This window comes from Quadrisphaera setariae (assembly GCF_008041935.1).
GTDB lineage: Bacteria > Actinomycetota > Actinomycetes > Actinomycetales > Quadrisphaeraceae > Quadrisphaera > Quadrisphaera setariae.
Map to the genome: position 1 here is coordinate 57,463 of NZ_VKAC01000009.1, position 56,464 is coordinate 113,926.

A 56,464-nucleotide genomic window follows, 5' to 3' on the forward strand; every position below is an offset into this window, starting at 1 on the left:
GAGCCAGTCGGCGAAGGTCTGCCGGCCGAGGCGGGCCCAGGGGCCGGGCAGGGCGAGGCCGCGACGCAGCCCCGCGCCGAAAGCGCCGGGCAGCGGCACCTGCACCACGCGCGCCTCGCGGCCCTGGGCGCGCAGCCAGCGGCGCACGAGGTCGGCCATGACCTCCACCCGCGGACCCGCCAGGTCTCGCACCGCACCGCGCGGCTGCCCGCTGGCCAGCACCACCAGCTCGTCGGCCACCTCGGCCGCGGCCACCGGCTGGCTGACGAACTCCGGCACGAGGACCACCCGGGGGTCCCGGCCGGGCGCCGCCAGGGCGCCGAGCGCGGCGAGCCCGGGCACGAGCTCGTGGAACTGCGTGGTGCGCAGCAGCGTCCACCCGCCGTCGCGCCGGGTGGTCAGCAGCCGCTCCTGGAGGGCCTTCCCGGCGTAGTAGCCGGCGTCGACGCGCGCCGCGCCGACGATCGACAGCGCCAGGTGGTGCGGGACGCCGGCGGAGCGCCCGGCCTCCAGCAGCGCCGTCGTCGTCGTCCTGAAGAAGGCCCGGCTGCCCGCGGCGGTCTGCGCAGCGGCGCTGGTGGGACCGAGGACGTCGACCACGGCGTCGCAGCCCTCCAGCGCACCGACGAGCGCGGTGCGCGGACCGCGGAGGACGTCGACGCCGGCCGAGCGGCTGAGGACGACGGGCTCGTGGCCCGCCGCCCGCAGCCGCTCGACCACGAGGCGGCCGACGACACCCGTGCCGCCGGCCACCGCGACGCGGCTCACCCTCAGAGCGCGCCGAAGCCGACGCCGCGCTTCTCCTCGGAGCCGATCTCCACGAAGGCGATCGCCGCACCGGGGACCAGCACGGTGCGGCCGCGCTCGTCCTTGAGGGTCAGCGTGGTGCCGCCCTTGAGCGCGGCGCTGACCGCGGCGCTGACGTCGGCGACGCTGTCGTTGGACTCCAGCACCACCTCGCGGGGGCTGTTCTGCACGCCGATCCGGATCTCCACGGGGCCTCCTGTGCTGGATGTGCTGATGGCTGTCCTGCGTGCGCACCGCGTGCGCAGGGCTCCATCCTGCACCGAGGGGTCGTGGGCGCTCGCAGGACGAGTGCTGGCGTTCGCCCTCGCCGAACCCGCCAGGTCTGTGACACTCCGTGAATCGCCCACCACAGGGCGCTCATGCACTGCCGACCACCGCCGGGAGGCGCACGATGACCGGTCAGACGATCGGCCAGACCACCGACCGCACCGCATCGCGCGTCGACGACGTCGTGAGGGTCGCGCTGACCGTGCCGGGTGTCACGGGCGTGCGCGTGCAGCCCGACGCCGACGGCTCGGCCACCGTCCGCCTCGAGCTGGCGCCGGGTGCCGACGAGCAGCAGGTGGCCGCCGCCGTGGAGGCCGCGCTCGAGCGCGACGCCGCCGTCGGCCCGGTCGCTCCCGAGCAGGCGCCCCCGCAGGCTCCCGGCGCCGAGCCCGGCCCCGGGCCGGTGGCGCTCGTCGCTCCGGTCGCCGTCGCGGGCGCTGCCCCGGCTGCCGACGGCGCTCCCGCCCCGGAGGCGCCCGCGCCCCGTGCCGGGGCGCGCGTGCCCATGCCGGCCGTCACCCCTGAGAAGACCGAGCGCGCCGAGCGGCCCGACCGCCCGCGCACGGGTCGCATCTCGGTCCCGCCGCTGAGCGCCTCCTCCGTGGCGGCGACCCCCGCCCCGCAGTGGTTGGGCGACGTCACCCCGGAGCCGAAGGGCGACGGCGGCGAGCGCCTCGTGCTGGAGCGCGTGCAGGTGGTCACCGAGGGCCTGTCCACCACGGCCACCGTGGTGCTGGCCCGGGGTCGTGCCGTGCACACCGGCGTCGCGGAGTCCGCGAACACGCCGGCCGGCGGCCCGCGGGCGCTCGCGTCGGCGACGCTGCGCGCCCTGGAGTCCGCCGCGGGCGGCAGCCTGCGCGCCGAGGTCGAGGCCGTGCGCCCCTGCGAGCTGGACGGCCGCGCCGCCGTCACGGTGATGGTCGGCACGGCGAGCGCTCGCGGCAGCGAGCAGCTGGTCGGCACCGCGCTCGAGGGCGGCTCCCAGCCCGCCGTCGTGAGGGCCGTCCTGGCGGCCTGCAACCGCCGCCTCGCGCCCGACCTGGGCTGACCCGCCCCCTCTCCTCCTCGCACTTTCCGCGGCAAGTGCGTCACTCGCACCACCCATGTCGCACCTTGTGCGGAAAGTGCGACATGGGAGGGCGTGCGAGAGTTGAGCGGTGGAGCCGCTCGTCGAGCCCGGCCCGCCGCTGACCCCCGAGGAGCGCCAGCGGTGGTCGCGCCACCTCCTGCTGCCCAGCGTCGGTGAGCTCGGCCAGCGCCGGCTGCGCGCCGCGCGGGTCGGCGTCGTCGGGGCCGGGGGCCTGGGCTCCCCGGTGCTCGCCTACCTCGCGGCCGCGGGCGTCGGTGAGCTGGTGGTCGTCGACGACGACGTCGTCGAGGCCTCCAACCTCCAGCGGCAGGTGCTGCACGGCGCCTCGGACGTCGGGCGGCCCAAGGTCGACTCCGCCGCCGACGCCCTGGCCCGCCAGGCGCCCTGGACCTCCGTGGTCCGCGCGCCCGAGCGCCTCACCGCCGGCAACGCCGCGCGGCTGCTCGCCGGCTGCCACCTCGTCATCGACGGCGCGGACAACTTCGCCACCCGCTACGCCGTGGCCGACGCCTGCGAGCAGCTGGGGGTGCCGGAGGTGTTCGGGTCGCTGCTGCAGCACGACGCGCAGGTCGCCGTGTTCTGGCCGGGCCACCCCTCGGGGGCCCCGGGCTACCGCGACCTGTTCCCCGCGCCGCCTCCGCCCGGCTCCGTGGCCTCCTGCGCCGAGGCCGGCGTGCTCGGCGCGCTGTGCGGCGTGGTGGGTTCGGTCATGGCCGTCGAGGCGGTGAAGCTGCTGGTGGGAGCGGGGGAGCCGCTGCTCGGCCGGCTGCTGGTCCTCGACGCGATGGCGATGTCCTGGCGGACCGTGCGCGTGCGCGCCTCCGCCGCTCAGGACGACGACGAGCGCGGCGGCGCCCGGGCTGCTGGCGCTGGCGGGCACGGTGCCGCGGTGCCGCAGCCGCGCGCCGAGGAGCCGCTGCCCGCCGACGCCGAGGTCACGCCGCGCGAGCTCGCCGAGGCGCTGGCCGGCGGCGCCGACGTCGTCCTCGTGGACGTGCGGACGGCCGCGGAGCGGTCGCTGGGGTCGCTGCCGGGCGCCATCTCCGTCCCGCTGGAGGACGCCGTGGCCGGGGTCCTGCCGCCGCTGCCGCCGGGGCGCGTGGTGGTGCACTGCCGCTCCGGCGCCCGCTCCGAGCGGGCCGTGCGCGCGCTGCGCGCCGCCGGTCGCACCGAGGTGGCGCACCTGCGCGGGGGCCTGCTGGCGTGGGCCGCAGACGTCGACCCCGGGCTCGTGGTGGCCTGAGCGCCTAGGCTCGTGCGGTGACGACCTCCCTGGCCGCCCCCGGCGCCGAGACGAGCGCGCCCGAGCTCGTGGTGCTCCTCGACGAGCAGCGCCGCCCCGTCGGCAGCACCCCGAAGGCGGGCGTGCACACCTCTGAGACCCCGCTCCACCTGGCGTTCTCCTGCTACGTCAGCGACACCCGCGGCCGGCTGCTCCTGACGCGCCGCGCGGTCTCCAAGCTCACCTGGCCGGGCGTGTGGACCAACTCCGTCTGCGGCCACCCCGCGCCCGGTGAGCCCTTCGAGGACGCCGTGCGCCGCCGCGCCCGCCAGGAGCTGGGCCTGGAGGTCCGTGACCTCGTCGAGCGCCTGCCCGACTTCGCCTACCGCGCAGTCGACGCCTCCGGGGTGGTGGAGAACGAGTTCTGCCCGGTCTTCACCGCCGTGGCCGACGCCGACCCGGTGCCCGACCCCGACGAGGTCGCGGAGTGGGCGTGGGTCGAGTGGGACGACGCCGTGGTCCTCGCCGCGCGCACGCCGTTCGCCATCTCCCCGTGGGCCGTGCTGCAGCTGGGCCAGCTCAGCCAGCTGGAGCTCGGCGCAGGAGCGACCCGCTGACGCCACAGCACCGGCAGCGCCCACCCGGGCGCGCCTACATCGACGACGTCGGCCCCCTGGTCCTGGCCATCCCCGAGGGCATGGCGCTGACGTACGGCGACGTCGCCGAGCTCACCGGCTGGGGCGCCGCCCGCGCGGTCGGTGCGGTGATGAGCCAGCACGGGCACGAGCTGCCCTGGTGGCGCGTCGTACGCGCCGACGGTTCTCTTCCGGAAGGGCTGGTGCCCCGAGCGATGATCCACTGGGCTGACGAGGGGCACCCGCTGGTGCTCGGCACCAGCCGGCTCGACCTGGCGAGGTGCCGCTGGGACGGCCCTGAGGACGCCCCCGCCTGAGGGGGCGTGCGGGAGCGTCAGCCGTCCTGCTGGCGCCCTCGGCCCTGGCCCTGGCCCTGCTGCTCGCCGCTGCGGCCGGGGTTCGTGCCGGCGCCGTCCGCCGCACCTCCACCCGTCCCCTGCCCTCGCCCCTGGCCCTGGCCCTGGCCCTGGCCCTGGCCCTGTTTCGGTTCCGTTCCCGTCGTCTGCTCCTGGGACGACCCCTGTGACGGCTGCGGCGGCGGTTCCTGTCCCCCTCCCTGGCTGGCGGTGGGCTGCCCAGCGCCAGCGTCGTGAGGCTGCTGGGGAGTGCCCTGCGGAGCCGCCGACGCCGAGCTGGTGCCTGCTGGTACTCGCGACGGCGCGTCCGTGGAGGCGCCGGTCGGTTCCCCACCGACGGACCGGGTCGGGGCGGTCGAGGGCGTCTGCGCCGGCGCGCTCGAGGCCGCGGGGCCTGCTGCGCCCCTCAGCACGTCCTCCGGGGACGTCGTCCCAGACGGGGCAGCTGCTGAGGCGAGGCCGGGGGTCGCCTGCTCCTGCGGCCGGGCGGTGACCTGGGCGACGGCAGCGGTCGAGGGACCGTCGGCACTGGTCAGCACCACGGACGTGCTGGGCGGGGCCTGCTCTCCGGTGGGCGCTCCGCCGGTGGTCGTCGAGCTCGTCGACCCCGACGACTCCCGGTCCGGCACCCGGCCCGGCAGCCAGCCGGTGAGGGCCAGGACCACGGCGAGCACTCCCACCGCGAGCGCCGCCGCCCTGCCGCGGTGGCCGCGCCGGGCTCCGCGGCGGAGGGGCACCTGCGCGGTCGGGACGGCGGTGGTGTCGGCGGTCGGCGTGGTCGCCGCGGTGGCGCCCCCCGGCGGGCCCGTGCGCCGTCCCGCTCCGACACCGACGGCGAGGAGGTCCTCCCGGAAGGCGTCGGCGTCGGCGTGCCTGTCGTCGCGGTCCTTGGACAGCGCGGTGAGCACCACCCGGTCGAGGTGCTCGTCGACGGCGCCGTGGTGGTGGCTCGGTGGCGCGGGGAGCTCCCTCACGTGCTGGTACGCCACCGCGAAGGGGGAGTCGCCGACGAAGGGCGGTCGGCCGGTGAGCAGCTCGTGAAGGAGGCAGCCGGTGGAGTACAGGTCGGTGCGGGCGTCGACCCCCTCGCCGCGCGCCTGCTCGGGGGAGAGGTACTGGGCGGTGCCGATGACGGCGCTGGTCTGGGTCATGGTGGCCGTGGAGTCGGCGAGGGCGCGGGCGATGCCGAAGTCCATGACCTTGGTGCCGCCCGAGGGCGTCACCATGACGTTGGCGGGCTTGACGTCGCGGTGGACGATGCCGGCGTCGTGGGCGGCCTGCAGGGCCTTGAGCACACCAGCGGTGATCTCCACGGCGCGCTGCGCGCCCAGCCCGGGCTGTCCGGCCCGGACGGCCTCGTCGAGCAGGTCGCGCACGGTGCGGCCCTCGACGAGCTCCATGACGATGTAGGACGTGCGCACCGGCACCCCGTCGGAACCGGCGGAGACGTCCTCGCCGGCGTCGTAGACGGCGACGATCCCCGGGTGGTTCAGGAGCGCCGTCGACTGGGCCTCACGGCGGAACCGGGCCAGGAAGACGGGGTCGCGCGCCACGTCGGAGCGCAGCAGCTTGATGGCGACCCGGCGGTCGAGGCGCTGGTCGCGCCCGGCGTGGACCTCGGCCATGCCACCGCGTCCCAGCAGCTCGCCCAGCTCGTAGCGGCCGCTGAGCACGCGCACGGTCCCGCTCACGGCCACCTCTTCCGACTCCTCGGGACCTCAGCGGTCCCACTGGCCCTCGGGCGCCACCGGTCGCGGGCGGTCCCGCACCGGGCCCTCGTGCTCGCCGTGAGCCTCTCGCACCGCGGGCGGCGGTGCCCACTCGAGGAGCTCGACCGGTGCTCCACCGGCGGAGCACCCGGCCCCTGGGCCGTGCTGTCGGTGGTGCGTGGCACGGTCGTGCCATGACCGCCGTCGCCGTCCCGCGCTTCGTGCGCGGTGCGTCGTCGACGACGGCGGGGAGCGCGCCCGCGGCGCCCGCCCTCGACGCCGTGCAGCGGCGCGTGGCCGAGCACCCGGCCGGCGGTGGACCGCTCGTCGTCCTGGGGGCCCCTGGCACCGGCAAGACGACGGCGCTCCTGGAGGCGCTGGTGACCCGGGTCGAGCGCGACGGCGCCGACCCGTCCTCCCTGCTCGTGCTGGCCCCCTCGCGCCGTGCAGCGGCGTCCCTGCGCGACCGCGTGAGCTCCCGCCTGGGCCGCACGACCACCGAGGCGCTGGTCCGCACGCCGCACTCCCTGGCCTGGGCGCTGCTGCGCCGCGCCGCGCAGGCCTCCGGCGGTCCTGCGCCGCGGCTGCTCACCGGCCCCGAGCAGGACCAGGTGCTCGCCGAGCTGCTGCGCGGCCACGACGACGGCGACGCGCCCGCACCGGCGTGGCCGGACGACGTCGCCGCAGCCGTCCGGGGGGTCCCGGCGTTCCGAGGCGAGCTGCGCGACCTGCTCATGCGCGCCCTCGAGCGCGGTCTGGGCCCGCGTGACCTCGCGCGTCTCGCCGACCTCCACAGCCGCCCTGCCTGGCGCGCCGCCGCCGTCGTCCTCGCCGAGTACCTGCAGGTCACAGCGCTGGCGAGCCCGGGAGCCCACGACCCGGCCGCCATCGTGCACGACGCCTGCGCCGCCCTGCGGGCCGATCCGGCGCTGCTCGCCGCGGAGCGCGCCCGGCTGTCGCTGGTCGCCGTCGACGACCACCACGAGTCCACCGCCGCCACCGCCGAGCTGCTCGACCTGCTCGCCGGCCGCGGTGGCGACCTGCTGCTCCTCGGAGACCCCGACACCACCACCACGACGTTCCGCGGCGGCGACCCGACCCTGCTCGGCGGCGCCGCGGAGCGGTTCGCCGGCCCGGACGGCCCGGCCCCCGTGGCCGTGCTGCCCACCCGCTGGCGCTCCGCCCGTGCCGTGGCTGCCGCGTCGGTGCGGGTGGCGCGGCGCACCGGGAGCGTGGGGGCCGTCGTCCACCGCGATGCCGACCCTGCAGCCACCGCCGAGGACGGCGGCGTGGAGGCCCACCTGCTGCCCACCCCCGTGCAGGAGGCCGCCCTCGTCGCGGCGCTGCTGCGCGAGGAGCACGTGCGCGCCGGCACGCCGTGGCGCGAGATGGCGGTGGTGGTCCGCAGCTCCGGTGGCACCGGGACCCTGCGCCGCGAGCTGGGCCGCGTGGGCGTGCCCGTCGTGGTCCCGCCCGCAGAGGTGCCCGTGCGGGCCGAGCCCGCCGTGGTACCGCTGCTCGTGGCCCTGCGGCTCGTCCTCTCGGACCCCTGGAAGGACGACGACGGCCACCGCCCCGCTGTCGACGACGTGCTCGCGCTGCTCGCCCCTCCCGTCGGCGGGGCCGACCCGCTCGCGCTGCGCCGGCTGCGCCAGGTGCTGCTCGCCGCCGAGCGCCAGCGCGTCGCAGACCTGCCGCCGGGCGGAGCACCCGCGGGTCTGCGGAGCAGCGACGCGCTGCTCGTCGACGTCGTCCTGCACCCCGACCGCTGGCCCGACCTGCCGGCGCGAGCGGCGCGGCCAGCGCGGCACGTCGCCGCGGTGCTGGCCGCCGGCCGCGACGCCGCGCGGGCGGGCGGGAGCGCCGAGGAGGTGCTCTGGGCGCTGTGGGCGAGCACGGGCCTCGCGGAGCGGTGGCGCGCTCGGGCGCTGGCCGCTCCCTCGGCGTCCGGGCTGGGAGCGGAGTCCGCGGCGGCGCTCGCCGACCGCGACCTCGACGCCGTCGTCGCCCTCTTCGACGCCGCCTCGCGCTACGAGGAGCGCGAGCCGGGCTCGCCCCCGCAGCGCTTCCTCGAGCACCTCGAGGCGCAGGACGTGCCCGCCGACTCCCTGGCGGCCCGCGCCACCGGTGCCGGGGCGGTGGAGCTGCTCACGCCCACGGCGGCCGCGGGGCGCGAGTGGGACGTCGTCGTGGTGCCCGGGCTCCAGGAGGGCGCCTGGCCGGACACGCGCCTGCGCGGCTCCCTCCTGGGGGCACCCGAGCTCGCCGACGTGCTGGCGGGGCGGCTCTCCGCCGACGAGCAGATCGCCCCGGCCGCCGCTGCCGCCGCGGCCCGGCGCCAGGTGCTGGACGACGAGCACCGCCTCCTGCAGGTGGCCGTCTCACGCGCGCGGCGGCGCCTGGTGGTGACGGCGGTGCGCAGCGAGGACGAGCGGCCCTCGCCCTTCGTCGACCTCGTCTGCCCGCCGGAGCCCCCGGCAGACGGCGAGCCCGCAGACCACGAGCGGCCGTTGAGCAGCGTGCCGCGCGCCACGTCGCTGCCCGCGCTCGTGGCCGAGCTGCGGTCGGTGCTGCTGACCCCCGTCGGTGCCCGGGACCGCACAGGCGCCGTCGTCGACGAGGTGCGCCACGCGCACGCCGCTGCGGCCCTGGCCCGCCTGGCGGCTGCCGGCGTGCCCGGCGCGGACCCGCGCGACTGGTACGGCCTGCCGCCGGTCTCCGACGAGGCGCCCCTGCGAGAGCCCGAGCAGCCCGTGCCGGTCAGCCCGTCCGCGGTGGAGTCGTTCAGCCGCTGCGGCCTGCGCTGGCTGCTGGAGGCCAGCGGCGGCCGCCCCGCTGACTCGGTGCAGCAGGGCGTGGGCAACCTCGTGCACCGCATCGCCCAGGAGCTGCCCGAGGGCAGCCACGCGGAGATGGCGGCGCGCCTGGAGGAGCTGTGGCCGACGCTCGGGCTGCCCGACACCTGGGTGGGGCAGCGGGAGCGGCGCAAGGCCGAGCGGATGGTGCGGATGCTCGCTGCCTACGTGCTCGACGCGCGCGCCGCGGGGCGCACGCTGGCCGGTGTCGAGGTGGAGGTCGACGCCGCCATCGGCAGGGCCCTGGTCAAGGGGCGGCTCGACAGGCTCGAACGCGAGCCCGACGGCTCGCTGCGCGTGGTGGACCTCAAGACCGGCCAGCGAGCGCCCCGGGCCGACGAGCTGTCCACGCACCCGCAGCTGGGGCTCTACCAGGCCGTGGTCGACTCCGGCGCCCTTGGCGAGGGCGAGCGCAGCGGCGGCGCGGCCCTGGTGCAGCTCGGCGGGAAGCGCGCCAAGCCGGGCGTCCAGGCGCAGGAGCGCCTCGCCGACGCCGCGGACCCCCGGTGGGCCCACGACCTGCTGCAGCGCACCGCGGAGGGCATGGCCGCCAGCGCTTTCGACGCCGTCGCCAACGACCTGTGCTCGAAGTGCCCGGTGCGCACCAGCTGCCCGCTGCGCCCCGAGGGCGGGTGCGTCCGATGAGCACCACGAAGAGCCCGGCGACGAGCACGGAGAGCACGACGACGCCCGCGACGACGCCCGCGGCGAGGCCCGTCCAGGCGCTCAGCGCCGCCGACATCGCCTCCGCGCTCGGCCAGCACCCGCCCACGCAGGAGCAGACCGCCGTCATCGAGGCCCCGCTGGCCCCGCTGCTCGTGGTCGCGGGAGCTGGCTCGGGCAAGACCGAGACGATGGCCGCGCGCGTGGTGTGGCTCGTGGCCAACGGGCACGTCGAGCCCGAGCGCGTGCTCGGGCTGACCTTCACCCGCAAGGCCGCGGGCGAGCTCGCCGAGCGCGTGCGCCTGCGCCTGACCGCGCTGGAGCGGGCCGGTCTGCTGCCCGTGAGCGAGGGAGCCGAGGGTGGGGGCGGCGGGATCGGTGACGCCTCGCCCACGGTCGCGACCTACCACGCGTACGCCGCCGGCCTGGTCACCGACCACGGCCTGCGCATCGGGATCGAACCCCGCTCCCAGCTCATCGGCCCGGCGGCCGCGTGGCAGCTGGCCGCCGACGTCGTCGACGGCGCCGACGGTGAGGGCGCGAACGGCCTGGGCGACCTCGACGCCGCGCCGTCCACCGTGGTCACCGCCGTGCTGGGTCTCGCCGGGGAGTGCGCGGAGCACCTCGTGGACGTCGACGCCGTCGACGCGACCCTCGCGAGCGTGGTCCAGCGCATCAGCGCCCTGCCGGGCAGGGTGCCCGCGAAGACCGCGACGGCGCTGGAGGTGCTCCAGCAGCGCCGCCGCGTGCTGCCGCTGCTGCGCCGCTACGCCGAGCGCAAGCGCGAGCTCGGTGTGCTCGACCACGGCGACCAGGTGCGCCTGGCCGCGCGCATCGCCGCCGAGGTGCCCGCCGTCGCCGCCCTGGAGCGCGCCCGGTGGGGCGTGGTGCTGCTCGACGAGTACCAGGACACCTCCACCGCCCAGGCCGAGCTCCTCTCCCGCCTGTTCGGCAGCGGCCACCCGGTCACCGCCGTCGGCGACCCCCACCAGGCCATCTACGGCTGGCGCGGCGCGAGCGCCGGCGGCCTGCAGGCCTTCCCCACCCGCTTCCGCCGCTCCGACGGTGCGGCGGCCGCTCACCTGGCGCTGTCCACGAGCTGGCGCAACGACGTCGCCGTCCTGGACGCCGCAGCCGTGGTCGCCCAGCCGCTGCGCGCCGCCTCGCGCCTGCCGCTGCCCGTGCTCGGTCCGCGCCCCGGTGCCGGCGAGGGCCGCGTGGAGGTGGCGTGGGCCCAGACCGCGGGGGAGGAGGCGGCGCTCGTCGCGGACCGGATCGCCGTCATCTGGCACGCCGACGCCCGGCGGCCCCCCGACCAGCGGCGCACCGCCGCGGTCCTGTGCCGGGCGCGGTCGCAGTTCCCGCTGCTGGAGGAGGCGCTGCGGGCCCGCGACGTCCCCGTCGAGGTGGTGGGCCTCGGCGGCCTGCTGCTGCGCCCGGAGGTGGTCGACGTGGTCTCCGCGCTGCGCGCCGTCGCCGACCCCACCCGCGGAGACGCGGTGGTCCGGCTGCTCACCGGTCCGCGCTGGCGGCTCGGACCGCGTGACCTCGCGGTGCTGGCCGCGTGGTCGCGCCGGCGGGCGACCTCCCGCCGGTCCCGCCCCGAAGCACCGGCCGACGGCCGGCCGAGCGCGGCGGCGCTGGCCGAGCTCGCCGAGGAGGCGAGCCTGGTCGACGCCGTGGACGACCCGCCCCCGCCCGACTGGGAGACCTCCGACGGCTCCCGCCTGTCCGACGCCGGACGAGAGCGCGTGCGCGAGGCAGGGCTGCTGCTGCGCCGGCTGCGGGAGCTGGACCTGCCGCTGGCCGACCTCGTCGTCGCCGTCGAGAGGGCGCTGCTGCTCGACGTCGAGCTGGCAGCGCGAGCGTCGGTGGACGGCAGCAGTCCCGCGGCCGCGCGCGCCGGTCTCGACGCGCTCGCGGAGGTCGCGGCGTCGTTCACCGAGGCGACGGGCACCGGGACGTCGCACCGGTCGTCGCTGCGGGCGTTCCTGGCGTGGCTCAGCCTGGCCGAGGAGCACGAGCACGGCCTCGACCAGTCGTCGTCCTCGGACGCCGACGAGCCCACCCCCGGCCTGGGTGACGGGGCCGACGAGGGGACCGAGCCCAGCCGGACCGCCGTGCAGCTGCTCACCGTGCACGCGTCCAAGGGGCTCGAGTGGGACGTCGTCGCCGTCGCCGGGCTCGCCGAGCACGGGTTCCCGACGCGGCCGCGCACGTCGCAGGGCTGGCTGTCAGGGCTGGGCGTGCTGCCGCACCCGCTGCGCGGTGACGCCGACTCCCTGCCGCACCTGGGGTGGGAGGCCGCGCTCGACGCCAAGGGCGCCGAGACCGAGCGGGCGGCGTACGCCGAGCGCTGCGCCGAGGCCCACCGCGCCGAGGAGCGGCGCCTCGCGTACGTGGCGCTGACCCGCGCTCGGTCGCTGCTGCTGCTGACCGGCGCCTGGTGGGGCGGGGAGCGGAAGAAGGAGCGCGTGCCGTCCGCGTTCCTCGTCGAGGTGGTCGAGCACCTGCGCGGGCTCGGTGCTGGTGCGGGCGGGGGAGCCGACGAGGTCCCCGAGCTGCCCGAGGCGCCGGAGGAGGCCGAGAACCCCGAGCTGGCCGAGCCGCGCCGGGCCCGCTGGCCGTTCGACCCGCTCGGCCCGCGCCGCCCCGCCCTGGAGGCGGCGGCGGCCGCCGTGCAGGCGGCCTCCGAGCTCACGCCACCGGACGCGGGCCCGTGGGCGGAGGAGGTGGAGGCGCTGCTGGCCGAGCGCGCCCGCGGCGACGCCGGCGGTGCACCCGACGTGGAGCTGCCCGCCCACCTCTCGGCCTCCCGCCTGGTGCAGCTCGCCGCGGACCCGGCGGCCCTCGCGCTGGCCGTGCGCCGCCCGGTCCCCGTGCAGCCGCGGGTGGCCACGCGTCGCGGCGTGGCCTTCCACGCCTGGCTGGAGGAGAGGTTCCGCTCGGCCGCGCTGCTCGACCTCGACGAGGTCCTCGGACCCGACGGTGAGGGCGACGAGCCGGACGACGATCTCGACGACGGACCCGCTGACGGTCTGGGGCCGCTGGGCGCCGACGAGGAGGAGCTGGCGGCGCTGCAGGCGAGCTTCCTCGCCTCGGAGTGGGCCCGGCGGGAGCCGGTCGCCGTCGAGGTGGACCTGGAGACACCCGTCGCGGGGCTCGTGGTGCGCTGCCGCGTGGACGCCGTGTTCCCCCGTCCGGCCGAGCAGGGCGGCGGCGTGGACGTCGTCGACTGGAAGACCGGGCGACCACCCACGGGGGAGGCGGCCCACGCCGCCGCCGTGCAGCTCGCCGTGTACCGACTGGCCTGGTCGCGGTGGAAGGGGGTGCCGTTGTCTCAGGTGGGAGCCGCGTTCTTCTACGCCGCCACCGGCACGACGAGCCGTCCTGCGGACCTCCTCGACGCCGACGGCCTGGAGGCGCTGGTCCGGGCAGCGGGGTGAAACCTGGTCGTTGCTCCGTCCGTGGCGGGGGACGCTCAAGGGGGACGCGGTCGGCGACGACGGTGGTGGTGGAGGCGCACCGCGTCGCTGCACCACACGTCTGCACGGTGGAGAAGAGATGCTGTCGTTGCGCTGGACCGTCGGACGTCGTCTGACAGCCGGTTTCGCCCTGGCCACCGTGCTGCTCGCGGTGGTCGGTGGGCTGGCCCTGAAGTTCACCGAGACGCTGTACGCCAACCAGGACGCCGTCCAGCACACGTACCAGGTGCTGAGCGCTCTCACGGCTCTCGACAGCAGCCTCAAGGACGCCGAGACCGGTCAGCGCGGCTACCTCATCACGGGAGACGACGCCTACCTCGCGCCCTTCACCGCGGCGAAGTCGACCACGGCTGAGGAGCTGGACGAGGTCGCAGCCCTGACGGCGGACAACCCGGAGCAGCAGGAGCGCATCGCCACGATCCGTCCGCTCATCGACAGCAAGTACGCCGAGATGCAGTCCACGATCGACCTGCGCAGGACCAGCGGCTTCGAAGCGGCCCAGGCCGTCGTGCTGACGAACGCCGGCAAGACGGTCATGGACCAGATCCGCCAGACCACCGGCCAGATGGCCACCGAGGAGGCCTCGCTGCTCGACGTGCGCCGGGAGACCTCCGACGAGGCCCGCCAGAGCGCGCTGGTCGTCATGGTCTCCGGAACGCTCGGTGGTGCGGTGGCCTTCACCCTCATCGCCGTCCTCGTCACCCGCAGCATCAGGCGGCCCCTCAAGGACCTCGGCGACGGCCTGGAGAACATCGCCAGCGGCGACGGTGACCTGACGGCCCGCCTGGACGAGTCGCGCACCGACGAGTTCGGCGCCGTCACCAAGGCCTTCAACCGGTTCGTCGAGACCATCCGCTTGACGATCGCCTCGGCAGCGGCCAGTGCGCAGGCCGTGGCGGCCGCCAGCGAGGAGCTCTCCGCGACGTCCTCCCTCATCGACGGCAACGCCCAGGAGGCCGCTGAGCAGGCGAGCGCCGCCACGGGCACCGCCAGCTCGGTCGCGGGCAGCGTGGAGACCGTCTCCGCGGGTGCCGAGGAGATGCGGGCCTCCATCGAGGAGATCGCCCGCAGCACCAGCCGCGCCGCGGAGGTCACCAACCAGGCGGTCGCTGCCGCCGAGTCGACCAGCGCCACCATCAGCTCCCTCGGCGCTTCGAGCCGGGAGATCGGGGACGTCGTCAAGGTCATCACGAGCATCGCCGAGCAGACCAACCTCCTCGCCCTGAACGCGACCATCGAGGCGGCCCGCGCCGGTGAGGCCGGCAAGGGCTTCGCAGTGGTGGCGAGCGAGGTCAAGGACCTGGCGCAGGGCACCGCCCGCGCGACGGCGGACATCACCGCCAAGATCACGCAGATCCAGACCTCCACGGGCTCGGCGGTGGCCGCCATCGCCGAGATCACCGAGATCATCAGCAGGATCAACGAGTTTCAGGTGACCATCTCGGCTGCCGTGGAGGAGCAGGCCGCCACCACCACGGAGATGAGCCGGGCGATCTCCGACGCCTCCGCCGGGACGTCGACCTTCGCCGCGAGCCTCGACACCGTCGCCGGTGCCATCACCTCCACGAGCCGAGGGCTCGGCGAGACCCGCACCGCGGTGGCGGAGCTGTCGCAGATGGCCGCTGTGCTCGACGGCCTGGTGGGGCGCTTCAAGCACTGACCAGCGCCCTCGGAGGTCGTCGAGGCCACCGGGGAGCAGGGCGGGGACGCACCGCAGGGCGGCGCGCCCCTCGCCCGTCCGGCCGAGCGAGCCCTACCCTCCGCACGTGGACGACGCCGCGCCGACCTCGTCCCCCGCCCCGCTCGTGACGTCGGCGGCGGTGACGAAGCTCGTGCTGGGGCTGCTCGTCGTCGTCCTCGACCTGCGCCTGCAGGGCTTCGACCTCCTCGTCGACGCGGTGGGCTGGGTGGTGGTCGTCGGAGCGCTCGCGCACCTGGCGTCAGCGGTGCCCGGGCTGCGGGCCGCCCGCGCGGTGGCCCTGCTCGCCGCCGTGCTGTCCCTCGCGGACCTGCTGCACCCGACGCGCACCACCACCGAGGACGTCTTCGGTGACGGCTCGACGACCACCAGCACCACCGCGGTGGTCGCTCCCGACGGGCTGCAGGGTGCCCTCGCCTGGGGGTACGAGGCGCTGTGCGTGGTCTTCCTCGTGCAGGTCTGCCTCGTGCTCGCGTCGGCCGCCTCCCAGGAGCAGCACCCGCAGGTGGCGTCCCGGCTGCGGACCGTCGCCGCGGTCACCGGCGTCGTGCAGGGGGCGGACGTGCTGCTGGGTGGCGTGGCGCTCCTCACCGGTTGGGAGGCCCTGGACGGTGCGCCGGAGCTCGTCTGGACCGGGCTGCTGCTGGCCGTCGGGGGCCTCCTCACCACCGCCTGGGTGCTGCTGTCGCTGTGGCGTCTGCGCACCTGGCCGCTGCTCAGCTCTCCGTCGGACACCGCTCTGCGCGCTTGACCTTCCCCCTGCGGCAAGCCCGACGCTGGGCGTGCGGCCGGAGGCACCGGGCGCACGAGGGGAGTGACGTGCTCACGATCGGGCAGTTCGCCCAGGCGACGGGGCTCACCGCGAAGGCGCTGCGCCTCTACGACGAGACGGGCCTGCTGGAGCCGGCCGAGGTGGACCCGGTGACCGGGTACCGCCGCTACGAGGTCTCGCAGGTGCGCCGAGCGGCGCAGGTGGCCGTCATGCGCCGCATGGGCGTGCCGCTGGAGGACGTCGGGCGAGTGCTCGACCAGCCCGACGCCGCGGAGCAGCTGCTCGACCGGCACGCCGAGGGGGTGCGGCGGCGGCACGCGGCCGAGGAGGCGGCGCTGGTGGCCGGGCGGGCGCAGCTCGCCGCCTACGAGCGCGACGTCCCCGTGGAGCACCGCCGCGCACCGGCGCAGCCGTGGGCGGGCGTGGTGGTCGACGTCCCCGCGGACCCGGAGGACGAGGCCGCCGACCTCACCGACGAGGCAGCCGAGCAGGCGTTCTCCCGCCTGTGGTCCACCCTGACCGCTGCGGGCGCGCAGGTCACCGGCCCGTGGTGGACGACGATGCGGACGGTCGACGGCCACGACGACCGCGTCCAGCTGGTGCTGAGCTGGCCGCTCGCCGCCCTTCCGGAGAGCGAGCTGGGCGTCGAGGGAGCCCGGGTGGAGACCGGCGTGCTGCCCGAGCGCACGGAAGCGCTCGTCCGCCTGCTCCACGCCGAGGACCACGCCGGTGACGGTGTGGAGGGCGTCCCCACCGCTGCCGTGGTGCACCTGCTGGAGCAGCTCGGCGACGACGAGGCGCTCGACACCCAGGTGCGTCAGGTGGGCGTGCTCGACGAGCAGGGCGCGCCCGTCGGCGTGGAGCTGGTGGTGACCACCGCCGTCCACGGCTGACGGAGCGGAACGGCGTGGCGCTGCTGCAGGAGGCGCTGGGAGGGTGGCGCGCATGACGACGACCTCCTCCACCGACGGCTCCGGTCCCGTCCGGCTGGTGCGCAGCGAGCAGCTGACCCCGTCCGTGCCGTACGCCTACGCCGCCACCACCGACCGCCCGGGCCGCCTCCTGTTCACCGCGGGGGCGTGCCCCCTCGACGACGAGTGCCGCGTGGTCTCGCCCGGCGACGTCGTCGCGCAGACCGAGCAGGTCATCGCCAACCTGCGCACGGTGCTGCAGGAGGCCGGCGCAGACCTGACGAGCGTGGTGAAGTCGACGGTGTACGTCGCCTCGACCCGCGCCGAGGACCTGCACGCCGCGTGGGACGTCGTGGCCCGCGCCTTCGGCGAGCACGACGCCCCGAGCACCCTGCTGGGTGTCACCGTCCTCGGCTGGCCGGACCAGCTGGTGGAGGTCGAGGCCGTCGCCGTCCTGCCGTGACGGTCCCGCTGTGAGCGTGGGGCCGGCTGAGCCCGACGTCACCGCGTCGCCCTTCGTCGTCCTGAGCGGTGACGGGCTGGTGCTGCGCTGCCTGCGGCAGCGCGACGTGGCCGCCCTGCTGGCCGGTGAGGACGACGACCAGGTCCGCTGGCTGCTCGAGGGCCACCGCTCCGAGCTCGAGCGGACCCGGCGGTGGGTGGGCGAGACCCAGCGGGAGTGGGCGGCCGGTGGTCCGCGGCGGCACCTCGGCGTGTTCGACGGCGAGCGGCTCGACCGGTACGAGCGCCCGCTGCGCTGAACGGCTCCGCAGAACGCCCCAGGCCCAGGGGCTCGACCTCGAGCCTCCTCGAGCTCGGTAGGAGCCGGCTCGAGCTCACGCGCTGACGAGGCGGCGGCGCGCTGCGTCGTCGAGCTCCCCGAGCAGCTCCAGCGCCATGAGCGCCGCTCCCCGGACGGGGTCCGTGACCCCCGGCTGGAGCTCGCAGGTGCTGCCCGCCAGCGCGGCCGCCAGCCGAGAGGAGAAGGCGGGGTCGGTCGCGAGGGACCCGGTGCACCCCACCGGCACCGCGGCCGTCCCGACGAGCGGCGCGAGGAGGAGCACGCCCACTGCGGTGCGCTCAGCCAGCGCGCGCAGGGCGCGGTCAGCGAGAGGACTGGTCTCGGCGGCCGCGGTGACGAGCGGGGCGAGCGGTCCGAGGCGCCGGGTGGTCGAGTGCGGGGTCCCCGACGCCGTCAGGTCGAGGACGGTCCGGCGGAGGGCGTCGACGTCCTCGACCTCCAGCGCCTCCATGAGCTCGGCCACGAAGGAGCCGTCCTGCGGCGCCGATCGGGCTGAGAGGACCTGCTGGACGACGTCGAGCACCAGGTGGCGCGCGGCGCCGGCGTAGTGGGCCAGCTGGCCGTTCTCCACCTCCTCGCCGCGTGCGGTGATCGCGAGCACCATCGAGCCCGTGCCCGCCACCACGATCACGCCGGGGCTTCCCGCGAGCACTCCTCGGTGCGCAGTGACGGCGTCGTTGACGAAGACCTGCGGGCAGACCAGCTCGGGCAGCGCCAGGTGCTCGCGCGCCCAGTCGAGCGAGCGGTCGCCGTCGGCGCCGCCGCGGCTGCTGATCCCCGCCACCCCCGCCACGAGCGCGGCCGCGTCACCGGGCGACAGACCGCTCGTGCTGAGGGCCTCCAGCACGGTCCTGCGGAGGTTCTCCACGGCGTCGTCGTGGTGGTGCCACGCGCCCGCCGGACCGGTGGCGCTGCCCAGCAGGCCGCCGTCGAGACCGAAGCAGCTGGCGCGCGTGTGCGTCCCTCCGGCGTCGACTGCCACGACGCAGCGACCGAGCGTCTTCGCTGGCACCCGAAGACCGTACCGGTGTGGTCGAGAGGGGACGAGGGGCTGCCGGACGCCGAGGTGGCCGCCGTGCTCGACACCGCCCTCGCAGCGTGCGCAGCGCCCTCGAGGAGGGCGCTGCGCACGCTGACGGGGCTCGTTCCACCCCGCTGAGGTCAGCGGGGTGCGAGGAGCGGTGCTCAGACGGTGAAGCCGGCCACCGCCTGCTGCAGCCGCGTGCTGAGCGAGGTCAGCTCCGCGGAGGCGCCGCGGGCCTCGGAGGCGCGGTTGCGGCTGCCCTCAGCGCCGGCGGCGAGCATGGAGATGTTGGCGGCGATCTCCTGGGACCCCGAGGCCGCGTCGGCGACGTTGCGGGTCATCTCCTGGGAGGTGGCCGACTGCTCCTCCACCGCTGCGGCGATGGTGGTCTGGTGGTCGTTGATGCGGCCGATGACCTCGCTGATGCGCTCGATCGCCGAGACCGCGCCGCTGGTGTCCTCCTGGATGGTGGACACGCGGTGGGAGATGTCCTCGGTGGCCTGGGCGGTCTGGCGGGCCAGCTCCTTGACCTCCCCGGCCACGACCGCGAAGCCCTTGCCGAGCTCACCGGCGCGGGCGGCCTCGATGGTGGCGTTCAGGGCCAGGAGGTTGGTCTGCTCGGCGATGGACGTGATGAGGTTGACCACCGAGACGATCTCCTGGCTGGAGGCGCCGAGGCGGGCGACGGTGGCGGTGGTGGCCTCGACGGCCTCGACGGCCTGGGCGGCCACGGCGGCGGCCTGGGCGGCGCTGGCGGAGATCTCTCCGATGGCGGTCTGCATCTCGCCCGAGCCGGCGGCGACGGTGTCGACGCTGACGGAGACCGAGGAGGCGGCGGCGGAGACGAGGTCTGCCTGGGCGGCGGACTCGTCGGCGCGGCCGACCACGTCCACGGCGAGCTGGTCCAGGGTGCGGGAGGTGCCGGTGAGCTGGTCGGTGGTGGCGATGACCACGCCCATGGCGCGGCCGAACTCGTCGAGGGTGTGGTCCAGCGAGACCGAGACGGAGGCGAGCTCGTCGTTTCCGACGATGCCGGCGCGAGCGCGCAGGTCGCCGGTGGCCACCCGGCCCAGGACGGTGCGGACGTGCTCCAGCGGGCGGGTGATGCTGCGGGTGATCACCACGGCCAGCGTGAGGGAGACGGCCAGCGCCACGAGGGCGATGCCCACCAGCACGCGGACCGCCGAGTCGGCCGCGGCCTGCGCCTCCTGGGCCGCCGCGGCGGCGCCGGCGGACTGGGCGGCGAGGGCGTCGGTGAGGGACTTGCTGATGGCGTCCTCCAGCTCGAAGTACTTGGCGTTGAGGGATGCCACCGTGGTGGTGTCCCCCGCAGCCGTCGCCGCGACCAGCTTCTGGAGGTTGTCGTTGTACTGCGGCACGGCGCTGGAGACCGTCGTGACGGCCGCGGTGGCCTTCGGCGTCAGGGAGGTGCTCTGCAGGGAGCTGATGTCCTTCTGCACAGCTGCCATCGCGGCGTCTGCCGCCTTCACGTACCCGGCCTGCATCTCGGCCGTGTTGCCGGTGAGGTACTGGCGGGACAGGTTGGTGAGGTACGTCTGCCAGTCGACCTTGAGCTGGCCGAGCTGCTCCAGCGGCACGGTCCCGGTCTGCCGCACCTCCTGGGCGCGGTGGTTCAGCGCGAGGACCTGCGAGACGCCGACCCCGCCCATCCCCATCACGGCGACGGCGAGGGTCACGACGAGCGCGAACAGCCGGGTGCGCACGCTCCAGCGCGATGACCGGAGGAGGGCGCTTCGGCCGGGGGCGGCAGGCATGGTGGTTCGGTCTCCCTCAGGTGGTTTCTGGGTGATCTCTGGGGTCGTCGGCGCGCTCGGCCCCCGCCTTGAGGTTCCGGTTAGCGTGACCGGGTGACGACATCGCGCCTGCGGGCGGCGCCGGCGGTGCTGCTCAGCGCAGCCGCGGCCAGCTGGGCCGCGAACTGCGCGGTCGGCCTGGCGGCGTGGCGGGGCCGGCGGGGCAGCAGGTGGCCGCACCACGCCCTCTACGCCTCCACGTGCACGTGGACGCTGCTCGCGCTCGCAGCCTCCGCGCTCCTCGGCCGGAGCAGGACGACGACGGCCCTGCTGGCGCCCGCGCTGCTGCCGCTCGTCGTCGTCGCGAGGGTCCGTCCGGGCGGGACCGGTCACGTGCTGCTCGCCGCGTCGCTGGCCCCGCCCCTGCTGGGCGCCACCGCTGCCGCCTGGGCGGCAGCGGGGACGAGGAGCCGCTGACCGTGGAGCTGCTCGAGGCGATCCGCCGCCGGCGCACCACGAACGGCGCCTTCCTGCCCGACCCGGTCAGCGCCGAGCACCAGCGCCTGCTCGTGGAGGTGGCGGGACGCGCGCCGAGCCAGCTCAACAGCCAGCCGTGGCGCTTCGTGCTGGTCGAGGACCGGTCCACCATCGATCGCATCGCCGCGATCAGCGGCGAGAGCATGACCACGGCGATGTCGGGCGGCACGTTCTTCGAGCGGTACAAGCGCTACTTCCGCTTCAGCGCTGCGGAGATGGCGCAGCACCGCAGCGGCATGCTCTTCGACAGGCTGCCCGCCCCGCTGCGGCCGTTCACCGGCCAGGTGTTCACCCGCCGCGGGCAGAGGCTCATGAACGCGCTGCGGGTGCCGCAGACGCTGGGGGAGGAGAACCGCAAGCTCGTCGCCGGGTCCCCGCTGCTGCTGGCGGCGCTGCTGGACAAGGCCGAGCACCGCCCGGGGGAGCTGTCGGCGTTCTACTCGCTGTTCTCCCTGGGCGCCGCGGTGGAGAACATCTGGCTCACCACGGTCGAGCTGGGGCTGGGCATCCAGTTCGTCTCGTTCCCCATGGAGGTGCCTGGCGCGTGGGGCCGCATCGAGGAGCTGCTGGAGGTGCCCGACCACCTCGACCTCATGGCCGTCTACCGCATCGGCCACGTCCCACCGGAGCAGCGGCGCCCCGCCATCGACTGGTCGAGCAGCGAGCGGCGCGCGCCCTCCCAGTACGTCTACCGCGAGACGTGCGCCACGCCTCAGACCGGCTGGGACGGCTGAGCAGGGCTGAAGGTCCGCACGACCCGGGCGAAGGCCCCGGCCTCTGACAGCTGCGGCGGGAAGAGGTCGCCGGTGGTGGTGCCGGCCAGGTCCAGCCGCACGGTCTTGTCGGTCCACCGCGCCCGCTTGACCTTTCCCTCACCAGCGACTCGGACCAGGTGCCAGGGCAGCCGGTGCCCGCCCACCTGGAGCCCGTCCGCGTGCAGCACGAACGGCCCCCAGGGGACGACGGCACCGCCGCGCAGCTCGCGGCCGACCTTCCTCGCGAGCCGTCGGTCGGCTCCCGCGAAGCCCCACCAGAGGAACGCGGCGCCGACGAGGAGGCCGAACGGGCTGAGCAGGCCCCACCGCAGGTCGAACGCGTCGTACCCGGTCGCGGCGGTCGTGCCCCAGGCGACGGCTCGGTAGGTGTCCGGGTCGCCGGTGGTGCTGTCGAGGGTGCCGCCGTAGTGCGTGGTGAGCGTCCCCCTGACCTCCCGCCCGTCGGCGGTCCACGTCGCGGGGCAGTCCGTCCCGCCGCGACCCGCACCGCGCACCACGATCGTCGTCTCGCACGTGCCACCCGCCCGGGTGCTGGCGACCACCTCCGTGCCCGTGGCGTACCCGTACGCCGAGGGCGCCTTGAGGACGCCCCAGCCCGCGAAGATCGTCGCGAAGATGACCGGCCAGGCCAGCCACGTGAAGGCGACCGACAGCGCGGGGGGCTTCGGGGTGGACCGGGCCGGGGCGCTCATCCGCCGGAGGCTAGGGGCTGGTCCGCCTCCACGTCGACGACGAGCGCGCGGTGGTCACCCACCGCGAGCTGCTCGGCACGCCCGGTGGCGCTGACCGGTGCGCCGAGGGAGACGACGTGGTCCAGCTGCAGGCGCGGTGCGGCGCCGGGGAAGGTGGGGGCGGCCACCAGCGTCGGTGCACCCGCGGCCCGCTTCACCAGCGCTCCCGGCAGGTTGAGGTCTCCGGCCAGCAGCACCTGCCGTGTCGGACCGGCCGAGCCCGAGGGGGCGAGGCCCCGCAGCCACGACGCGACCCGGCGCAGCTGCCGCAGCGCCGTCGGAGGTGCGAAGGACAGGTGGGTCGCCGCGACCACCGTCCCGTCTCCCAGGACGGCGGCGACGGCCGTGCGCGGCTCGTCGGGGAACAGCAGCACGCCCGTGCGGCCGGTGACGGGATCGGGGACGACGAGCGGGAGCCTGCCGCGTCCGGTGCCGAGGTCGAGGGCGTGCCAGGCGACCACGGGCCGCCGGACGAGCAGCGCCACGCCGAACGTGGGGCCGCGCAGCCCGCGCGCCTCGTCCTGGTCCGAGCCCGGCCCCGTGCTCCCGACCGGGCCTCGCAGCGAGCCGGCCAGCGGGGCCCAGTCGCGCCGCAGCCCGGGGGTCCCCTCCAGCGCGGGCGCCATCCGCCAGTGGTCGAGGCCCAGCGCCGCGGACGCCTCCGCGGCCTGGTCGAGACCGCCCGAGCGGGGTTGGGCGTCGTCCACCTCCGCCAGCGCGACCGCGTCGCACCCCGACAGGCCGCGCAGGGCGTCCCGCAGGGCTGCGGCGCCGAGCTGGCGCCCGTCTCGGCCCCTCCCGGAGGCGAGGTTCAGCGCTGCGACCCTCACGCCTCAGCGCTCCAGCTCGTCGCCGTCGTCGAGGGAGGCGTCGAGGTCCTCCAGCATCGCGGTGGCGTCGTCGAGCACGGCGTCGTCCTCCAGGGCCACGCCGTGGAGGAGGTAGCGCGCCAGCGCCATCTCCCCGGCCAGGCGCGCGCGGGCGGCCAGCGCCGGGTCGACCGGCTCGTGGCGGGCCTCGGCGTGCTCGACGAGCACCGCCTCCAGGGACTCGGTGGGAGCGGCGGCCGCCAGCCAGCCCAGGTCGTCGGCGGGGTCGCCGACGCTGAGCGAGCCCCAGCCGGTGACGCCCGTCACCGCGAGCCCGTCGGTGAGGACGCGGGTGCCGTCGAGGTCGCCGTGGACCACCACGGGGGAGAACCTCCACCAGCGCACCTCCTCCAGGCCCTGCTCCCACCGCGCGAGGAGCCGCGTCGGCACCCTCCCGGTGGAGGCGGCGCGGTCCAGCTCCGACAGCCGACGACCCCGCACCTCCGAGGCGCTCCACACCGGCAGCCCGGCCTCGTCGACGGCCGCGGCGGGCAGCGCGTGCACCACCGCCAGCGCGCGGGCCAGCGACGTGGTGAGCGCCCCCGGACGCAGGCCGACGACGTCCACCTGGTCGCCCGGGACCCACGTGGTGACGACGGCTCGGCCGCCCTCGGGCAGGGGCGTCCACCCGGCCACCGCGGGGACCACGAAGGGCAGGCGCACCCCCAGCGCAGGCTCCGCCAGGCGCGCGAGCAGCCCTAGGGCCGCCGCCTCGCGCTCCAGGTCGGCGCCCGCGGCGGGGCTGCGGGGGACGCTGATGACGTGACGGGCGCCGCCGTCGTCCTCCACCAGGGCGACGTCGAGGTCGGCACCGTCGTCGTCGAGCAGCCGCACCCGCGTCGGTTCAGCGCCGGGCAGCGCGGCGCTGGCGAGCGCGGCCATGAGGTAGGGGTCGCGGCGCACGGGCCAACGCTAGGGCCCCGTGCACCGTCCGCCGCAGTCCAGCACCCTCCAGGTCCGTCGGGAACCGCTCGCGCGGGCGGGACGGCGGCTGCCTACGGTGGCGACGTGGCCCCCGCACCCCTGCCCGACCTGTCCCTGTCCCGCTCTGCCTCCGACCGCCAGGGAGCCCGCCGCGGCGACGCTGGCCTGCTGGAGCGGCTGTGGGCCGACGAAGCGGTCCGGGTGGTGCGCGTGCACGACGGCCGCACGCCCGTCACGCGCGACGGCGACGGCGGTCCCGACGGCCAGCCGCGGCTGGCCCTGGTGCCGCCGTCGCACGTGCCCGGCGGAGCGCCCCACGGGGTGCGCGTCCTGCTGGGCACCGACCCCGACGGCACCTGGTACGTGGCGCAGGAGGTGGCCGACCCCTCCCTCGACCCGGGCGGCGGTGACGACTGGGCCGACCTGCGCACGCTGGGTGCGGAGCTGGACGCCCTCGAGGCCGGCCTGCTCACCCAGGCCGTGGCGGTGCTGCGCTGGCACGCGGTGAACCCCCGCTGCCCGCGCTGCGGAGCGCCCACGTCGGTGGAGCAGGCCGGGTGGGTGCGGAAGTGCACCGCCGACGGCAGCGAGCACTTCCCCCGCACCGACCCCGCGGTGATCATGTCCGTCGTCGACGCCGACGACAGGCTCCTGCTCGGCCACAACGACATGTGGCCGGCCAAGCGGTACTCGACGCTGGCGGGCTTCGTGGAGCCGGGGGAGTCCCTCGAGTCAGCGGTGCGCCGCGAGGTGCTCGAAGAGGTCGGCATCGAGGTCGGCGACGTCGACTACCTCGGCAACCAGCCCTGGCCGTTCCCCGCCTCGCTCATGCTGGGCTTCCGCGGCACCGCGGTGAGCACCGACGTCGTCACCGACGACGTCGAGATCACCGACGCGCGCTGGTTCAGCCGCGAGGAGCTCGTAGCGGCACTGCGCGACGGTGACGTGCTGCTGCCCCCGCCGGTCTCCATCGCCCGGCGGATCATCGAGCACTGGTACGGCGGATCGCTGGAGGACGCCGGAGGCGTGTGGCGCTGAGGCGCTGCCTGGCCCGACCGCTCAGAAGCTGGTGGTGCCGCGCAGGCGCCGCGGGCGGCCGTCGGGGTCGACCGCGAGGTCGTACAGCGGGGAGGCCCAGCGCTCCTGGGCGGCGCTGACGGGCTCGGTGCGGTGGTGGCGGGCGTGCCCGGTGGGCCTGGGCCCCCGCAGCCCCCGCTCGTGCCAGGCGTCCAGGGCGCTCGCGCTCTCGTTCCACAGCCGCCAGGCGGTGTCGGGGTGCAGCAGGCGCTCGTCGTCCTCGGTGAGGCCCAGGTGCTCGGCCCACAGCTGCAGGCGCAGGTCTCGCGGGAGGACCCTCGCGTCGTCCAGCGCACCGGGCAGGCGCAGGGGTTCGCGCGTGTCGCGGGTGGTGTCGACCACGGCGCTGGTCAGCTCGCTGTCGTTGGTCCAGGAGCGGCGGTTCACGTTGTCGGAGCCGACGGTCATCCACACGTCGTCGACCACGCACACCTTGGCGTGCACGTAGATGGGCGTTCCGGCGCGGTTCTCCAGGTCGAACACGGCCACCCTCCCCGGGGCCGCGGCGTGCAGCAGTCGCAGCGCCCGCTGCTGCCCGAGGCGGTTCAGCGGGCCGGAGACCCGTCCGTCGGAGTCCGGGAAGCGGGGGACGACGGCGATGACGCGCAGGCCCGGCTGGGCGCGCAGCGCCTCAGCCAGTCCGCCGAGCACCTCGGTGGACCACAGGTACTGGTCCTCCAGGTAGACCAGCGAGCGCGCCAGCCCGAACGCCTTGCCGTACGCGCGGGCGATGCCGCGCTCGCCGTCCGGCGCGAAGGGGAACGGGGGGCGCTTGGCGGGGTAGGTGCGCAGCAGCTGCACGGCGTGCGGGCCGCGGGACTGAGGCGGCGGGAACGCCTCCGGCAGGGGTGAGGGGTGGCGCGGCATGCGCGCCAGTCGCTGCAGCAGCATCCGCAGCGGGGTGCGCTCGTCGAGCGGGTGCGGGTCGTCCCAGCGCTCGGCGAAGACGGCCAGGACGTCGGCGACCACGGGACCGCGCAGCTCGAGCACCGCGTCGTGCCAGGGCGGCCGCGGTCCGTACCTCGGTCCGAGGTCGAGGGCCTGGGGATCACCGCCGTGGTCGGCGTCGTCACGCCGGGAGTGGCACAGGTCGATGCCGCCCACGAAGGCGACGTCGCGCTCGGGCCGGTCCCGGTGGCGCACCACCACGAGCTTCTGGTGGTGGGAGCCGAAGGGGCGCACCCGCTGGTCGAGCAGCACCTCCCCGCCGGCCTCGTTCACCTCGCGGCCCAGGCGCTCCCCACCCAGCCCGCTGATGGACGACGACAGCTTCTCGAGGTGCGAGCGCCACAGCAGCCCGCGCACCTCCACCCCGCGGCGGGCGAGCGAGACGAGCAGCTCGCCGATCGAGGGCCCCTCGGGCAGCAGGCGCTCGTCGGAGTCTCCGCGCCAGTCGGTGAACCACAGCCGGTCGCCGGCGCTCGTGCCGCTCAGCGCTGCGTGCAGCGCCGCGAAGTACGTGGCGCCGTGCACGAGGGGGCGCACCAGGCAGCCCTGCGCCCAGCCCCTCCAGCCGTCGTCCTCCGCGCGCAGGTCTCCCGCGGCGTCACCGCGCTCGCCCCGGCTGAGGAACCAGCGCCGCTGCGCCTCGTCGCCGACGTCGACGGAAGCGTCCGGCGGGGTGTCCACCACGAGCGCACCCTGGCACGCCGGTCAGGGCACCACCAGCGCGGGGTGGCGGGGGTCCTCGCAGCGCACGACGAGGTCGGCGCGCGACGCGGGACCGGTCTCCTCCAGGTAGCGCGCCCAGGCACCGACCACCCTGTCGGCGTCTGCCGCGGACAGGCGCCGGCGCTGCGCGGCGGGTGACGTCTGCAGGTGGACGACGGCGTCGAGCGCGCCCGACAGCTCCCAGCGCAGGAGGAACGGTCCGGTCAGCACGAGGACGGCGCCGGGTGGGGCCGTGCGGCGCTCCTGCCGGGTGGCGCGGTCGCGCTCGGCGTCCCACAGGGCGGGCAGCCAGGTGCCGGCCCCGTCAGGGGCGAGGGGGTCGAGGACCTCGCGCAGCAGGGCGTAGGTGTCGTACCAGCCCTCGTAGCCGGCGTCGGGGTCCGCTGGTCCGTGCTCGAGGCGCAGCGAGCGAGGCCGCAGGTAGTCCTCGGCGTCGACGCGGAGCACGGCCCGGCCCTCGCGCTCGAGGGCCTCCACCACCGCGTCGGCGACCACGGCGGCGTCGGCCGGCACCGCGGCGTCCACGCCGAGGCGGCGGCCGGGGGAGCGCCCGAGCGCCGCCAGGGCCCGGTGTGCGAGCCCGGCGGCGTCGAGCGGCTCGACCCTCAGGAGAGGCGGGCCTTGACCTCGGCCAGGGAGGGGTTGGTGGCCGAAGTGCCGTCCGGGAACACGACGGTCGGCACGGTCTGGTTGCCCCCGTTGACGCTCTGCACGTACTCGGCGGCGCCCGGGACCTCCTCGATGTTCACCTCGTTCCAGGTGATGCCCTCGCGCTGCAGGCCCTTCTTGAGGATCTTGCAGTAGCCGCACCACGTGGTCGTGTACATGGTGATGGTCCCCTGCTCGGGCAGCGTGGGCGCAGACATCGTTCTCCTCGGCGGTCGGTGGTCGGGACGGGTCTTCCGCAGGTGCTCAACGCCCGACCTCGCCGTCGTCATCCCACGGACGGCTGCTGCTGTGGTGGGGTGCCCCGATGGCCACCGACCCGCTCGCCGCCCTCGTCGCCGACCTGCCCGCCTGCGAGCTGCACGTGCACCTCGAGGGCACCCTCGAGCCGGAGCTGCTCCTGGAGCTGGCGGCCCGCAACGGGGTGGAGCTGGCGACGAGGACGGTCGAGGAGGTCCGCGCCACGCACGTGTTCGACTCCCTGGCGTCCTTCCTCGCCGTCTACTACCCGGCGATGGACGTGCTGCAGACCCGGCGCGACTTCACCGACCTGGCGACCGCCTACCTGACCCGCGCCGCGGCGCAGGACGTCCGACGGGCCGAGGTCTTCTTCGACCCGCAGGCCCACACGAGCCGCGGGGTGCCGTTCGAGGTGGTGGTGGAGGGCCTGCTGGAGGCCGTCGAGCGGGCGCCGCACGAGCTGGGGGTCGACGCCGCGCTGATCATGTGCTTCCTGCGAGACCACCCCGTGGTCAGCGCGGAGGAGACGCTGACGGCGTCGCTGCCGTACGCAGACCGCATCCTCGGCGTGGGCCTGGACTCCGACGAGCGGGGCCACCCCCCGGCGGACTTCGCCGCCGTCTTCGCCCGCGCCCGCGAGGCCGGCTACCGGCTGACGGTGCACTGCGACATCGACCAGCCGGGCACGCTCGAGCACCTGCGCCAGGCGCTCGAGGACGTGCGGGTGGACCGCATCGACCACGGCACCAACATCGTCGAGGCTCCCGAGCTGCTCGCCCTCGCCGTGGAGCGGGGCCTCGGCTTCACCTCGTGCCCGCTGTCCAACGGGTTCGTCACCGAGCAGATGAAGGCGCCCGAGATCGTCGCGCTGCTGCGCGCCGGGGCGAAGGTCTGCGTCAACGGCGACGACCCCGCCTACTTCGGCGGCTACCTCAAGGAGAACCTGCTCGCCCTGGCGCGCGTCGCCGACCTGTCGCCCGCCGACGTGGTGCAGCTGGCGCGCAACAGCTTCGAGGCGAGCTGGGCGCCCCCGGAGCGGGTGGCGGAGCACCTCGCGGAGGTCGACGCCGTGGCCGCCGCCCACGGGGTGCCTCCGCGCTGACCACAACGGTCACAAGCGTGACGCCGGTGGTGCCGCGACCGAAGATCGGCCCGTGGCGACGATGCTGCTCCTGCACTGCCGCGTGGCGACCACCGACGCGGCGACCGCCTCGTGGGCGCTCGCGAGCGCGGGCTACGAGGTGGACGAGGTGGTCGAGGGACCGACCGCCGTCGTGACGGCGGCGCTCCCCGTGGCGGGCGGCGCCTCGACGCTGGGGGCCTGGGCCGACGCCGTGGAGCGCGCCGAGCACCTGCTCGGCGCGCACGGCGTCCCCAGCGAGGTGGGCCTGTCCTCGGTGGTCCGGCGCAGCGCCTGAGGCGCCGGAGGCGTCAGTCGACCAGGCGCACCACGAGGTCGGCGCGGGCCGCCGTCGCGGCCACCACGTCCGCGTTGGCCTGGTCGGGTCCGTGCGACCACTCGACCGCCGCGCGAGGGGCCTTGCCGAACGCCTCGTGCCGGGCCACCAGGCGCGTCAGCCGCAGCTGGTCGTCCGGGGCGAGGAACCAGACCTCGTCGAGCAGCCCGCGCACGGGCGCCCACGCCCCGTCGAGCAGGAGGTAGTTGCCCTCCGTGACCACCAGCGCCACCTCCCGGGGCACGGGGACGGCGCTGCCCAGGGGCTCTTCCAGGTCCCGCCGGAACTCGGGGGCGTGCACGACGTCCTCGTCACGCGCCCGCAACCGGCGCAGCAGCGCCGCGTAGCCGCCGGCGTCGAAGGTGTCCGGCGCGCCCTTGCGGCCGGCGCGCCCCCAGCGCTCCAGGGTCGTCTGGGCCAGGTGGAAGCCGTCCATGCCCACCAGGGCCGCTCCGCCGTCCAGCTCGGGGCCCAGGGCCTCCACCAGCTGCGCCGCGAGCGTCGACTTGCCGGCGCCGGGCGCCCCGACCAGGCCGAGCAGCACCCGGCGGCCGTCAGCCGCCTCCACGAGCCCGCGGGCGCGGGCGACGAGCTCGGCCGTGCTCGTCGTCGTCGTCGTCGGGCTGCTCGCCTGTGGACGCTCGGAGCGGGGTGTCGGCACGGTCAGCCATCATGGCCGGGCCATGTCCCAGACCACCCACGCGACCCTCGCCGACGCCGTCCTCGCCTCGCTCGACCCGGAGCAGCGGGCGGTGGCCTCGGCGCTGCGCGGACCCGTGTGCGTGCTGGCCGGCGCAGGCACCGGCAAGACCCGGGCCATCACCCACCGCATCGCCCACGGCGTCCACGCCGGCGTGTACGACCCGCGCAGCGTGCTCGCCCTGACGTTCACCTCCCGGGCCGCGGGGGAGATGCGCTCGCGCCTGCGGGACCTGGGCGTGCCCGCGGTGCAGGCCCGCACCTTCCACGCCGCGGCGCTGCGGCAGCTGCAGTACTTCTGGCCCACCGCGGTGGGGGGACCGCTGCCGGTGCTCGTGGAGCACAAGGCGCGGCTCGTGGCCGAGGCCGCCAGCCGGCTGCGGCTCTCGGTGGACCGCACCGCCGTGCGCGACCTGTCGGCGGAGGTCGAGTGGGCCAAGGTCGCCCTCCTCACGCCCGAGGCCTACCCCGCCGCCGTCGCGCGCGCCGGTCGCACTCCACCCGCCGGCCTGGACCCCGCCGCCATGAGCCGGGTCATGCAGTCCTACGAGGACGTCAAGACCGACCGCGGCGCCATGGACTTCGAGGACGTCCTCCTGCTGACCTGCGGGATCCTCGCCGAGCGCGGCGACGTCGCCGAGAGCGTCCGCCGCCAGTACCGCCACTTCACGGTGGACGAGTACCAGGACGTCTCCCCGCTGCAGCAGCGCCTGCTCGACCTGTGGCTCGGCGGCCGCGAGGACGTCTGCGTGGTCGGCGACGCCAGCCAGACCATCTACTCCTTCGCCGGCGCCACCCCGGCGCACCTGCTGGAGTTCCCGAAGCGCCACCCGAGCGCCTCCGTGGTCCGCCTCGTGCGGGACTACCGCTCCACCCCTCAGGTGGTGGCGCTGGCCAACCGCCTGCTCGACCGGGCGCCCGCCGCCGCGGTGAGGGCCCGGGTGGAGCTGGTCGCGCAGCGACCGCCCGGACCGGACCCCACCTTCACCGAGTACGACGACGACGTCGCCGAGGCGGCCGGCGTGGCCGCCGCGGTGCGCCGCCGCATCGACGCGGGCACGCCGCCCGCCGAGATCGCGGTGCTGTTCCGCACCAACGGGCAGTCCGAGCCCCTCGAGGCGGCCCTGTCCGACGCCGGCGTCGGGTACCAGCTGCGCGGCGGGGAGAAGTTCTTCTTCCGCGCCGAGGTCCGCCAGGCCGTGCTGCTGCTGCGCGGCGCCGCCCGCTCCGACGACGGCACCCGCCCGCTGGGTGAGGCCGTCCGCGACGTGCTCGCCAGCGCCGGCTGGACGGCGGAGCCGCCCACCGCGGCCGGCGCCGCCCGGGAGCGCTGGGCGTCGCTGCAGGCGCTGGCCGCGCTCGCCGACGACGTCGCCACCGCCCGCCCCGGCGCGCGCGTGGCGGACCTCGTCACCGAGGTGGACGAGCGCTCCGCCGCGCAGCACGCCCCCACCGTCCAGGGCGTCACGCTGGCCTCCTTCCACGCCGCCAAGGGCCTCGAGTGGGACGCGGTGTGGCTGGTCGGCGTCAGCGAGGGCCTGCTGCCCATCAGCTTCTCCGCCGACGACCCCGACAAGGTCGAGGAGGAGCGGCGGCTGCTCTACGTCGGCATCACCCGGGCCCGTGAGCACCTCGCGCTCTCGTGGGGGCGGGCCCGCACGCCGGGTGGCCGGGCCAGTCGCACGCCGTCGCGCTTCCTCGACGGTCTGCGCCCCGTCGACCCGGCCGAGCGCGAGCGGCGCCGCGCCTCCGGCGGCTCCGGCGGGGGAGCGGGGAGCGGACGGTCCAAGAAGGGGCCGGGGCTGGCGCGGGTGTGCCGCTCCTGCGGGGCCGCCCTGAACACGCCCGCCGAGCGCAAGGTGGGCCGCTGCGAGACGTGCCCGCCCACCTACGACGAGGGCGTCTTCGACGCGCTGCGCGCCTGGCGATCGGCCACCGCCTCGGAGGCGAAGGTGCCCGCGTACGTCGTCTTCACCGACGCGACGCTCGTGGCCATCGCCGAGACCACCCCGGTGGACACCGCAGGGCTGGCCCGCATCCCGGGTGTGGGTCCTGCCAAGCTCGAGCGCTACGGCGAGGCGGTGCTGGGCGTCCTCGCGGATGCTTCCTCCTCCTGAGGCGTCCTCCGTCTGAGGCACCTCGGTGGTGGCGGCGGCTCGGGTCTCAAGGCACCCCGGTCTCCCCCCGATGTCTCCTGCGACGGGTTGTGAGCACAGCCCGGAGTCGCCGCTGACGCCGCACCAGGAGACCGCCCGTGCAGATCTTCCGTCGGAGCATCAAGGCACGCCTCGTGCTGAGCGTCGTCGTGATGCTCGCCGTGGCGCTGGTCGCGCTGGTCAGCGTCATCAGCGCCCGCACGCAGGCGATGGCCCGGGAGGCGGCCTACCGGTACGCCGACGAAGCCTCCCGCAACGCGGCCGCCCAGGTGCAGGACCGCGTGGTCACCGCGCTCGACACGGCCCGGTCGCTGTCGGCCACCCTGTCCGGCCTCACGTCGCAGGGCGGGACGCGTGCCCAGGCCGACGCGATCGAGCGCGACCTGCTGGCAGCCTCACCTGAGTACCTGGGTGTGTGGTCCGCCTTCGAGCCGGGCGCCTTCGACGGCCAGGACGCGCGCTTCGTCGACACCACGGGCACGGACGGGACCGGGCGCTACATCTCCTACTGGTACCGCGACGGAGCGTCCATCGCGGTGACGCCGCTGACCGACTACGAGAAGCCGGGGCCGGGTGACTACTACGTCATCGCCCGGAACACCGGCGAGGAGAAGGTCATCGACCCGTACCTGTACGAGGTCGGCGGCCAGCAGGTGCTCCTGACCTCGACCACTGCGCCGGTGGTCCGCGACGGCGCCGTCGTCGGCGTGGCCGGCGTCGACCTGCCGCTGAGCGCGGTCCAGGAGCAGGTCGCCGCCCTCCGCCCCCTGGGCGCCGGTCGCGCCACGCTCGTCACCGCCTCCGGCGTGGTGGTCGGCTCTGGCGCGGGCGCTGAGATCGGCGAGCCGCTGGCCGGCGCGACCGGGACGGCCGCGAAGCGCGCCGTCGAGTCCGGGAAGGCCGTCAACGAGGTGGTGGAGGTGGACGGGCGCCCGCAGCGGGTCGTCGCCGTCCCCATCGACCTGGGCCAGACCGACCGCTGGGCGGTGGTCATCGCCATCCCCACGAGCACCGTGCTCGCCGACGCCAACAGCGTCCGCGCCACGAGCATCGGCCTCGCCGCCGGGGCGCTGCTGCTGGCCGTGCTCGTCACCGTGGTGATCGCCCGCCGCACGGTGCGCCCGCTGGAGCTGCTGCGCGACAGGATGGCCGAGATCGCCGACGGTGACGGCGACCTCACCCAGCGCGTCGACGAGTCGAGCCCCGACGAGGCCGGCCAGCTCGGGGCGGCGTTCAACCGCTTCCAGGCCAAGGTCGGTGGCACCGTCAGGTCGATCACCCAGGCCGCCGAGCGGCTCTCCGAGACCGCGACCGCGGTGGACCGGGTGTCCACCGACCTCCGGAGCACGGCCAGCACCACCTCCGAGCGCGCGGTGCTCGCGTCGAGGTCGGCGCAGGACGTCGACGGCAGCATCCGCGGCCTGGCGCGGGCCAACGACGAGCTGGCCGCCTCCATCAGCGAGATCGCCTCCAGCGCGAGCCGCGCGTCGGGCGTGACCGTCGAGGCCGTCACGGTGGCTGGACGGGCCGCCGAGCAGATCGACTCCCTCGGCAGGTCCGGGGCGCAGATCAGCGCCGTGGTGGACCTCATCAACGCCATCGCCCAGCAGACCAACCTCCTGGCGCTCAACGCGACCATCGAGGCCGCGCGAGCGGGTGAGGCGGGCAAGGGCTTCGCCGTCGTCGCCGGGGAGGTCAAGGAGCTGGCGCTGCAGACGGCCCGCGCCACCGGGGACATCACCGAGCAGGTGCAGGCCATCCAGGCCGGCACCCAGGAGGCCACCACCTCCATGGAGCAGGTGCGGTCCGTGGTCGACCAGATCCACGAGCACAACGGCACCATCGCCAGCGCCGTGGAGGAGCAGTCGGCCGTCACCGCGCAGATGACCAGCACGGGCTCGGAGGCCGCCGCGGCCAGCAGCCGCGTGGTCTCGGCGGTCGACGAGGTCGCCCGGGTCGCGGAGCAGGCGTCGGCGGGGGCCCGGACCGCGCAGAGCGCCGCCCAGCAGCTCACCGCCATCGCGGGAGACATGCGCCAGCTGGTGGCCACCTTCAAGGTCTGACCACCTCGGGCACCGTCCCCGGAGCGCTGGTCGCGCCGCTGGTCAGCGGCGTGACCAGCGCTCCGCACGTGCGCCGCGGGGACCTCCGGGAGACCTGTCGGAGAAGAGTTCGGAAAAACCTGTTGTGCGGCTCACACGAGGCCCCCTAGCCTCGTGGACACGCGATCAGCACTGCCTGCAACGGGCGGTGCGCGGATGAAGGAGGTGTGCGCGATGACGGAGTACATGGACACCCGGTTCGAGGTGTCGTCCTACGACCTCCGCGTGCCCACCACCGGTGGGTTCCGGGGCACCGCTGTGTCCGCGTCCGCCCGCGCCTACGCCGACGGCCCCGCCCAGGGGACCGTCGCCGGCCTCAGCGGTGGCGAGCGCCTCGGCGCCGGCTACGGCCACGCGCTGCGCCAGCGTCCAGTCGTCCTCGGTGACGCCCTCATCTCGAACCCGCCCGTCTCGGGGCTCCTCCCTGTCCGCCGGCAGGTGCTGACCAGCTAGGTCCGCTCCTCTCCCGGCGACAGGCCGCGGACCCCCGACCCAGGGGACCGCGGCCTTTCTGCTGCCAGCGGTCTCCTCTCCCGCTCCGCAGCACCGCCACACCGAGAGGAACACCCCATGTCGTCGCTGCCCTGCCGGGTCAACGACCCGGAGCTCTGGTTCGCCGAGCTCCCGCAGGACGTCGAGGCCGCGAAGGCGCTGTGCACCGGCTGCCCGCTGCGTGCCGAGTGCCTCGACGGCGCCCTGGCCCGCTCCGAGCCCTGGGGCGTCTGGGGCGGCGAGCTGGTCCTGTCCGGAGTCGTCGTGCCCCGCAAGCGGCCCCGCGGCCGCCCCCGCAAGCACCCCCTGCCCGAGCCCGTGGGCGCCGTCGCCTGACCGGTGGCGGCGCCCGGGGCCACCCCGAGGAGCCCGTCGTGCACACGTCCCACCCCGAACACGTCCTGTCCCTGCACCACCAGCGCGGCGCTGAGCTGCGGTCCCGGGCGTGCTGGTCGCGCCTGGCGGCGTCCCAGCGGGACGCCGCGCGCGCAGCGCGGCTGGAGGCCCGGGCCCAGCGGCTGGTCGAGCGCGCCGCGAGGCGCGCGATGACCCGTCCGGCGCCGGTCGCCTGAGGCTGGGCCTGCGGGTCGCCGTGCGGCGACCGGCAGGCCCGGTCACGGGCCCCGGAGGCGCTGGACCTCCGGGGCCCGGGCCTGTCAGGGTTCACCCGTGCGCAGCAACCTCTTCGACGCCGCGACCGCCGAGAAGCAGACCAGCGAGCGCTGGGTCCTGCAGAACTCGTCGATGCTCCGCGTCTCCCTCAGCCAGGACGTCCTCGCGGCGAAGGGGTCGATGGTCGCCTACCAGGGCTCCGTCCGCTTCGACCACGAGGGCTCCGGCTCCATGGCCAAGTTCCTCAAGAAGCTCGTGACCAGCGAGGACACTCCGCTGATGCGCGTGTCCGGCCAGGGCGAGGTGTTCTTCGCCAACACCGCCGAGCACGTGCACCTCATCCTCCTCGAGGGTGACGGCATCAGCGTGGACGGCAAGAACCTCCTCGCCTTCGACGCGAACCTCGAGTGGGACATCCGCCGCGTCCAGGGCGCTGGCCACCTCTCGGGCGGCATGTGGAACGTCGAGGTGAGCGGGCACGGCGTGGTCGCCCTCACCAGCGACGGTCCGCCGGTGCTGCTCGACTGCTCCCAGCAGCCCACCGGCGTCGACATCCAGGCGGCCGTCGCCTGGTCCAGCCACCTGCGCCCGCAGCTGGTCAACAGCATGAACGTGCGCTCGCTGCTGCGCGGCGGCTCCGGCGAGGCGTTCCAGTACCTCTTCCACGGCCCCGGCTTCGTGCTGGTCCAGCCCAGCGAGGGCCGGCCCGCGGCCGCGCAGGGCGGTCAGCAGCAGGGCGGGTTCCTCAACGACCTCATGAACTGAGCCGCTGCCGTCCTCCGACGCCGACCGCGGACGCTGTGCTCCGGTGCGGCCCTCCGCACCGGAGCACAGCGTCCACGGTCGTCTCGCGTCTCGGCGCCGCGCGTCAGCGCACGAGGTTCGGCGGGCGCTCCCCGCGCGCGAAGGCGCTCACCTGCTCCGCCACCCGCTCCCACGCGCGCTCCCCAGCGCCCTCGGTGTTGCCCGCCACGTGCGGGGTGAGCAGCAGGCCCGGCGCGTCCCACAGGGGGTGGTCGGCGGGCAGCGGCTCGGGGTCGGTGACGTCCAGCGCGGCGAGCAGCCGTCCGCTCCGCAGCTCCGCGAGCAGCGCGGAGGTGTCCACGAGCGGCCCGCGCCCGGCGTTGACCACCAGGGCGCCGTCGGGCAGGGCGGCCAGCAGCTCGGCGTCCACCACGTGGTGGGTGTCGTCGGTGAGGGGCAGGACGACGACGAGCACGTCGGTCGAGCCCAGCAGGTCGCGTGCGGCCTCCAGGCTCACCACGCCCTCGCGCGCCGTCCTCGCGGCCACCGTGACCGCTGCGCCGAAGGGCAGCAGCCGCGCGCGCACGTTCTCACCGAGGTCGCCCGCCCCCAGCACGAGCACGTTCGAGCGCATCAGCGTCCGCGCGGTGCGCCCGCCCCAACGGTGCTCGCGCTGGGCGTCGAGGTGCTCCGGCAGCAGCCGCAGCTGCGCGAGCACCGCCGCGAGGACCCACTCGGCCGTGGAGCCGCCGTGCGCGCCGCGGGCCGTGGCGATCGACACGTCCTCGCGCAGGTCGCCCCACTGCTCGCTGCCCTGGCCCAGGCTCACGAGCAGCTGCAGGTCCGGCAGCTGCGCCACCTGCGCCAGTGCCGCCTCCACCTCCTCGGCCGACTCGGCGGGCCCGACCACCAGCACCGACGCCCCCCGCGCGTCGGCCGGCACGTCCGCGTCGGGTGCCACGACCACCGTCCTCACACCCGCCGAGGACAGCGCCGAGGCGCCCTCGGCCTCGGGGACGACGACGAGGGGCTGCTGCTCGTTCATGGCCGCATCATCCGTCGTCGTACCCTTGCCGGTCGTGGCAGCCGTCGACCTCCCCGCTGAGATCTCCTCCCTCCGCACCACCTACCGCACGGTCCGCGAGGTCAGCGACGTCGACGCCCTCAAGGCCACCGTGGCCCAGCTCACCGAGCAGGCCTCGGCCTCGGACCTGTGGGACGACGTCGAGAACGCCCAGGCCGTGACGAGCCGGCTCTCGCACGCCCAGGCCGAGCTCGAGCGCCTCGAGAAGATGGGCTCGCGCATCGACGACCTCGAGACCCTGGTCGAGATGGCTGACGAGGCCGCCGCCGAGGGTGACGCCGAGACGGCCGAGGAGACGCGGGCGGAGGCGGAGAAGGAGCTCACCAGCATCCGCAAGGCCCTGGGCGAGCTCGAGGTCCGCACGCTGCTGTCGGGCGAGTACGACCAGCGCGAGGCGCTCGTCACCATCCGCGCCGAGGCCGGTGGCGTCGACGCCGCCGACTTCGCCGAGATGCTGCTGCGCATGTACCTGCGCTGGGCGGAGCGCCACGGCCACAAGGCCGAGGTCATGGACACCTCCTACGCCGAGGAGGCGGGCATCAAGTCGGCCACCATGGCCGTCCACGCCCCCTACGCCTACGGCACGCTCTCGGTGGAGCAGGGAACGCACCGCCTCGTGCGCATCAGCCCCTTCGACAACCAGGGCCGCCGCCAGACCTCCTTCGCCGGTGTGGAGGTGCTTCCCGTCACCGAGGAGACCGACCACATCGACATCCCCGAGAACGACCTGCGCGTGGACGTGTTCCGGTCCTCGGGACCGGGCGGGCAGTCGGTGAACACCACCGACTCCGCGGTGCGCCTGACCCACATCCCGACCGGCATCGTCGTGTCCTGCCAGAACGAGAAGAGCCAGCTGCAGAACAAGGCGGCGGCGCTGCGCGTCCTCCAGGCGCGGCTGCTGGTGAGGGCCCGCGAGGAGCGCCAGGCCGAGCTCGACGCCCTCAAGGGCGACGACTCCGGCAGCTGGGGCAACCAGATGCGCTCGTACGTGCTCAACCCGTACCAGATGGTCAAGGACCTGCGCACCGAGCACGAGGTCGGCAACCCCGCCTCGGTGTTCGACGGCGAGATCGACGACTTCCTGGAGACCGGCATCCGCTGGCGCCGCCAGCGCGAGCGCGCGTCCGAGAGCTGACCGGAGGCGGGACGCCCGCCACCCTCGGCCCAGCCACGCCGGAGGCGACACGCCGGGCGAGATGCCCGGTTCGGGCGCCTGCGCCTGCCTAACCTCGAGGACGCACACCCGCACCCGAGCTGGCAGGCGACCGTGATCCGCTTCGAGTCCGTCTCCAAGACCTACCCGCGGTCTCGGCGTCCGGCGCTGCACCGCGTCAACCTCGACGTGGAGCGCGGGGAGTTCGTCTTCCTCGTCGGTGCGTCCGGGTCGGGCAAGTCGACCCTGCTGCGGCTGGTGCTGCGTGAGGACGTCGCCACCCGCGGCCACGTCTACGTGGCCGGTCGCGACGTGGCGCGCCTGTCCAGCTGGAAGGTGCCGCACCTGCGCCGGCAGATGGGCGTGGTGTTCCAGGACTTCCGCCTGCTGCCGTCCAAGACGGTCTTCGAGAACGTCGCGTTCGCGCTGCAGGTGATCGGCAAGAGCCGCCACCACATCGCCCAGGTGGTGCCCGAGACCCTCGAGCTGGTGGGCCTGGCCGGCAAGGAGCGGCGTCTGCCGCACGAGCTGTCCGGTGGTGAGCAGCAGCGCGTGGCCGTGGCCCGCGCCTTCGTCAACCGGCCGGCGATCCTGCTGGCCGACGAGCCCACCGGAAACCTCGACCCCGCCACCAGCGAGGGCATCATGAAGCTGCTGGAGCGGATCAACCGCACCGGCACCACGATCGTCATGGCCACCCACGACCACGGCCTCGTCGACGCGAGCAAGAAGCGCGTCGTGGAGCTGGAGGGCGGCCTCGTCGTCCGCGACGAGGTGGCCGGCGGCTACGGCCTGGCCCCCGTCACGGGCATGGTCAGCGCGCAGGTCCCCGTCGTCCCCCCGGCCCAGCAGGGGGTGGCCTGGTGAGGCTCCGGTTCCTGGTGGGGGAGATCCTCACCGGCCTGCGCCGCAACACGGCCATGACCATCTCGGTGGTGCTGGTCACCTTCGTCTCGCTGGTCTTCGTCGGTGCCGGCGGCCTGCTGCAGCTGCAGGTCGGGCAGATGAAGGACTACTGGTACGACCGCGTGCAGGTGTCGGTGTTCCTGTGCGCCAAGGACTCCGAGGCCCCCACCTGCACCAGCGGTGAGGTGACCGGCGCGCAGCGCGACGCGGTGCTCGCCGAGCTGCAGTCGCCGACGCTGGCGCCGTACGTGGAGTCGGTGCAGTTCGAGTCCAGGGCCGACGCCTACAAGCGGTTCAAGGAGCAGTTCAAGGGCACCGCCATCGCCGACTCCGCCACCGAGGACCAGCTCAACGAGTCCTACCGCGTCAAGCTCAAGGACCCCACCAAGTACGAGGTCGTCACCCAGTACTTCGCGGGCACGCCGGGCGTGGAGCAGGTGCAGGACCAGCGCCGCGTCCTCGACCCGTTCTTCACGGTGCTCAACGTGGCCACGGCCGTGGCCGGCGGCTTCGCCGTCGTCATGATCGTCGCCGCGGCGCTGCTCATCGCCACCACCATCCGCCTGTCGGCCTTCAGCCGACGCCGCGAGACGGGCATCATGCGCCTGGTCGGCGCCTCCAAGCTGCTCATCCAGCTGCCGTTCCTCCTGGAGGGCGTGCTGGCCGCCGTCGTCGGCGCGGGCCTGGCGGTGGGCGCGCTGTACGCGGCGGTGCGGTTCGGGGTGCAGGGCTGGCTGGTGGAGGCGCTGCCGCTGTTCGGCTACGTCGGCACCCACCAGGTGTGGCTGGTGGCTCCGGTGCTCCTGGGCATCGCCGTGCTGCTGGCCGGCACCGCGTCCGTCACCACGCTGTCGCGCTACCTGCGCGTCTGAGCGCTGTGGGGTCATCAGGACGACGGCGGCTGCCGGCGCTCGCGCTGGCGGTCGCCCTGCTCGTCGGCGCCGTCGGTGTCGCTGGCGTGGGCGAAGGGGCCCCGAGCGCCAGCGCGGACACCGTCTCGCAGCTCAAGGCCAAGCAGCAGCAGCTCAAGGACGCCCTCGCCCAGGCGCAGGAGGGGCTGGCCGACACCGGCGAGCGCGCCGAGCAGGCCGCCGCTGAGCTCGCTGACGTGCAGGCCCGCCAGCCTGCCGCGCAGGCGGCGCTGGAGACCGCGCAGGCGGAGGTGCGCACCGCCAAGGACCGCGACGTGGAGCTGGCCGGCCAGCTGGCCGCCGCCGAGGCCGCCGAGCAGGTGGCCGTCGAGGAGCTGGCCGGTGGTGAGCAGGACCTCGCCGAGGCCGAGAAGCGCGTCTCGCGCCTGGTGTCGGCCACCTACCGCGGCGGCGGTGTCGACGCCGGCCTGGCCGCGGCGGTCATGGGCGGGGAGGGCCCGAGCGAGCTGGCCGACCGGTTGGCCCTCGTGGACGCCGCCGCGCGGCTGCAGCAGAGCTCCACCAACCGGCTGGCGCAGGTGCGCGCCGAGCAGCAGCACCGCGCCGAGCGGCTCGAGGCCGTGCGGCAGCAGATGGCGGACCTGCGCCAGCAGGCCGCCGACCACCTCGTGGAGACCCAGCGCGTGCAGGAGCAGGCGCAGACCGCCTCCGACGAGCTGGCCGCGCTGGAGGCGACCAAGGAGCAGGCGCTCGCCGACATCGAGGCGCAGAAGAAGGTCTACCAGCAGCAGGTGGACCAGGCCCAGGCCGAGAGCGACGACATCGCCGCCCAGCTGCGCGCCCGGGCGCGCGCCCGAGCCGGTTCCAGCGGCGGTTCCAGCGGCGGGGGAGGCGGAGGTGGCGGCTCGGCCGCGCCGCAGCGCGGCCTGCTCGGCAACCCGCTGGCGTCCATGACGGTCACGTCGGGGTTCGGGTACCGGATCCACCCCGTTTACCACGTGCGCCGCCTGCACGCGGGGACCGACCTGAGGGCCGCCTGCGGCACCCCCGTCTACGCCGCCGCCGACGGCGAGGTCGTGCGCGCCGGGCCAGGCACCGGCTACGGCAACATCCTCGTCATCGACCACGGCACCATCGGTGGTCGCGACGTCGCCACGGCCTACGCGCACCTGTCGCGCTTCGCGGCGCGCCCCGGGCAGGACGTCAAGAAGGGCGACCTGGTCGCCTACTCGGGCAGCACGGGTGTGGGCACCGCGTGCCACCTGCACTTCGAGGTGCGCGTGGACGGCTCGCCGACGGACGCCATGGCCGGGTGGCTCTGAGCGCTCCCGAGAACCCGGTGGCGGGCTTCCGTAGACTGGACGGATGGCCGGACGAGGTGGGCGCGGGGAGTGGCACGCGCCGCAGACCAACAAGCCCGCTGCCCCCACCGGCCGTGACACCACCACGCGCACCGTGGTGGCCTCCAACCGCCGCGCCCGGTTCGACTACGCCATCGAGGACGTCTTCGAGGCCGGCCTGGTGCTCACCGGCACCGAGGTGAAGTCGCTGCGGCAGGGGCGCGCGTCGCTGGTCGACGGCTTCGCCGAGGTCGAGCGGGGCGAGGCATGGCTCGAGGCCGTGCACATCCCGGAGTACACCGAGGGCACCTGGACCAACCACGAGCCGCGCCGCCGCCGCAAGCTGCTGCTCCACGCCGCCGAGATCGACAAGCTCGCGCAGGCCGCTGGCCAGTCCGGCTACACGCTCGTGCCGCTGCAGCTGTACTTCCGCGGAGGCCGGGCCAAGGTGGAGATCGGCGTGGCGAAGGGCAAGAAGACCTTCGACAAGCGCCAGGCGCTGCGCAACGCCACCGACGAGCGCGAGGCCCAGCGCGCCATGCGCACCCGCACCCGCGTCGGCGAGTAGCCGCTTCGCCGTCGCCCCGCCCGGCGGTGCTCGGGTCGCGGGGGAGCGCGACGCGGCGCAGGGTGGTGAGCCGTGCGCGCTGTCTTCCACTCGTCCTACGGCGGTCCCGAGGTCCTGGAGGTCGGCGAGCAGCCCGACCCCGTGGTCGGCCCGGACTCCGTGCTCATCCGGGTCAAGGCCGCCGGGGTCAACCCGGTCGACTTCAAGATCGGCGCCGGGTACCTGCAGGGCGCCTTCCCGTCGTTCCTGCCGACCATCGCCGGGTGGGACGCCGCGGGCGTCGTCGAGGCCGTCGGTCCCGCGGTGCACGACCTGGCCCCCGGTGACGAGGTGCTCGGCTACCTCCGCAAGGACTTCGTCCGCGACGGCTGCTACGCCGAGCTGGTCGCCGGCAACCAGCGCCACTGGGCGCTGAAGCCGCCCGCCCTCTCGTGGGAGGTGGCCGGTGCGCTGCCGCTGGCGGGCCTCACGGCGCTGCAGTCGCTGGAGGCCGTGCGAGCCGGGTCGGGCGACACGGTGCTCGTGCACGCGGCGTCCGGCGGGGTGGGGCACCTCGCCGTCCAGATCGCGAAGGCCCGCGGCGCCCGGGTCATCGGGACGGCGAGCGAGCGCAACCACGACTTCGTCCGCTCCCTCGGCGCTGAGCCGGTGGCGTACGGCGACGGGCTCGTCGACGCCGTGCGCGCGCTGGCGCCCGAGGGCGTCGACGCCGCCGTCGACTACGTCGGTGGTGACGCGATCCGGCAGTCCGCCGAGCTCGCGAAGGACCCGGCGCGGACGGCGTCCAACGTCGACCCGCAGGCCGTGTCCGAGGTCGGCGGCGTCTACTGCTTCGTCACCCCGCACGCCGAGCAGCTGGCGCAGCTCGCGGCGCTCGTGGCCGACGGCGCGGTGCGCGTGGAGGTGCAGGAGGCGTTCCCGCTGGAGCGCGCCGCCGACGCCTGGAGGGCCCAGATGGACGGCCACGTGCGCGGCAAGCTCGTCCTCACCGTCTGAGCCACGACCGCGCCGGCCGGTGGAAAACCGCTGGCCGGCGCGGTGTCGTCGTCGTCATGATGGTCCTGCTGCCCGACCAGCGGCGCCCCGGTGGATCACCGGTCGCGTCCCGCACCAGCGGGTAGCGCAGCACATCGGATGCTGGCGCCTGTCACGCGCTGAGGCTCGACTCCTCATCTCTGGCGGCGACCGGTGGCCCTGTCGCGTCCGCGAGGGCGCGGCGAGCGGTGCTCGGACCTGTGCGCCTCGGCGCCCGTCCGGGCCGCTGGGCGCCGGTCGTCGTCGTGCTGCTCACGACGACGACGGACGGAGGCGAACGACGTGTTCATCAAGCACCTGGTGGTCCGGGAGGGCCGGCGGGCGGTCGTCCGCTACGACGGCCGCGTCGTCTCCGTCCTCGGTGCCGGTCGGCACCGGTTGCGGGGCCGGGCGTGGCGGCGCGGTGTCGAGGTGGTCGACGTCCGCGACCAGCTGCTCGTCCTCACCGGCCAGGAGCTCGCTGCCGCCGACGTCCCGGGTGTCCGCGTCAGCGCGTCCGCCCGCTGGGCGGTCACCGACCCGGTGGCCTTCCTCGACGCGTCCGCCGACCCGGTGGCCGAGCTGCGGATGGCGCTCCAGCTGGCCGTCCGCGACTGGGCGGCCTCGGCTCCGCTGGCGGAGCTGCTCGCGGGCCGTGCCGAGGCGGCGCAGGTCCTGACGGCTCGCGTCGCCGCCGAGGCCGCCCGGCTGGGCGTCGCCGTGGCAGAGGCGTCGGTCCGGGACGTCAGCGTGCCGGGGGAGCTGCGTCGGGCCCTGCTCGCGACGGCGACCGCCGTCCAGGAGGGCCAGGCGGCCCTCGAGCGGGCGCGCGGCGAGGTCGCGGCCACGCGGGCGCTCGCCAACGCGGCGCGGATGCTCGCCGACAACCCGGCGCTGCTGCAGCTGCGGACGGTCCAGGAGGCTGCCAGGGGGACGGGGTCGAAGGTCGTCGTCCGCATCGGCGATCCGACCTCCTGACGAGTCTCCAACCGGTGCGCAGACGGCCCCATCGATGCGCAGGTGGCCCCATGCGCCTGGTCGATGGGGCCACCTGCGCACCCAAGGGGCGCTCTGCGCACCCAAGGGGCGCTCTGCGCGGTCAGGACGTCGAGCCGGCTCGTTCGGCGGCGGCGACCATGCGGCTGCGCGCCAGGTGACAGCGCCTGGTGGGGCACCTGAGGTCCGGTGGGCAGGCCCAGTGCCGGGTCAGGGCCCGGAAGCGGACCTCAGACTGCCCACCGGCGCTCAGCCTGCCCGTTCCGCGGCCCCGAGGGAGTGCAGTGCTGCCCCGCTGTCCGGATCTGGGCGATCGATCGGGCGCTGGAGCGTCAGAGGCCGATCGATCGCCAAGACCCGCGCTGTCGTGGGGTTCGGGCGGCCCTGCGAGACGGCCGTCTGGTGCGAGCGTCTCCGATCGTCGTCGGCGTGCGGCCCACAGCCCAGGAGCACCCCGGGGAGGTGGCGCTCAGGTGCTTGGTCGTGGCGGAGGCAGGGCGCGGTCAGGGGCGGGGCGGGCGCAGACGCGCTGCCGAGGTGGTGTCGATGACCAGCAGCGCCAGGCCCTGCAGCACCACGGCGAGGCCGTGGCCGCGCAGGGCCTCGTCGCTGGTCCGCCGGCGACCCCGTCGGCTCAGCCCGCGCAGGCGCTCCGTCACGCGGTCCGGCCGGGCGGCCAGCACCGCTCCGACGCCCACGTACCCCACGTCGGCGGCTGCGTTGGCGAGCAGCAGCGCCCGCAGCCGTCCTGCCGGCGGGGTGCTCCCGCGCGTGCTCGCTGCCAGCACCCCGGCGTCCACCGCCGCCCACAGCAGCGTCTGCAGGCCGAAGGCGCGCAGCAGCGGGTCCTGCCGCGACCGACCGGCCGCGATCGCGGCTGCGCCGCCCACCGCGCTGGCGCCCACCCACGCGCCCAGCGAGCGCTGCAGCTGCCGCTCGACAGCCGCCACCTGACCGACCTCGTCGTCGTCCACCGCACCAGTCTGGGCCCCGAGCGCCGCCGTCCGCGGGAACACGGGAGGAAACCGGAGGCGTTCCACCTGACGGAGCGCGTAGAGTGCTCTGCACAACTCCACAGGGGGTGCCAGGTCTCGACGTCGCATCGTCGAACCAGGGGAAGCGGGTCGAGAAGGCAAGGTCATCTCGTTAACGTTCCTTGCAAACCCATAGGTGCCGATTCCAAGAGCACCGACTTCGCTCTCGCTGCCTGATCAGCTGAGGTGAAAGTCCGTCGGCCCGGGAGTGCTCCCGGCTCGGGTACCGGCGTCAGCTAGGGGGCTCAACCACCGACCAGTGTCACCGGGGTCGGTGGGAAACCAAGGTGACTGGGCCCGTCAGCGCAACGTCCGTGTGAGCGCTGGGGCCGAGCAGAACGACTCACGGTCTGCACCCGGAGAAGCCCTGGGGGTACGACGGCGGACGCGGGTTCGATTCCCGCCACCTCCACTCGTCGCTCTCAGAAGTCCCACAGCAGTACGCAAGAGCGGCACCCCACCCCGCGGAGGGCCCGACCACCAGGTCGGGCCCTTCGCACGTTCAGCTCTTCTGCGGAGCGGCCAGGTGCTGGCTGAAGAAGGCGAACACCTGCGGCATCGCCGCCTTGAACGACGTCGTGAGGTGCTGGCCGCCCGGCTGCAGGTAGACCTGCGTGGTCGACGGCGGCGGCAGCAGCGGCGCGAACGCCTTGGCCTCCTTGACGTCGAGGGAGCTGTCGGTGCCCGCCACGAACAGCCAGGCGGTGTCACCGGTGTAGTGCGGGGCCAGGGCCGTCGGGTACAGCGCCTGCACCGCCGGGTCCTTGCGCTGCGGCAGCGTGGTCTCCATGGAGAAGTACCCGGCGATGCTCACCACCGCGCCGTACTGCCCGGGGTGGCGCAGCGCGATCGCCGCGGCGCAGTAGGCCCCTGCCGACGCCCCGGAGATGCCCCACCCCTTCCCGGGCGGCATGACGCGGAAGTCGTGCTGCACCGCACCGGGGAGGGCGGAAGTCGTGCTGCACCGCACCGGGGAGGTCGGTGTCGAGGAAGGTGCCCACGGCGGGCTGGCCCGGCAGGTCGGTGCACTCCGTGTCGACGCTCTTCGACACCTGCATCTCCGGCATGACGAAGACGAAGGGCAGCACCGAGCCGTTCTTCGAGCCCTGGCTGACGACGTCCTGCGCGCCGTAGGACCTGTCCGTCCAGTTGTTGTAGGTCGCGCCGTCGCCGCCGGGGTAGAGGAACAGCACCGGGAAGCCGCTGTGCGCGTACGCCGGGTCGTCGTACTGCGGCGGCGTCCACACCCACACCTTCATCGTCACGCCGGACCTCGCGCCGGTCAGCGTGGTCTGCAGCACCGTCTGGTCGCCGAAGCTGGTGGGGCTCCAGACCCGCCCGTCCGCCACGTGCGCGGAGGTCGGCGTCGTGCTGGAGCTGGGCGAGGCCGAGGCTGGCGCCGACGGGCCCGCGCTGCGCGTGGCCGACGCGCCAGACGCCGATGAGGACGACGACGAGGGCGCCGCAGCGCCCGAGCAGGCGCTCAGCGCTGCGGCCAGCAGGGCCGCCAGCGCAGCGACGAGCACGGGGCGGCGGGGTCCGAGCACGTCAAGCAGCGTGGCGATCGAGACTGAGCGGTCGCTGCCAGCCGCCTGCGCGTCAGCCGAACGTGAAGCGCGTGCAGTCGGTGGGGAAGGAGAACCACGCCAGCGCCCGCCGCGGCACCAGCACGCGCAGGCCCCCGCCGTCGTCTCCGCTCCACGCGTCGGGCCCGGGGGAGTACCCGGCGTCGTGGTACTTGGCGAACGCCTCCGACAGCCGCCGGCCCAGGTCGCCGGTGCCGGCGCGCGCCGGGTGCGAGGTGCCCTCGACCACCACCGCCTGCGCGCCGTCCTCGAGGTTGAGCGTGCACGCCGGGTTGGCGGCGAGGTTGCGGGCGTGGACGGTGGTGGCGGCGCCGTCGTACCAGAACCGCCCGTCCACCCACACGCCCCAGCGGGGCACCACGTGCGGGCGCCCGTCGGGCCGCACCGTGGCCAGCCAGTAGTGCTGCGCGGCGACGAGCCGCTCCTCGACGGCGGTCCACTCCAGCACCCCGTCGGTGCTCTCCGGGAGCCCGTAGCCGTCGGGCATCGTCGGTCGGTCCGCGCGCGGTCCCACACTGGACGTCATGGCGGGGACCGTAGAGCGCACCACCGACACCACGCGCTGCCCCTGCGGCACCGGCGAGGCCTACGGCGCGTGCTGCGCCAGGTTCCACCGCGGCGAGGCCGACGCCCCGACCGCGGAGGCCCTCATGCGCTCGCGGTACAGCGCCTTCGCCCTGCGCGACACCTCCTACCTCGCCCGCACGTGGCACGCCTCCACCCGGCCCACCCTCGACGAGCTGCGCCTCGACGCGGACCAGCGCTGGCTGCGCCTCGACGTGCTGGGGACCACCGGCGGGGGCCCTTTCGACGATGACGGCACGGTGACGTTCGAGGCGCGCTGGCGCAGCGGCGCCGAGCGGGGCGTGCTGCGGGAGCGCAGCCGCTTCGTGCGCGAGGAGCGCCGCTGGACCTACCTCGACGGCGAGGTGGCCTGAGCGCGACCCCGGTGACCACCTCCTGGTGAGACCCGGTCCAGAGATCAGCCGGGCGGGCTGGCGGCGGCAGCGGGTCGCGCCAGCTGCACGCACGCCGCCAGGGACAGGCCGACGCCCACCAGCACGGGCGCGGCCCAGCCGTCGCGGACGCCGTCGCCCAGCAGGAGCAGCCCCGCCGCGCCGCCGACCACCACCTCCACCACCCACAGCGCCGCCGTGGCGACGACGACGCCGTCGCCGGCCAGCGACCTGCCGTAGAGCAGCGTCCCGGCGACGCCGGCCACCACCACGGCCGACGTCGCGGGCTCCGCCAGCAGACCGAGCAGGGAGGCGGGCTCCACGAGGCGGGCGCACAGCGCCGCCACGGAGTAGCCGACGCCCGCGGCGGTCGAGAGCACCAGCGCGCCGGTGCGGCCCGCCAGCCAGCGCCCGCCCCGCCCGGCGGGCACCGCCGCCAGCAGCGCCAGGGCGATCGCCAGGGCGAGGCAGACGCCCACCGTCCCCGGCGGCGCGGGCTGGGGCCGCCCCGGCCGGGCGCCCGCGGCCACCAGCGCCAGCCCGACGACGGCGACGCCGACGGCCGCTGCTCCGCCGCGGCCCAGCTTCACGCCGAGCACCCGGGCGCCCAGCACCGCGGTGACCGCGAGGGAGCCGGCGAGCAGGGCCTGGACGGCGAAGAGCGGCAGCGTGCGCAGCGCCACGAGCGAGACCAGCCACGCGGCGCCGTCCAGGACCACACCGAGCAGGTACGCCGGCTGGCGCGCCAGCCCGGTGGCCGCGGCTCCGGCGCCGGGGGCCGCCGCGGCCTCCGCGCGGCGCGCCCCGACGGCCTGCAGCACCGAGGCCACGCCGTAGGCCGCGGCCGCGACCAGAGCCGCCGCGAGGCCCAGGACCGCGGCGCCGCTCATCGCGTCGGGGCGGCGCCGGGCGCGGCTCCGCCGTCGTCGTCCTCGTCGTCGTCGCGCTCGTCCTCGCGGGTGCGCCCCGGCAGCCGCTCGAGCAGGGCGGTTCCCACGCCCTGCAGCTGCTCACCGAGGCGCGGGATCGCCGAGATGAGCGGCAGCTCGCCGGTGAGGCCCTCGGCCCGCGCCATGGCCAGCCCGTCGGTGGCCAGCTGGGCGAGGTCGTCGACGACGACGAAGCGGGCGCGCCAGGCCGGGTCGTACTTGGCGTTGAAGCGCCACAGCGACTCCATCTGGGAGTGGCTGCCCAGGCGGGTGAGCACCTGGCGCGCGATCTCGGGGACCCTGCCCTCCTGCTCGCCGCTGACCACGGTGCGCAGCACGGCGAAGTTGAGGCCCAGGCCCTTCTGGCCGGCGTCGCGGACGTGCTCCGCCGTCGCGATGATCATCGCGTCGACGATGCCGGAGGGCAGGTCCTCCTCGGTGGAGCGGCGCATGACGTCGAGGGACCACCCGTCCACGTCCGCAGCGGGAACCCACTGGATGAACCCGACGAGCCGGCTGCTGCCGCCCTCCACCGCCTGGTGGGCCAGCGTGAGCAGGAGGTCGGGGTCCGCGGGGTCGGCGAGGCGGGACAGCGTCATGGAGAAGCCGCGCTCGGCCTCGCCGCGCCGGCTCTGCACGCTCAGCGCCGACATCTCCGCACGCAGCTGCGGCGTCAGCGACGCAGGGGAGTGGAAGCTGTAGGTGACGCCGGCCCGGCCGACGCGGTTGTAGGCCTGGCGCAGCGACTTCATGTGGCCGCCCTGCAGCGTGAACGCGCTGCAGTCGAGCACCGCCTCGTCACCCAGGTACACCCCGCGCATGCCGTTGCGCTCGTAGACCGGCAGCCAGGTCTCCGAGGCGCCGATGACCAGCACGGTCCAGCCGTTGCGCTCGGCGTACTCGCGGAAGTCGGACCAGGCGGCCTCGCGCTCGGCCGGAGGGCCGACGGGGTCGGGGGAGACCAGGCAGACGTCACCGCGCACGGAGTGCGCCACCACCGAGGACCCGGTGAAGAACCAGTCCTTGTCGTCGCGCAGGGCGAAGTAGGCGAGCGTGTCGCCGCCCCAGCGCTCCACCACGTGGCGGGCCCGCTCGCGCTCGCGCTCGTGGTCGTGGCGGGAGAGCTTCGGGGCGCGCCGCGGCGCGAACAGCAGCCACAGCGCAGAGCACACCAGGCCCACGCCCACCACGGGCAGCACCCGGCTGGAGGCGGGCCCCAGCCCGGGCACCACGCCCGCGGGCACGCCCACCCGGCGCGCCTCGTCGACGCCCACCAGACGCCCCGCGGCCTCGCGGGCGGTCTCGCCGAAGTAGTGGTGGTGGCGGTGACCGCCGAAGCTCACCGTGATCGCCGCGGCCACGAACACCGCCACCAGGGCACCCCCGATGCTCAGCGCCACCGCCCGCACGGCCGCGGCGCGGCTCGGCAGCACGGGGAAGGCTCGCCGCTGGGTCACCAGGTAGGCGCCCACGCCCGCCGTGATGACGGCCTCCTCCCAGTCGATGCCCTTCACCAGGTGCAGCAGGGTCAGCACCACCAGCAGGACCAGGGCCGCGGCCCACGCCAGGCGGCTGCCGCGGCGCAGGCCCCGGGCCACCACGAGGAGCGTGCACCCGGCGAGCGCGGTCACCCCCGCCGCGGTGGCCGGCACGAGGAAGGGGGTCAGGCCGATGAGCGTCTCCAGCCGGTCCCGCAGCGGGGGGAGCACCGCCGACAGCAGCGCCAGCACCCCCACCGCTCCCGTGAGGAGGGCGGCGATCCGGCGGCGTCGGTCCCGGCGCACGAGCATGTCCACGAGGAGGAATCTTGAACCACCCCGGTGACGGAGGCCTGAAGCCCCGCCCGGAGAACACCCAGGTGTCCCACAGACGGTTGCCGAGCGCATCCGACACCGGGAGCGCATGATTCTCGACGATGGCCCAGGACTCCCTCCCCGACGCGGTGCTGCAGCAGCTGCACCACCGCGAGGGCCTCGTCGGCTCCTGGTGGCCCGCGGTCGCGCTGCTCGCCCTGGCCGCGGGCCTGGTGCTGCTCGGCGTGCGGCTGCGCTCGCGGGGCAGGCGCACGTGGCTGCCCGCCGGCGCCGCCGTCGTGGCCCTGGCGGCGGCGACGGCCACCGGCGTGAACGCGTGGACCGGCTACCTGCCCTCGGCGCAGGCGGTGCAGACCCTCGCCAGCGGACAGGTCCCCGACACCGACGGCACCGTCACGCAGGTGTCGGTGCCCCTGCGGGCGGGGTCGGGCCTGGAGCCGAGCCAGACGTGGGTCTACACGCCGCCCGGGTACGACGCCTCCGGCAGCACGCGCTACCCCGTCGTCTACCTCTTCCACGGCGAGCCGGGCTCCTCGGCCGACTGGTTCACCGCCGGCGACGTCGCCCACACCGCCGACGTGCTCGTCCACGACGGGCTCATCCCGCCGGTCGTCCTCGTCGCCCCCGACCTCACCTCACCGGACACCGACGACACCGAGTGCCTCAACAGCACCCGGCCCGGCGGTCCGCAGGTCGAGACGCACCTCCTCGACGTCGTCTCCTACGTCGACGCCCACTACGCGACCCAGGCCGACCCGGAGCACCGCATCGCCGCGGGCATGTCGATGGGGGCCTTCTGCGCCGTCGACCAGGGCCTGCGCCACCAGGACGTCTACGGAGCGATCATCGGCCTGGAGGCGTTCGGCAACCCCGGCCAGGGCGGGCTCGACGCCCTCACCTCCGAGGCGCAGTACCGGGCCGTCTCCCCGGACCACTACCTGCCGCAGCTCCAGATGACCCGCAAGACGCCCGTCTACCTCGACACCGCGGAGGACGGCGACCCGGTCTCGGCGCGGGAGACCCAGCACCTCCTGGCCGAGCTGCAGGCCAAGGGCCTCCCGGTCGCGCACCACGTCGAGGCGGGGCAGCAGCACGACTGGGACTTCGCCGCCCTCGGCATCGCGCACGGCCTCGTGTGGACCGTCGACCAGCTGGGGCTCGCGCCCCAGAGGGCTCAGGACTCGCCGTCGCCGTCGGAGGCCGCGCCGGGCTCCGACGCCACCGCCACCGGCTGACGGGCCCGGCGGGCCCGGCGGGCCAGTCTGCTCGCCGCGAGCGCGAGCGCGCCGACCACGGCCGCGGCGGCCAGCCACGGCAGCAGCACCCCGGCCACCACGAGGGCGGCGCCGAGCGCGGAGACGAGCGAGCGCCAGCCGGAGGCCAGTCCGTCGAGGAAGTCGCTGGGTCCCGCCTCGGGCGCCGACGCGCGGCCCTCCACCGACAGCGACAGCGTGGCCATCTGCACCTGCCCGGCCAGCAGGGTGCGCTGCTGCACCAGCGAGTCGAGCTCGGCCTGGCGCTGCGTCAGGGCGCTCTCGGCGGCCACGACCGCCTCGGTGCTGCCGGCTCCGGCCAGCAGCTGGGTGAGCCGGTCGGTGGACGTGCGCAGCGCGGCGATCCGGGCGTCGAGGTCGGTGGCCTGCGCGGTGACGTCGGTCGCGGTGACGTTGACGTCGCTGACGGTCCCGAACTGCGCGAGCCCGTCCACCGTGGTGCTCAGGCGGTCTGCGGGCACCCGGAGCACGAGCTGCGCGAAGGCCGGGCCGCCTTCGGGCGTCTGCACCGAGCGCTCCTCGACGCGGCCGCCGCCGCCCTCCACCCGCACGGCGATGCGGCCCGCGGTGCCGGCGACGTCTTCGGAGACGAGGTGCGCCGAGGCGGTGGTGATGATCTGCCGCGCGGCGTCGGCCGCCAGGTCGCTGCCGCTCGCCCCGACGCCGGTCCCGCTCTGGAGCGACTCGGTGGACGCGGAGTCCGCGACACCCGAGTCCCCGCCGCCGCGGGAACCAGCGGCTGACGCGGCCGCCGCGGGAGCGGCCTCGGAACTCGCGGTGCTGCCGCCGCTGCTGGCGGTGCAGCCGGCGAGGGAGACGGCGGTGGCCGCGCACAGCGCGACCACACCGGACCTGAGGACGACGCGCCTGCTCATGCCCGCACGACGCAGCTGCAGCCTCGCGGTGTTGCACCGCTGCGCGGCCGTGACGCGATCGTGATCGTCTCCTCAGCGCGCGGTGCGGGTGGGCCGCGCCTACGGTCCCCGAGGTGGTTGCTCGAGCACACGGGCCGCAGGGCGTGAGAGGTGGGCGGCGCGGTGCCGGTGTGGCTCGAAGCAGGTGCGTGGGGGCTGGTCGGCGGGCTGGCCCTGGTGCTGGGCGCAGCGGTGGCGTGGTTCGTCAGGGTGCCCCGCTGGGCGGTGGCCTCGGTGATGGCCTTCGGAGCGGGAGTCCTCATCTCAGCGCTGGCCTTCGAGCTGGTCGACGAGGCCGAGCGCTCCGGCGGCCTCACCGCGACGGTGGTGGGGTTCCTCGCCGGAGCCGTGGTCTACGTGGCCGCCAACGCGGTCCTGGCCCGGTTGGGCGCACGCCACCGCAAGCGCTCCGGTGACCAGCAGCCCAGCGAGGACGACGACTCCGGCAGCGGCGCCGCGATCGCCGTGGGCGCCCTGCTCGACGGCGTGCCCGAGTCTGTGGTGCTCGGCCTGTCGCTGCTCAGCGGGGCCGGGGTGGGCGTGGGCGTGCTCGCCGCCGTGTTCATCTCCAACGTGCCCGAGGGCCTGTCGAGCGCGGCGGGCATGCGCCGCGCTGGTCGCAGCGCCCGCTACGTGTTCGGCGTCTGGGTGGGCATCGCCCTGGCCAGCGGACTGGCGGCGATGCTCGGCGCCCTGCTGCTCGACGGCGCCTCCGACCAGCTCGTCGCGGTCATCACGGCAGTGGCCGCCGGCGCGATCCTCGCGATGGTGGCCGACACCATGGTCCCGGAGGCCTTCGAGCGCACTCACCTCCTCACCGGCCTCATCACCGCGCTGGGCTTCCTCGCGGCGTTCGCCGTCTCCCGCGCCTGAACAGGACCGACGGGACCTCAGAGCACCTCGACGCCCGCGGAGCGCATCTCGTCGACCGCGCGCTCGTCGTCGCCGTCGGCGAGCTGCACGAACCGCGTCAGCTCCAGCGGCACCTGCACCGCCAGTCCCCGCGCGGCGCCGTCGAGGGCGGTCGCCTTGACGCAGTAGTCACCCGCGAGCCCGACGACGACGACCCGCTGCACCCCTCGGGAGTCGAGCAGGTCTCCCAGCACGGTGGCCTCGCGGCGCCCGGAGGCGAGGTCGAGCTCGGAGAAGCCGGAGTAGCCGTCCTCCGCGCCGGTGCCCTTGCGGACCCGCGGCGCGCCGTCAGGCACCACCAGCGCCGGGTGCAGCTCCGCGCCGGGCGTGCCGGCCACGCAGTGCACCGGCCAGACGCCGCCGTCGGCGGCGAAGTGCGGGGTGTGCTCGGGGTGCCAGTCCTGCGTGAACACCACCGGAGAACCCGCCTCCACCGCGGCCTCCACCTCGGCGTTCACGAGCGGCACGACGTCCTCGCCGCCGCGCACGTAGAGCGACCCGGTCGGGTCGGCGAAGTCGACCTGGACGTCCACCACCACCAGGGCCGTGCTCGGCCCGTACGCGAAGCGCTCAGCTGCCACCCGTCAAGCCTGTCCCACCGCGTGAGGGAGCCGCCAGCGGGTAGGTGGGAGGACGTGACCGACCTCGCCACCCGCCCCGCCGTGCCCGTCGTCCCCGGAGGCGACCTGGTGCCGGACGTCCTGGACGCCGAGGCCCTCGCCGCCGTCGACCACTGGTGGCGCGCCGCCAACTACCTGTCCGTGGGGCAGATCTACCTCCAGGCCGACCCGCTCCAGCGCGAGCCGCTCGGCCCCGATCACGTCAAGGCGCGCCTGCTGGGCCACTGGGGCACCACCCCCGGCCTGAACTTCGTGTGGAGCCACGTCAACCGCGCCATCCGCGAGCGCGACACCGAGGCGCTGTTCGTGGCCGGCCCCGGGCACGGCGGCCCGGCGGTGGTGGCCAACGCCTGGCTGGAGGGTGCCTGGACCGAGGCCTACCCCGACGTCGACCAGACCGAGGAGGGGATGCGCCGGCTGTTCAAGCAGTTCTCCTTCCCCGGCGGCATCCCCAGCCACGCGGCGGCCGACGTTCCCGGCTCCCTGCACGAGGGCGGTGAGCTCGGCTACGCCCTCGTCCACGCCACCGGCGCGGTCTTCGACGACCCCGACCTCGTGGCGGTGTGCGTCATCGGGGACGGCGAGGCCGAGACCGGCCCGCTGGCGGCCTCCTGGCACGCGAACAAGTTCCTCGACGCGGCCCGCGACGGCGCGGTGCTGCCCGTGCTGCACCTCAACGGCTACAAGATCGCCAACCCCACCGTGCTGGCCCGCATGGCTGACGACGAGCTGGAGCAGTACCTGCGGGGCACCGGCTGGGACCCGCTGTGGGTCTCCGGACCCGGCGACGGCGAGGACGCCACGCCCGTCCACCAGCGCATGGCCTGGGCGCTCGACACCGCCCTGGACCGCATCGCCGAGAACCAGCGCGCAGCCCGCGAGCACGCGGCCGCCCACGACGGCGACCCCGGCGACCGCCCCCGCTGGCCCGTGCTCGTGCTGCGCACGCCGAAGGGGTGGACCGGCCCGCACGACGTCGACGGCCAGCCGGTCGCGGGCACGTGGCGCGCCCACCAGGTGCCGCTCAGCGAGGTCCGCTCCGACGAGGGGCACCGCGAGCAGCTGCGCGCGTGGCTGGAGAGCTACCGCGCCGAGGAGCTCTTCGACCCCGCAGGCGCCCCGACGGGGGCGGTGCTCGCCAACCGCCCCCGCGACGAGCGGCGCATGAGCGCGAACCCGCGCACGAACGGCGGCCTGGTGAAGAAGCCGCTGCGCCTGCCCGACTTCCGCTCCTACGGCGTGGACGTGCCGCGCCCGGGGGAGCAGATGCACAGCCCCACCACCGTCTTCGGCGACTGGCTGCGCGACGTCATGGCCGCCAACCCCGAGACGTTCCGCCTCTTCGGCCCCGACGAGGTGGCCAGCAACCGCCTGCAGGCCGTCTTCGACGTCACCGACCGCCAGCTCGCCGACGGCCCCCGGGACGGCGACAGCCACGTCCAGCGGAACGGCCGCGTCATGGAGGTGCTCTCCGAGCACCTGTGCCAGGGCTGGCTCGAGGGCTACCTGCTCACCGGTCGCCACGGCCTGTTCACCAGCTACGAGGCCTTCATCCACATCGTCGACTCGATGGTCAACCAGCACGCCAAGTGGCTCAAGACCACCCGCCAGCTGGCCTGGCGGCGCCCGCTGGCCTCGCTGAACTACCTGCTCAGCAGCCACGTGTGGCGCCAGGACCACAACGGCTTCTCCCACCAGGACCCGGGCTTCATCGACCACGTGGTCACCAAGAAGGCCGAGATCACGCGGGTGTACCTGCCGCCGGACGCCAACACGCTCCTGTCGACCATGGACCACGTGCTGCGCAGCGAGCACTACGTCAACGTCGTCGTCGCCGGCAAGCAGCAGGCCCTCGACTACCTCACCGTGGACGAGGCGGTCGCGCACTGCACCCGCGGGCTCGGGCGGTGGGCCTGGGCCTCCAGCGACGACGGCGTCGAGCCTGACGTCGTCATCGCCTGCGCCGGCGACATCCCCACCCAGGAGGCGCTCGCGGCGACCGCGATCCTCCGCCGGCGGCTGCCCGAGCTGCGGGTGCGCTTCGTCAACGTCGTGGACCTCATGCGGCTGCAGCCGTCCTCGGAGCACCCGCACGGGATGCCGGACCGCGAGTACGACGCGCTCTTCACCACCGACAGGCCCGTGCTGTTCGCCTTCCACGGCTACCCGACGCTCGTGCACCGGCTGACCTACCGCCGCACGGGTCACCACAACCTGCACGTGCGCGGGTTCGTCGAGGAGGGCACCACCACCACGCCCTTCGACATGGTGCACCGCAACGACCTCGACCGGTTCCGGCTCGTGATGGACGTCATCGACCGCGTGCCCGGGCTCGGCGTGCGGAACGCCGGGCTGCGGCAGGAGATGGCCGACGCGCGGCTGGCGGCCCGGGTGCACGCCTACGAGACCGGAGAGGACCCCGAGGACATCAGCGGTTTCCGCTGGGACCCGTCGCTCTGACCTATGGTGACGGGGTGGTTGCTCTGCGTGTCTGGGGTGTGCCCGGCGGCTGTGAGGTGCCTCCCACCTGCGACATACTCCCGGACCGGGAGGCGGGGAGCCCCGCAGCGGTCGACGGCAGGCAGGAGGCGCGCGTGCACGCGAGCAGCGACCCCAGCGCCTCGGCCGCCGCCCTCGCCGCGTCGGTCGGCGCTGACGACGCCCTCCTGCTCCGCCCGGGTCCTGACG

At 75.4% G+C, this 56,464-nt stretch carries 55 protein-coding genes and 1 other RNA gene (2 of these 56 running past the window's edge); 36 read left to right on the forward strand and 20 right to left on the reverse strand.

The features are described 5' to 3' along the window. A protein-coding gene (locus FMM08_RS15275) for an SDR family oxidoreductase (protein ID WP_147927245.1) crosses the window boundary here: on the reverse strand, window positions 1-768 show its 5' portion. The gene continues 15 nt to the left of window position 1, outside the view; the window shows 768 of its 783 coding nt (coding positions 1-768); its start codon is at window positions 766-768; its stop codon lies off the left edge, out of view. A gap of 2 nt (window positions 769-770) precedes the next feature. Continuing rightward, window positions 771-995 (reverse strand): DUF3107 domain-containing protein, encoded by a 225-nt coding sequence (locus tag FMM08_RS15280; RefSeq protein ID WP_147927246.1) that lies wholly within the window; start codon window positions 993-995, stop codon window positions 771-773. Window positions 996-1,198: 203 nt separating this feature from the next. Here FMM08_RS15280 and FMM08_RS23100 point away from each other — a divergent pair, with 203 nt between their 5' ends. The 4 genes from FMM08_RS23100 to FMM08_RS23740 all read left to right on the forward strand — a co-directional run bounded on the left by FMM08_RS23100 (window position 1,199) and on the right by FMM08_RS23740 (window position 4,338). After that, entirely contained in the window at window positions 1,199-2,122 is a 924-nt protein-coding gene (locus tag FMM08_RS23100; protein WP_187279779.1) for a hypothetical protein, read from the forward strand. A 109-nt stretch (window positions 2,123-2,231) separates the two neighbouring features. Beyond that, on the forward strand, window positions 2,232-3,407 hold the full coding sequence (locus FMM08_RS15285) for a ThiF family adenylyltransferase (RefSeq protein WP_147927247.1): 1,176 nt from the start codon (window positions 2,232-2,234) through the stop codon (window positions 3,405-3,407). Window positions 3,408-3,424: 17 nt separating this feature from the next. After that, window positions 3,425-4,003, forward strand: coding sequence for an isopentenyl-diphosphate Delta-isomerase (idi, locus tag FMM08_RS15290; RefSeq protein WP_147927248.1), 579 nt, complete (start codon window positions 3,425-3,427; stop codon window positions 4,001-4,003). Further along, window positions 3,940-4,338, forward strand: coding sequence for an MGMT family protein (locus tag FMM08_RS23740; protein ID WP_255472443.1), 399 nt, complete (start codon window positions 3,940-3,942; stop codon window positions 4,336-4,338). Before idi ends, FMM08_RS23740 begins: the two co-directional genes overlap by 64 nt. Window positions 4,339-4,355: 17 nt before the next feature. Here the strand turns inward: FMM08_RS23740 and FMM08_RS23985 are convergent, their stop codons facing one another. Further along, window positions 4,356-6,068 carry a protein kinase domain-containing protein gene (locus tag FMM08_RS23985; protein WP_147927250.1) on the reverse strand — a complete coding sequence of 571 codons (1,713 nt, stop codon included), beginning with the start codon at window positions 6,066-6,068 and terminating at the stop codon, window positions 4,356-4,358. A gap of 212 nt (window positions 6,069-6,280) precedes the next feature. Here FMM08_RS23985 and FMM08_RS15305 point away from each other — a divergent pair, with 212 nt between their 5' ends. From FMM08_RS15305 to FMM08_RS15330, 7 genes are all read left to right on the forward strand, one after another. After that, window positions 6,281-9,586: an ATP-dependent helicase gene (locus FMM08_RS15305; protein ID WP_147927251.1), complete on the forward strand. Its 3,306-nt coding sequence runs from the start codon at window positions 6,281-6,283 to the stop codon at window positions 9,584-9,586. Continuing rightward, the gene (locus FMM08_RS15310) at window positions 9,583-13,050 is read left to right on the forward strand and encodes an ATP-dependent helicase (protein ID WP_147927252.1); all 3,468 of its coding nucleotides are present in this window, start codon (window positions 9,583-9,585) and stop codon (window positions 13,048-13,050) included. Before FMM08_RS15305 ends, FMM08_RS15310 begins: the two co-directional genes overlap by 4 nt. 118 nt (window positions 13,051-13,168) lie before the next feature. Continuing rightward, window positions 13,169-14,749, forward strand: coding sequence for a methyl-accepting chemotaxis protein (locus FMM08_RS15315; protein WP_147927253.1), 1,581 nt, complete (start codon window positions 13,169-13,171; stop codon window positions 14,747-14,749). 106 nt (window positions 14,750-14,855) lie between these two features. After that, window positions 14,856-15,539: a hypothetical protein gene (locus tag FMM08_RS23105; protein WP_187279780.1), complete on the forward strand. Its 684-nt coding sequence runs from the start codon at window positions 14,856-14,858 to the stop codon at window positions 15,537-15,539. Between the two features lie 68 nt (window positions 15,540-15,607). Further along, on the forward strand, window positions 15,608-16,453 hold the full coding sequence (locus tag FMM08_RS15320; protein ID WP_187279781.1) for a MerR family transcriptional regulator: 846 nt from the start codon (window positions 15,608-15,610) through the stop codon (window positions 16,451-16,453). A gap of 52 nt (window positions 16,454-16,505) precedes the next feature. Next, window positions 16,506-16,934 carry a RidA family protein gene (locus FMM08_RS15325; RefSeq protein WP_147927255.1) on the forward strand — a complete coding sequence of 143 codons (429 nt, stop codon included), beginning with the start codon at window positions 16,506-16,508 and terminating at the stop codon, window positions 16,932-16,934. A 10-nt stretch (window positions 16,935-16,944) separates the two neighbouring features. Then, complete coding sequence (locus FMM08_RS15330) at window positions 16,945-17,232, forward strand: GNAT family N-acetyltransferase (RefSeq protein WP_147927256.1); 288 nt, start codon at window positions 16,945-16,947, stop codon at window positions 17,230-17,232. Between the two features lie 75 nt (window positions 17,233-17,307). Here the strand turns inward: FMM08_RS15330 and FMM08_RS15335 are convergent, their stop codons facing one another. Further along, entirely contained in the window at window positions 17,308-18,285 is a 978-nt protein-coding gene (locus tag FMM08_RS15335; protein WP_187279782.1) for a BadF/BadG/BcrA/BcrD ATPase family protein, read from the reverse strand. A gap of 173 nt (window positions 18,286-18,458) precedes the next feature. Beyond that, window positions 18,459-20,021, reverse strand: coding sequence for a methyl-accepting chemotaxis protein (locus tag FMM08_RS15340; protein WP_187279783.1), 1,563 nt, complete (start codon window positions 20,019-20,021; stop codon window positions 18,459-18,461). Window positions 20,022-20,165: 144 nt separating this feature from the next. Between FMM08_RS15340 and FMM08_RS15345 the strand changes: the two genes are divergently transcribed. Together FMM08_RS15345 and FMM08_RS15350 are read left to right on the forward strand one after the other, a co-directional pair. Beyond that, a complete protein-coding gene (locus FMM08_RS15345) occupies window positions 20,166-20,528 on the forward strand; it encodes a hypothetical protein (RefSeq protein ID WP_147927259.1) in 363 nt (120 codons plus the stop codon). A gap of 2 nt (window positions 20,529-20,530) precedes the next feature. Then, window positions 20,531-21,322 (forward strand): nitroreductase family protein, encoded by a 792-nt coding sequence (locus FMM08_RS15350; protein ID WP_147927260.1) that lies wholly within the window; start codon window positions 20,531-20,533, stop codon window positions 21,320-21,322. Here FMM08_RS15350 and FMM08_RS15355 read toward each other — a convergent pair. Genes FMM08_RS15355 through FMM08_RS15365 form a run of 3 tightly spaced genes read right to left on the reverse strand, consistent with a single transcriptional unit; the run spans window position 21,301 to window position 23,867 of the window. After that, window positions 21,301-22,056 carry a hypothetical protein gene (locus tag FMM08_RS15355; RefSeq protein WP_147927261.1) on the reverse strand — a complete coding sequence of 252 codons (756 nt, stop codon included), beginning with the start codon at window positions 22,054-22,056 and terminating at the stop codon, window positions 21,301-21,303. The two genes, FMM08_RS15350 and FMM08_RS15355, sit on opposite strands and share 22 nt — an antisense overlap. Continuing rightward, window positions 22,053-22,925: an endonuclease/exonuclease/phosphatase family protein gene (locus tag FMM08_RS15360; protein WP_147927262.1), complete on the reverse strand. Its 873-nt coding sequence runs from the start codon at window positions 22,923-22,925 to the stop codon at window positions 22,053-22,055. Before FMM08_RS15360 ends, FMM08_RS15355 begins: the two co-directional genes overlap by 4 nt. A gap of 3 nt (window positions 22,926-22,928) precedes the next feature. After that, window positions 22,929-23,867 carry a phosphotransferase gene (locus FMM08_RS15365; RefSeq protein ID WP_255472444.1) on the reverse strand — a complete coding sequence of 313 codons (939 nt, stop codon included), beginning with the start codon at window positions 23,865-23,867 and terminating at the stop codon, window positions 22,929-22,931. Window positions 23,868-23,972: 105 nt separating this feature from the next. Between FMM08_RS15365 and nudC the strand changes: the two genes are divergently transcribed. Beyond that, window positions 23,973-24,926, forward strand: coding sequence for an NAD(+) diphosphatase (gene nudC / locus FMM08_RS15370; protein ID WP_147927263.1), 954 nt, complete (start codon window positions 23,973-23,975; stop codon window positions 24,924-24,926). A gap of 21 nt (window positions 24,927-24,947) precedes the next feature. Here the strand turns inward: nudC and FMM08_RS15375 are convergent, their stop codons facing one another. The 3 genes from FMM08_RS15375 to FMM08_RS15385 form a co-directional block, all read right to left on the reverse strand. Next, entirely contained in the window at window positions 24,948-26,597 is a 1,650-nt protein-coding gene (locus tag FMM08_RS15375; RefSeq protein ID WP_222710824.1) for a phospholipase D family protein, read from the reverse strand. 21 nt (window positions 26,598-26,618) lie between these two features. After that, window positions 26,619-27,149, reverse strand: coding sequence for a nucleoside/nucleotide kinase family protein (locus FMM08_RS15380; protein WP_222710825.1), 531 nt, complete (start codon window positions 27,147-27,149; stop codon window positions 26,619-26,621). A 92-nt stretch (window positions 27,150-27,241) separates the two neighbouring features. Next, window positions 27,242-27,502 carry a mycoredoxin gene (locus FMM08_RS15385; protein WP_147927390.1) on the reverse strand — a complete coding sequence of 87 codons (261 nt, stop codon included), beginning with the start codon at window positions 27,500-27,502 and terminating at the stop codon, window positions 27,242-27,244. 107 nt (window positions 27,503-27,609) lie between these two features. On the opposite strand from FMM08_RS15385, the gene add reads away from it, so the two are divergent. Further along, window positions 27,610-28,644 (forward strand): adenosine deaminase, encoded by a 1,035-nt coding sequence (add, locus tag FMM08_RS15390; RefSeq protein WP_147927264.1) that lies wholly within the window; start codon window positions 27,610-27,612, stop codon window positions 28,642-28,644. A 52-nt stretch (window positions 28,645-28,696) separates the two neighbouring features. Continuing rightward, entirely contained in the window at window positions 28,697-28,960 is a 264-nt protein-coding gene (locus FMM08_RS15395; RefSeq protein ID WP_147927265.1) for a hypothetical protein, read from the forward strand. Between the two features lie 13 nt (window positions 28,961-28,973). Here FMM08_RS15395 and FMM08_RS15400 read toward each other — a convergent pair whose 3' ends face one another. Then, window positions 28,974-29,660: a nucleoside/nucleotide kinase family protein gene (locus FMM08_RS15400; RefSeq protein ID WP_147927266.1), complete on the reverse strand. Its 687-nt coding sequence runs from the start codon at window positions 29,658-29,660 to the stop codon at window positions 28,974-28,976. A 22-nt stretch (window positions 29,661-29,682) separates the two neighbouring features. Here FMM08_RS15400 and FMM08_RS15405 point away from each other — a divergent pair, with 22 nt between their 5' ends. The 6 genes from FMM08_RS15405 to FMM08_RS15430 all read left to right on the forward strand — a co-directional run bounded on the left by FMM08_RS15405 (window position 29,683) and on the right by FMM08_RS15430 (window position 35,825). Beyond that, on the forward strand, window positions 29,683-31,815 hold the full coding sequence (locus FMM08_RS15405; RefSeq protein WP_147927267.1) for an ATP-dependent DNA helicase UvrD2: 2,133 nt from the start codon (window positions 29,683-29,685) through the stop codon (window positions 31,813-31,815). Window positions 31,816-31,952: 137 nt separating this feature from the next. Then, a complete protein-coding gene (locus tag FMM08_RS15410) occupies window positions 31,953-33,917 on the forward strand; it encodes a methyl-accepting chemotaxis protein (protein ID WP_147927268.1) in 1,965 nt (654 codons plus the stop codon). Between the two features lie 213 nt (window positions 33,918-34,130). After that, window positions 34,131-34,409 (forward strand): hypothetical protein, encoded by a 279-nt coding sequence (locus FMM08_RS15415; RefSeq protein ID WP_147927269.1) that lies wholly within the window; start codon window positions 34,131-34,133, stop codon window positions 34,407-34,409. Window positions 34,410-34,526: 117 nt separating this feature from the next. Continuing rightward, the gene (locus FMM08_RS15420) at window positions 34,527-34,784 is read left to right on the forward strand and encodes a WhiB family transcriptional regulator (protein ID WP_139711529.1); all 258 of its coding nucleotides are present in this window, start codon (window positions 34,527-34,529) and stop codon (window positions 34,782-34,784) included. A gap of 38 nt (window positions 34,785-34,822) precedes the next feature. After that, on the forward strand, window positions 34,823-35,020 hold the full coding sequence (locus tag FMM08_RS15425; protein ID WP_147927270.1) for a hypothetical protein: 198 nt from the start codon (window positions 34,823-34,825) through the stop codon (window positions 35,018-35,020). A 97-nt stretch (window positions 35,021-35,117) separates the two neighbouring features. Further along, window positions 35,118-35,825: an AIM24 family protein gene (locus FMM08_RS15430; protein ID WP_147927271.1), complete on the forward strand. Its 708-nt coding sequence runs from the start codon at window positions 35,118-35,120 to the stop codon at window positions 35,823-35,825. Window positions 35,826-35,928: 103 nt separating this feature from the next. On the opposite strand, the gene FMM08_RS15435 is transcribed toward FMM08_RS15430, so the two are convergent. Continuing rightward, window positions 35,929-36,849: an NAD(P)-dependent oxidoreductase gene (locus FMM08_RS15435; protein WP_147927272.1), complete on the reverse strand. Its 921-nt coding sequence runs from the start codon at window positions 36,847-36,849 to the stop codon at window positions 35,929-35,931. 34 nt (window positions 36,850-36,883) lie between these two features. Here FMM08_RS15435 and prfB point away from each other — a divergent pair, with 34 nt between their 5' ends. The 7 genes from prfB to FMM08_RS15470 all read left to right on the forward strand — a co-directional run bounded on the left by prfB (window position 36,884) and on the right by FMM08_RS15470 (window position 43,719). After that, window positions 36,884-38,023 carry a peptide chain release factor 2 gene (prfB, locus tag FMM08_RS15440; RefSeq protein ID WP_147927273.1) on the forward strand — a complete coding sequence of 380 codons (1,140 nt, stop codon included), beginning with the start codon at window positions 36,884-36,886 and terminating at the stop codon, window positions 38,021-38,023. 132 nt (window positions 38,024-38,155) lie between these two features. Next, the gene (ftsE, locus tag FMM08_RS15445) at window positions 38,156-38,908 is read left to right on the forward strand and encodes a cell division ATP-binding protein FtsE (protein WP_147927274.1); all 753 of its coding nucleotides are present in this window, start codon (window positions 38,156-38,158) and stop codon (window positions 38,906-38,908) included. Continuing rightward, window positions 38,905-39,819: a permease-like cell division protein FtsX gene (gene ftsX / locus FMM08_RS15450; RefSeq protein ID WP_147927275.1), complete on the forward strand. Its 915-nt coding sequence runs from the start codon at window positions 38,905-38,907 to the stop codon at window positions 39,817-39,819. Before ftsE ends, ftsX begins: the two co-directional genes overlap by 4 nt. Window positions 39,820-39,824: 5 nt before the next feature. After that, window positions 39,825-41,141: a M23 family metallopeptidase gene (locus FMM08_RS15455; protein ID WP_147927276.1), complete on the forward strand. Its 1,317-nt coding sequence runs from the start codon at window positions 39,825-39,827 to the stop codon at window positions 41,139-41,141. Between the two features lie 43 nt (window positions 41,142-41,184). Next, a complete protein-coding gene (gene smpB, locus FMM08_RS15460) occupies window positions 41,185-41,727 on the forward strand; it encodes an SsrA-binding protein SmpB (RefSeq protein WP_147927277.1) in 543 nt (180 codons plus the stop codon). Window positions 41,728-41,799: 72 nt separating this feature from the next. After that, on the forward strand, window positions 41,800-42,723 hold the full coding sequence (locus FMM08_RS15465) for an NADP-dependent oxidoreductase (protein WP_147927278.1): 924 nt from the start codon (window positions 41,800-41,802) through the stop codon (window positions 42,721-42,723). A gap of 321 nt (window positions 42,724-43,044) precedes the next feature. Next, window positions 43,045-43,719, forward strand: a complete 675-nt coding sequence (locus FMM08_RS15470) for an SPFH domain-containing protein (RefSeq protein WP_222710827.1) — start codon at window positions 43,045-43,047, stop codon at window positions 43,717-43,719. Between the two features lie 521 nt (window positions 43,720-44,240). Here FMM08_RS15470 and FMM08_RS15475 read toward each other — a convergent pair. Continuing rightward, window positions 44,241-44,711 carry a DUF6992 family protein gene (locus tag FMM08_RS15475; RefSeq protein WP_147927279.1) on the reverse strand — a complete coding sequence of 157 codons (471 nt, stop codon included), beginning with the start codon at window positions 44,709-44,711 and terminating at the stop codon, window positions 44,241-44,243. A 103-nt stretch (window positions 44,712-44,814) separates the two neighbouring features. On the opposite strand from FMM08_RS15475, the gene ssrA reads away from it, so the two are divergent. Then, window positions 44,815-45,186, forward strand: a transfer-messenger RNA (tmRNA) gene (gene ssrA, locus FMM08_RS15480). 87 nt (window positions 45,187-45,273) lie between these two features. Here ssrA and FMM08_RS15485 read toward each other — a convergent pair. Further along, window positions 45,274-45,741 carry an alpha/beta hydrolase-fold protein gene (locus tag FMM08_RS15485; protein WP_222710828.1) on the reverse strand — a complete coding sequence of 156 codons (468 nt, stop codon included), beginning with the start codon at window positions 45,739-45,741 and terminating at the stop codon, window positions 45,274-45,276. 11 nt (window positions 45,742-45,752) lie between these two features. Between FMM08_RS15485 and FMM08_RS23110 the strand changes: the two genes are divergently transcribed. Further along, on the forward strand, window positions 45,753-45,905 hold the full coding sequence (locus FMM08_RS23110; RefSeq protein WP_187279784.1) for a hypothetical protein: 153 nt from the start codon (window positions 45,753-45,755) through the stop codon (window positions 45,903-45,905). A gap of 465 nt (window positions 45,906-46,370) precedes the next feature. On the opposite strand, the gene FMM08_RS15490 is transcribed toward FMM08_RS23110, so the two are convergent. Next, window positions 46,371-46,883 (reverse strand): pyridoxamine 5'-phosphate oxidase family protein, encoded by a 513-nt coding sequence (locus tag FMM08_RS15490; RefSeq protein WP_147927281.1) that lies wholly within the window; start codon window positions 46,881-46,883, stop codon window positions 46,371-46,373. Here FMM08_RS15490 and FMM08_RS15495 point away from each other — a divergent pair. Further along, complete coding sequence (locus FMM08_RS15495; protein WP_147927282.1) at window positions 46,882-47,295, forward strand: YchJ family protein; 414 nt, start codon at window positions 46,882-46,884, stop codon at window positions 47,293-47,295. The genes FMM08_RS15490 and FMM08_RS15495 overlap by 2 nt on opposite strands. 44 nt (window positions 47,296-47,339) lie before the next feature. On the opposite strand, the gene FMM08_RS15500 is transcribed toward FMM08_RS15495, so the two are convergent. Both FMM08_RS15500 and FMM08_RS15505 read right to left on the reverse strand, forming a co-directional pair. After that, the gene (locus FMM08_RS15500) at window positions 47,340-48,203 is read right to left on the reverse strand and encodes a hypothetical protein (protein ID WP_147927283.1); all 864 of its coding nucleotides are present in this window, start codon (window positions 48,201-48,203) and stop codon (window positions 47,340-47,342) included. Then, on the reverse strand, window positions 48,200-50,032 hold the full coding sequence (locus FMM08_RS15505) for a bifunctional lysylphosphatidylglycerol flippase/synthetase MprF (RefSeq protein ID WP_255472477.1): 1,833 nt from the start codon (window positions 50,030-50,032) through the stop codon (window positions 48,200-48,202). The genes FMM08_RS15500 and FMM08_RS15505 overlap by 4 nt, the downstream gene beginning before the upstream one ends. Window positions 50,033-50,157: 125 nt before the next feature. Between FMM08_RS15505 and FMM08_RS15510 the strand changes: the two genes are divergently transcribed. Further along, window positions 50,158-51,291 (forward strand): alpha/beta hydrolase, encoded by a 1,134-nt coding sequence (locus FMM08_RS15510; RefSeq protein ID WP_147927285.1) that lies wholly within the window; start codon window positions 50,158-50,160, stop codon window positions 51,289-51,291. Here FMM08_RS15510 and FMM08_RS15515 read toward each other — a convergent pair. Then, on the reverse strand, window positions 51,231-52,205 hold the full coding sequence (locus FMM08_RS15515; protein WP_147927286.1) for a DUF4349 domain-containing protein: 975 nt from the start codon (window positions 52,203-52,205) through the stop codon (window positions 51,231-51,233). The two genes, FMM08_RS15510 and FMM08_RS15515, sit on opposite strands and share 61 nt — an antisense overlap. Before the next feature lie 162 nt (window positions 52,206-52,367). Here FMM08_RS15515 and FMM08_RS15520 point away from each other — a divergent pair, with 162 nt between their 5' ends. Further along, a complete protein-coding gene (locus FMM08_RS15520) occupies window positions 52,368-53,117 on the forward strand; it encodes a ZIP family metal transporter (RefSeq protein WP_147927392.1) in 750 nt (249 codons plus the stop codon). A gap of 17 nt (window positions 53,118-53,134) precedes the next feature. Here the strand turns inward: FMM08_RS15520 and FMM08_RS15525 are convergent, their stop codons facing one another. Then, a complete protein-coding gene (locus FMM08_RS15525) occupies window positions 53,135-53,737 on the reverse strand; it encodes an isochorismatase family protein (RefSeq protein ID WP_222710830.1) in 603 nt (200 codons plus the stop codon). 108 nt (window positions 53,738-53,845) lie between these two features. Between FMM08_RS15525 and FMM08_RS15530 the strand changes: the two genes are divergently transcribed. Further along, window positions 53,846-56,236, forward strand: coding sequence for a phosphoketolase family protein (locus FMM08_RS15530; protein WP_369431739.1), 2,391 nt, complete (start codon window positions 53,846-53,848; stop codon window positions 56,234-56,236). A gap of 134 nt (window positions 56,237-56,370) precedes the next feature. Then, window positions 56,371-56,464: the 5' end (the start) of a GGDEF domain-containing protein gene (locus FMM08_RS15535; RefSeq protein WP_147927287.1), read on the forward strand. It continues 1,400 nt past the right edge of the window; 94 of the gene's 1,494 nt are visible here — the first part of the coding sequence; its start codon is at window positions 56,371-56,373; its stop codon lies off the right edge, out of view.

Excerpts from the sequence above, each read along its gene's own strand:
- FMM08_RS23100 (WP_187279779.1), top strand. The coding sequence starts at position 1,199 with ATGACCGGTCAGACGATCGGCCAGACCACCGACCGCACCGCATCGCGC.
- FMM08_RS15305 (WP_147927251.1), top strand. The coding sequence starts at position 6,281 with ATGACCGCCGTCGCCGTCCCGCGCTTCGTGCGCGGTGCGTCGTCGACG.
- FMM08_RS15310 (WP_147927252.1), top strand. The coding sequence starts at position 9,583 with ATGAGCACCACGAAGAGCCCGGCGACGAGCACGGAGAGCACGACGACG.
- FMM08_RS15315 (WP_147927253.1), top strand. The coding sequence starts at position 13,169 with ATGCTGTCGTTGCGCTGGACCGTCGGACGTCGTCTGACAGCCGGTTTC.
- FMM08_RS15325 (WP_147927255.1), top strand. The coding sequence starts at position 16,506 with ATGACGACGACCTCCTCCACCGACGGCTCCGGTCCCGTCCGGCTGGTG.
- FMM08_RS15355 (WP_147927261.1), bottom strand. The coding sequence starts at position 22,056 with ATGAGCGCCCCGGCCCGGTCCACCCCGAAGCCCCCCGCGCTGTCGGTC.
- FMM08_RS15385 (WP_147927390.1), bottom strand. The coding sequence starts at position 27,502 with ATGTCTGCGCCCACGCTGCCCGAGCAGGGGACCATCACCATGTACACG.
- add (WP_147927264.1), top strand. The coding sequence starts at position 27,610 with ATGGCCACCGACCCGCTCGCCGCCCTCGTCGCCGACCTGCCCGCCTGC.
- FMM08_RS15405 (WP_147927267.1), top strand. The coding sequence starts at position 29,683 with ATGTCCCAGACCACCCACGCGACCCTCGCCGACGCCGTCCTCGCCTCG.
- FMM08_RS15415 (WP_147927269.1), top strand. The coding sequence starts at position 34,131 with ATGACGGAGTACATGGACACCCGGTTCGAGGTGTCGTCCTACGACCTC.
- FMM08_RS15420 (WP_139711529.1), top strand. The coding sequence starts at position 34,527 with ATGTCGTCGCTGCCCTGCCGGGTCAACGACCCGGAGCTCTGGTTCGCC.
- FMM08_RS15435 (WP_147927272.1), bottom strand. The coding sequence starts at position 36,849 with ATGAACGAGCAGCAGCCCCTCGTCGTCGTCCCCGAGGCCGAGGGCGCC.
- smpB (WP_147927277.1), top strand. The coding sequence starts at position 41,185 with ATGGCCGGACGAGGTGGGCGCGGGGAGTGGCACGCGCCGCAGACCAAC.
- FMM08_RS15495 (WP_147927282.1), top strand. The coding sequence starts at position 46,882 with ATGGCGGGGACCGTAGAGCGCACCACCGACACCACGCGCTGCCCCTGC.
- FMM08_RS15490 (WP_147927281.1), bottom strand. The coding sequence starts at position 46,883 with ATGACGTCCAGTGTGGGACCGCGCGCGGACCGACCGACGATGCCCGAC.
- FMM08_RS15500 (WP_147927283.1), bottom strand. The coding sequence starts at position 48,203 with ATGAGCGGCGCCGCGGTCCTGGGCCTCGCGGCGGCTCTGGTCGCGGCC.
- FMM08_RS15505 (WP_255472477.1), bottom strand. The coding sequence starts at position 50,032 with ATGCTCGTGCGCCGGGACCGACGCCGCCGGATCGCCGCCCTCCTCACG.
- FMM08_RS15510 (WP_147927285.1), top strand. The coding sequence starts at position 50,158 with ATGGCCCAGGACTCCCTCCCCGACGCGGTGCTGCAGCAGCTGCACCAC.
- FMM08_RS15515 (WP_147927286.1), bottom strand. The coding sequence starts at position 52,205 with ATGAGCAGGCGCGTCGTCCTCAGGTCCGGTGTGGTCGCGCTGTGCGCG.